The 57,671-nt window shown below is 62.6% G+C and carries 49 protein-coding genes (2 of these 49 only partly in view); 30 read left to right on the top strand and 19 right to left on the bottom strand.

Features of this window, described 5'->3' with window-relative positions:
• Positions 1–585, bottom strand: the 5' portion of a protein-coding gene (map, locus tag ACB031_RS12450) for a type I methionyl aminopeptidase (RefSeq protein WP_005303471.1). 204 nt of this gene lie to the left of the window's left edge; 585 of the gene's 789 nt are visible here — the first part of the coding sequence; the start codon lies at positions 583–585; its stop codon lies off the left edge, out of view.
• Between the two features lie 361 nt (positions 586–946).
• On the opposite strand from map, the gene rpsB reads away from it, so the two are divergent.
• The 21 genes from rpsB to pdxY all read left to right on the top strand — a co-directional run bounded on the left by rpsB (position 947) and on the right by pdxY (position 27,404).
• A complete protein-coding gene (gene rpsB, locus ACB031_RS12445) occupies positions 947–1,675 on the top strand; it encodes a 30S ribosomal protein S2 (protein ID WP_005303470.1) in 729 nt (242 codons plus the stop codon).
• Between the two features lie 104 nt (positions 1,676–1,779).
• Positions 1,780–2,661, top strand: a complete 882-nt coding sequence (gene tsf / locus ACB031_RS12440; protein WP_005303460.1) for a translation elongation factor Ts — start codon at positions 1,780–1,782, stop codon at positions 2,659–2,661.
• Between the two features lie 71 nt (positions 2,662–2,732).
• A complete protein-coding gene (gene pyrH / locus ACB031_RS12435) occupies positions 2,733–3,467 on the top strand; it encodes a UMP kinase (protein WP_005303458.1) in 735 nt (244 codons plus the stop codon).
• A 94-nt stretch (positions 3,468–3,561) separates the two neighbouring features.
• Positions 3,562–4,119: a ribosome recycling factor gene (gene frr / locus ACB031_RS12430; protein WP_010634784.1), complete on the top strand. Its 558-nt coding sequence runs from the start codon at positions 3,562–3,564 to the stop codon at positions 4,117–4,119.
• Positions 4,120–4,191: 72 nt separating this feature from the next.
• The gene (uppS, locus tag ACB031_RS12425; RefSeq protein ID WP_017779849.1) at positions 4,192–4,968 is read left to right on the top strand and encodes a polyprenyl diphosphate synthase; all 777 of its coding nucleotides are present in this window, start codon (positions 4,192–4,194) and stop codon (positions 4,966–4,968) included.
• A gap of 26 nt (positions 4,969–4,994) precedes the next feature.
• Positions 4,995–5,852 (top strand): phosphatidate cytidylyltransferase, encoded by an 858-nt coding sequence (locus ACB031_RS12420; protein ID WP_005303453.1) that lies wholly within the window; start codon positions 4,995–4,997, stop codon positions 5,850–5,852.
• Between the two features lie 63 nt (positions 5,853–5,915).
• Positions 5,916–7,109, top strand: coding sequence for a 1-deoxy-D-xylulose-5-phosphate reductoisomerase (gene ispC / locus ACB031_RS12415; RefSeq protein WP_371139656.1), 1,194 nt, complete (start codon positions 5,916–5,918; stop codon positions 7,107–7,109).
• A gap of 82 nt (positions 7,110–7,191) precedes the next feature.
• Entirely contained in the window at positions 7,192–8,544 is a 1,353-nt protein-coding gene (gene rseP / locus ACB031_RS12410; protein ID WP_017779851.1) for a sigma E protease regulator RseP, read from the top strand.
• A gap of 34 nt (positions 8,545–8,578) precedes the next feature.
• Positions 8,579–11,002: an outer membrane protein assembly factor BamA gene (gene bamA / locus ACB031_RS12405; protein WP_005303446.1), complete on the top strand. Its 2,424-nt coding sequence runs from the start codon at positions 8,579–8,581 to the stop codon at positions 11,000–11,002.
• A gap of 148 nt (positions 11,003–11,150) precedes the next feature.
• On the top strand, positions 11,151–11,663 hold the full coding sequence (locus tag ACB031_RS12400) for an OmpH family outer membrane protein (RefSeq protein ID WP_017764121.1): 513 nt from the start codon (positions 11,151–11,153) through the stop codon (positions 11,661–11,663).
• A 3-nt stretch (positions 11,664–11,666) separates the two neighbouring features.
• Positions 11,667–12,686, top strand: a complete 1,020-nt coding sequence (gene lpxD / locus ACB031_RS12395) for a UDP-3-O-(3-hydroxymyristoyl)glucosamine N-acyltransferase (RefSeq protein WP_005303442.1) — start codon at positions 11,667–11,669, stop codon at positions 12,684–12,686.
• Between the two features lie 24 nt (positions 12,687–12,710).
• Complete coding sequence (gene fabZ / locus ACB031_RS12390; protein ID WP_010634777.1) at positions 12,711–13,172, top strand: 3-hydroxyacyl-ACP dehydratase FabZ; 462 nt, start codon at positions 12,711–12,713, stop codon at positions 13,170–13,172.
• Between the two features lie 5 nt (positions 13,173–13,177).
• On the top strand, positions 13,178–13,969 hold the full coding sequence (lpxA, locus tag ACB031_RS12385; protein ID WP_371139655.1) for an acyl-ACP--UDP-N-acetylglucosamine O-acyltransferase: 792 nt from the start codon (positions 13,178–13,180) through the stop codon (positions 13,967–13,969).
• Positions 13,962–15,101: a lipid-A-disaccharide synthase gene (gene lpxB / locus ACB031_RS12380; protein WP_005303436.1), complete on the top strand. Its 1,140-nt coding sequence runs from the start codon at positions 13,962–13,964 to the stop codon at positions 15,099–15,101. The genes lpxA and lpxB overlap by 8 nt, the downstream gene beginning before the upstream one ends.
• A 75-nt stretch (positions 15,102–15,176) precedes the next feature.
• The gene (gene rnhB, locus ACB031_RS12375) at positions 15,177–15,767 is read left to right on the top strand and encodes a ribonuclease HII (RefSeq protein WP_019839053.1); all 591 of its coding nucleotides are present in this window, start codon (positions 15,177–15,179) and stop codon (positions 15,765–15,767) included.
• Positions 15,768–15,820: 53 nt separating this feature from the next.
• Positions 15,821–19,300 (top strand): DNA polymerase III subunit alpha, encoded by a 3,480-nt coding sequence (gene dnaE, locus ACB031_RS12370; protein WP_005303432.1) that lies wholly within the window; start codon positions 15,821–15,823, stop codon positions 19,298–19,300.
• Between the two features lie 16 nt (positions 19,301–19,316).
• Entirely contained in the window at positions 19,317–20,267 is a 951-nt protein-coding gene (accA, locus tag ACB031_RS12365) for an acetyl-CoA carboxylase carboxyl transferase subunit alpha (protein WP_005303428.1), read from the top strand.
• A 400-nt stretch (positions 20,268–20,667) separates the two neighbouring features.
• Positions 20,668–22,194 carry a lysine decarboxylation/transport transcriptional activator CadC gene (cadC, locus tag ACB031_RS12360; protein WP_206219611.1) on the top strand — a complete coding sequence of 509 codons (1,527 nt, stop codon included), beginning with the start codon at positions 20,668–20,670 and terminating at the stop codon, positions 22,192–22,194.
• 729 nt (positions 22,195–22,923) lie between these two features.
• Complete coding sequence (gene cadB, locus ACB031_RS12355) at positions 22,924–24,258, top strand: cadaverine/lysine antiporter (RefSeq protein ID WP_005303424.1); 1,335 nt, start codon at positions 22,924–22,926, stop codon at positions 24,256–24,258.
• A 77-nt stretch (positions 24,259–24,335) separates the two neighbouring features.
• On the top strand, positions 24,336–26,468 hold the full coding sequence (locus ACB031_RS12350; protein WP_017781887.1) for a lysine decarboxylase CadA: 2,133 nt from the start codon (positions 24,336–24,338) through the stop codon (positions 26,466–26,468).
• 72 nt (positions 26,469–26,540) lie between these two features.
• Entirely contained in the window at positions 26,541–27,404 is an 864-nt protein-coding gene (gene pdxY, locus ACB031_RS12345) for a pyridoxal kinase PdxY (protein WP_099359535.1), read from the top strand.
• 7 nt (positions 27,405–27,411) lie between these two features.
• Here pdxY and ACB031_RS12340 read toward each other — a convergent pair whose 3' ends face one another.
• Positions 27,412–28,830, bottom strand: a complete 1,419-nt coding sequence (locus ACB031_RS12340) for an MATE family efflux transporter (RefSeq protein ID WP_371139654.1) — start codon at positions 28,828–28,830, stop codon at positions 27,412–27,414.
• Between the two features lie 99 nt (positions 28,831–28,929).
• Entirely contained in the window at positions 28,930–29,844 is a 915-nt protein-coding gene (locus ACB031_RS12335) for a LysR family transcriptional regulator (protein WP_123245516.1), read from the bottom strand.
• A gap of 507 nt (positions 29,845–30,351) precedes the next feature.
• Here ACB031_RS12335 and ACB031_RS12330 point away from each other — a divergent pair.
• Both ACB031_RS12330 and yjeH read left to right on the top strand, forming a co-directional pair.
• Complete coding sequence (locus tag ACB031_RS12330; RefSeq protein ID WP_005303413.1) at positions 30,352–31,647, top strand: HAAAP family serine/threonine permease; 1,296 nt, start codon at positions 30,352–30,354, stop codon at positions 31,645–31,647.
• A gap of 176 nt (positions 31,648–31,823) precedes the next feature.
• Positions 31,824–33,104: an L-methionine/branched-chain amino acid transporter gene (yjeH, locus tag ACB031_RS12325; RefSeq protein WP_041211297.1), complete on the top strand. Its 1,281-nt coding sequence runs from the start codon at positions 31,824–31,826 to the stop codon at positions 33,102–33,104.
• Between the two features lie 43 nt (positions 33,105–33,147).
• Here yjeH and ACB031_RS12320 read toward each other — a convergent pair whose 3' ends face one another.
• The 4 genes from ACB031_RS12320 to ACB031_RS12305 form a co-directional block, all read right to left on the bottom strand.
• Entirely contained in the window at positions 33,148–33,684 is a 537-nt protein-coding gene (locus ACB031_RS12320; protein WP_113069825.1) for a GNAT family N-acetyltransferase, read from the bottom strand.
• Positions 33,685–33,756: 72 nt separating this feature from the next.
• Entirely contained in the window at positions 33,757–35,484 is a 1,728-nt protein-coding gene (locus ACB031_RS12315) for an ABC-F family ATP-binding cassette domain-containing protein (protein ID WP_113069826.1), read from the bottom strand.
• 350 nt (positions 35,485–35,834) lie between these two features.
• Positions 35,835–36,272, bottom strand: a complete 438-nt coding sequence (locus tag ACB031_RS12310) for a PliI family lysozyme inhibitor of I-type lysozyme (protein ID WP_010673427.1) — start codon at positions 36,270–36,272, stop codon at positions 35,835–35,837.
• Between the two features lie 79 nt (positions 36,273–36,351).
• Positions 36,352–38,382 carry a M13 family metallopeptidase gene (locus tag ACB031_RS12305; RefSeq protein WP_171865022.1) on the bottom strand — a complete coding sequence of 677 codons (2,031 nt, stop codon included), beginning with the start codon at positions 38,380–38,382 and terminating at the stop codon, positions 36,352–36,354.
• A 129-nt stretch (positions 38,383–38,511) separates the two neighbouring features.
• Here ACB031_RS12305 and tilS point away from each other — a divergent pair, with 129 nt between their 5' ends.
• Positions 38,512–39,852, top strand: a complete 1,341-nt coding sequence (tilS, locus tag ACB031_RS12300; protein WP_371139653.1) for a tRNA lysidine(34) synthetase TilS — start codon at positions 38,512–38,514, stop codon at positions 39,850–39,852.
• Positions 39,853–39,918: 66 nt separating this feature from the next.
• Here the strand turns inward: tilS and ACB031_RS12295 are convergent, their stop codons facing one another.
• Positions 39,919–40,839, bottom strand: coding sequence for a GGDEF domain-containing protein (locus ACB031_RS12295; RefSeq protein WP_371139652.1), 921 nt, complete (start codon positions 40,837–40,839; stop codon positions 39,919–39,921).
• Positions 40,840–40,939: 100 nt separating this feature from the next.
• Between ACB031_RS12295 and ACB031_RS12290 the strand changes: the two genes are divergently transcribed.
• Complete coding sequence (locus ACB031_RS12290; protein ID WP_371139651.1) at positions 40,940–42,892, top strand: cation:proton antiporter; 1,953 nt, start codon at positions 40,940–40,942, stop codon at positions 42,890–42,892.
• Between the two features lie 66 nt (positions 42,893–42,958).
• Here ACB031_RS12290 and ACB031_RS12285 read toward each other — a convergent pair whose 3' ends face one another.
• The 4 genes from ACB031_RS12285 to ACB031_RS12270 all read right to left on the bottom strand — a co-directional run bounded on the left by ACB031_RS12285 (position 42,959) and on the right by ACB031_RS12270 (position 46,481).
• Positions 42,959–44,104 (bottom strand): patatin-like phospholipase family protein, encoded by a 1,146-nt coding sequence (locus ACB031_RS12285; RefSeq protein WP_371139650.1) that lies wholly within the window; start codon positions 44,102–44,104, stop codon positions 42,959–42,961.
• Positions 44,105–44,226: 122 nt separating this feature from the next.
• On the bottom strand, positions 44,227–45,096 hold the full coding sequence (locus ACB031_RS12280) for an alpha/beta hydrolase (protein ID WP_371139649.1): 870 nt from the start codon (positions 45,094–45,096) through the stop codon (positions 44,227–44,229).
• Between the two features lie 71 nt (positions 45,097–45,167).
• The gene (locus ACB031_RS12275; protein ID WP_017787811.1) at positions 45,168–45,749 is read right to left on the bottom strand and encodes a TetR/AcrR family transcriptional regulator; all 582 of its coding nucleotides are present in this window, start codon (positions 45,747–45,749) and stop codon (positions 45,168–45,170) included.
• 87 nt (positions 45,750–45,836) lie between these two features.
• Entirely contained in the window at positions 45,837–46,481 is a 645-nt protein-coding gene (locus tag ACB031_RS12270; protein ID WP_095593209.1) for a response regulator transcription factor, read from the bottom strand.
• Between the two features lie 158 nt (positions 46,482–46,639).
• Between ACB031_RS12270 and ACB031_RS12265 the strand changes: the two genes are divergently transcribed.
• Positions 46,640–47,266, top strand: coding sequence for a glutathione S-transferase (locus ACB031_RS12265; protein WP_025202074.1), 627 nt, complete (start codon positions 46,640–46,642; stop codon positions 47,264–47,266).
• A 106-nt stretch (positions 47,267–47,372) separates the two neighbouring features.
• Here ACB031_RS12265 and ACB031_RS12260 read toward each other — a convergent pair whose 3' ends face one another.
• The 5 genes from ACB031_RS12260 to ACB031_RS12240 form a co-directional block, all read right to left on the bottom strand.
• Complete coding sequence (locus ACB031_RS12260; protein WP_371139648.1) at positions 47,373–49,481, bottom strand: alpha-amylase; 2,109 nt, start codon at positions 49,479–49,481, stop codon at positions 47,373–47,375.
• Between the two features lie 208 nt (positions 49,482–49,689).
• Entirely contained in the window at positions 49,690–50,853 is a 1,164-nt protein-coding gene (locus ACB031_RS12255) for a hypothetical protein (protein WP_371139647.1), read from the bottom strand.
• A complete protein-coding gene (locus ACB031_RS12250) occupies positions 50,853–51,224 on the bottom strand; it encodes a GtrA family protein (RefSeq protein WP_005303379.1) in 372 nt (123 codons plus the stop codon). The genes ACB031_RS12255 and ACB031_RS12250 overlap by 1 nt, the downstream gene beginning before the upstream one ends.
• Positions 51,221–52,282, bottom strand: a complete 1,062-nt coding sequence (locus ACB031_RS12245; protein ID WP_371139646.1) for a glycosyltransferase family 2 protein — start codon at positions 52,280–52,282, stop codon at positions 51,221–51,223. Before ACB031_RS12245 ends, ACB031_RS12250 begins: the two co-directional genes overlap by 4 nt.
• A 56-nt stretch (positions 52,283–52,338) precedes the next feature.
• Complete coding sequence (locus ACB031_RS12240) at positions 52,339–52,884, bottom strand: hypothetical protein (protein ID WP_005303374.1); 546 nt, start codon at positions 52,882–52,884, stop codon at positions 52,339–52,341.
• A 315-nt stretch (positions 52,885–53,199) separates the two neighbouring features.
• Between ACB031_RS12240 and ACB031_RS12235 the strand changes: the two genes are divergently transcribed.
• From ACB031_RS12235 to ACB031_RS12220, 4 genes are all read left to right on the top strand, one after another.
• Entirely contained in the window at positions 53,200–53,970 is a 771-nt protein-coding gene (locus ACB031_RS12235) for a transporter substrate-binding domain-containing protein (RefSeq protein WP_319906651.1), read from the top strand.
• A gap of 81 nt (positions 53,971–54,051) precedes the next feature.
• The gene (locus tag ACB031_RS12230; RefSeq protein WP_139431412.1) at positions 54,052–55,536 is read left to right on the top strand and encodes a murein L,D-transpeptidase; all 1,485 of its coding nucleotides are present in this window, start codon (positions 54,052–54,054) and stop codon (positions 55,534–55,536) included.
• 150 nt (positions 55,537–55,686) lie between these two features.
• Entirely contained in the window at positions 55,687–56,232 is a 546-nt protein-coding gene (locus tag ACB031_RS12225; RefSeq protein ID WP_005303369.1) for a DUF882 domain-containing protein, read from the top strand.
• A 91-nt stretch (positions 56,233–56,323) separates the two neighbouring features.
• Positions 56,324–56,575, top strand: a complete 252-nt coding sequence (locus ACB031_RS12220) for a hypothetical protein (RefSeq protein ID WP_017764147.1) — start codon at positions 56,324–56,326, stop codon at positions 56,573–56,575.
• Between the two features lie 93 nt (positions 56,576–56,668).
• On the opposite strand, the gene ACB031_RS12215 is transcribed toward ACB031_RS12220, so the two are convergent.
• Both ACB031_RS12215 and cysZ read right to left on the bottom strand, forming a co-directional pair.
• Positions 56,669–57,283: a trimeric intracellular cation channel family protein gene (locus ACB031_RS12215; protein WP_005303366.1), complete on the bottom strand. Its 615-nt coding sequence runs from the start codon at positions 57,281–57,283 to the stop codon at positions 56,669–56,671.
• Between the two features lie 134 nt (positions 57,284–57,417).
• Positions 57,418–57,671, bottom strand: the final stretch of a protein-coding gene (gene cysZ, locus ACB031_RS12210; protein ID WP_371139645.1) for a sulfate transporter CysZ. It continues 511 nt past the right edge of the window; the window shows 254 of its 765 coding nt (coding positions 512–765); its start codon lies off the right edge, out of view — the gene reads right to left on this strand; the stop codon is at positions 57,418–57,420.

The raw sequence follows: 57,671 nt of genomic DNA, 5'->3' as shown, positions 1-57,671 counted from the left end.
AGGTTTGAGCTCCAGCTTGCCGCCGTTGCGGTAGTGCAGGATCTGCGGCTCTTCGTGGAACTCGGCCCCGATGCCGTGACCACAGTAGTCACGTACCACGGAGAAACCGGCCTTCTCGACGATGGGCTGGATCACGGCGCCGATCTCGGTGATGCACATGCCGGGGCGCACCTGCTTGATGGCGGCGTAGAGGCTCTCCTGAGCCACCTTGCAGAGCTGGCGGCGCAGCGGGGTGGTCTCGCCCACGATGAACATGGCGGAGGTATCACCGTGGTAGCCATCCTTGATGACGGTGATGTCGAGGTTGATGATGTCACCCTCGCGCAGCTTCTTGTGGTTCGGAATGCCGTGGCAGATCACATCGTTCACCGAGGTGCAGATGGACTTGGGGAAGCCGTGATAGTTGAGCGGGGCAGGGATGGCCTGCTGCACGTCGACCATGTAGTTGTGGCAGATGGTGTTCAGTTCGTCGGTGGTGACGCCCGCCTTGACGTGGGGGGCGATCATGACCAGCACATCGGCGGCCAGCTGGCCGGCAACGCGCATCTTTTCAATCTCTTCCGGTGTCTTGATTTTAATGGACATGGGATCTCTCTTGGGACCTGACCGCGCACCCTGTGATGTCCGGCAATCAGGTAATGAAAAATAGATGCGTTTGCAATCAGGCCAAAATTTTATCCCCAACCCCCGTTTACTTCCAGTGTGATTGTCATCACAGCGTCAAATCGGTGCCGCAACCTGCTCGGCAGGGATCCATTTTTAGCGGTACGGCTGGTGGTGTCCTGACCAAAGTTATGGTATAAAGCGCGCCGGAATGGGGAACTTGTCTCCCCGTACCATCACCCTTACTTAAACAACACACACACATCGACACATATGCCGGGGTGCCTTAACGGGTCGGTTATATGGGATGTGTGGAGGCCTAACCCCAATACAGAGGTATAAAATGGCTAAAGTTTCTATGCGCGACATGCTGCAAGCCGGCGTTCACTTCGGTCACCAGACTCGTTACTGGAACCCGAAAATGAAATCCTACATCTTCGGTGCCCGCAGCAAGGTTCACATCATCAACCTGGAAAAAACCGTTCCGATGTTTGACGATGCCATGAACTTCATCAGCTCCGTAGCTGCCAAGAAGGGCAAGGTACTGTTCGTAGGTACCAAGCGTGCCGCGTCTGAAGCCGTAAAAGAAGCCGCTGAGCGTTGCGACCAGTTCTATGTTAACCACCGCTGGCTGGGCGGCATGCTGACCAACTGGAAAACCGTTCGTCAGTCCATCAAGCGCCTGAAAGATCTGGAAACCCAGAGCCAAGACGGTACCTTCGACAAGCTGACCAAGAAAGAGGCGCTGATGCGTACTCGCGAAATGGAAAAGCTGGAGAAGAGCCTGGGTGGTATCAAGAACATGGGCGGCCTGCCTGACGTTCTGTTCGTTGTCGATGCCGACCACGAGCACATCGCTATCAAAGAAGCCAACAACCTGGGTATCCCGGTAGTTTCCATCGTTGATACCAACTCCAACCCGGACGGCGTTGACTATGTCATCCCGGGTAACGACGACGCTATCCGTGCCGTTCAGCTGTACCTGAATGCTGCTGCTGACACCGTACTGGAAGCTCGCGCTCAGGACATCGTTGTTCAAGCCGAACAAGATGGCTTCGTTGAAGCTGAGTAATTGATAAGGACTGCAAAGCCCTTATTAACCAAGCTGATGTAATTGGTTAGCAGGGGCCCTTGTGGCCCCTGTTTCTTGTCAATTCAAGACCGAGGATACTGGACATGGCAAACATTTCTGCCGCCCTGGTAAAAGAACTGCGCGAGCGCACCGCCGCTGGCATGATGGATTGCAAAAAAGCACTGGAAGAAGCCAACGGTGATATCGAACTGGCTATCGAAAACATGCGCAAATCCGGTCAGGCCAAAGCCGCCAAGAAAGCTGGCCGTATCGCCGCTGAAGGTGTGATCTTCGCCCGTACCGAAGGCAACGTTGCCGTCATGATCGAGCTGAACTGCGAGACTGACTTCGTTTCCAAGGATGCCGGCTTCCTGGCCATGGGTCAGAAAATCGTTGAGATCGCCGCTACCCAGAAGATTGCTGACGTTGACGCGCTGAAAGCCGCCGACTTCGGCAACGGCGAGTCCGTCGAGCTGACCATCACCAACCTGATCGCCAAGATCGGTGAGAACATGAACCTGCGTCGCGTGATGCTGGTTGAAGGTGACAACCTGGGCACCTACGTTCACGGTTCCCGCATCGGTGTTATCACCAAGCTGGTCGGCGGTACCGACGAGCTGGCCAAAGATCTGGCCATGCACGTTGCTGCCAACAGCCCGCAATTCGTCAAGCCGGAAGATGTGTCTGCCGACGTCGTTGCCAAAGAGCGCGAAATCCAGATCGACATCGCCATCAACTCCGGCAAGCCGAAAGAGATCGCCGAGAAGATGGTTGAAGGCCGCATGAAGAAGTTCACCGGTGAGGTTTCCCTGACTGGTCAGCCGTTCGTGAAGGATCCTTCCATGACCGTTGCCGAGCTGCTGAAGAAAGAAGGCGCTGACGTTGTTTCCTTCACCCGTTTCGAAGTGGGCGAAGGCATCGAGAAGCAAGAGACCGATTTCGCTGCAGAAGTAGCAGCTCAAATCGCGGCCGCTCAAAAGGCCTAATCGAACCGGTTTTTCCGTTTCCCCAGACCGCGACTTATGTCGCGGTCTTTATATGACCAGGAATCAGTGACATGAGTACCAATCCCAAGCCTGCATACAGACGTGTTCTTCTGAAGTTGAGTGGTGAAGCCCTGCAAGGATCCGAGGGTTTTGGCATTGATCCGGCGGTGCTGGATCGGATGGCCCAAGAGATCAAAGAACTGGTTGAGCTGGGTGTTCAGGTCGGTCTGGTCATCGGTGGCGGCAACCTGTTCCGTGGTGCCGGTCTTGCCAAGGCGGGCATGAACCGCGTGGTGGGCGACCACATGGGTATGCTGGCTACCGTGATGAACGGTCTGGCCATGCGTGATGCCCTGCATCGTGCTTATGTGAATGCCCGTCTGATGTCTGCCATCTCCCTGCAAGGCATCTGTGACTCCTATGTCTGGGCTGAAGCCATCAGCCAACTGCGCGCCGGCAAGGTGGTGATCTTCTCCGCCGGTACCGGCAACCCCTTCTTTACTACCGATTCTGCGGCCTGTCTGCGCGGGATCGAGATCGAAGCTGACGTCGTGCTCAAGGCCACCAAGGTGGATGGCGTGTTCACGGATGATCCGGTTAAGAATCCGGATGCCGTGCTGTACCATGAACTGAGTTATGATGAAGTTCTTGAAAAAGAACTCAAAGTGATGGATCTTGCTGCTTTTACTCTGGCCCGCGACCACGATCTGCCGATCCGCGTGTTCAACATGAACAAGCCGGGTGCGCTGCGTCGGGTGATCATGGGTGAGCCGGAAGGTACCCTGATCCACCATGTCAGCAAGTGAGACAAGCGTGAGCTCCGGCTCGTTTGTCCATGACGCCAGCAAATAAGATAGATACGGGCCGGTAGACGGCTCGTTCGCCAAAAGGAAAACCACTGTGATCAACGAGATTAAAAACGACGCCAAGGACCGCATGGGCAAGAGTGTCGAGTCGCTCAAGACCCAGATGTCCAAGATCCGCACCGGCCGCGCTCACCCGAGCCTGCTCGACGGCATCCAGGTGGAGTATTACGGTGCCGCCACTCCTCTGAAACAGTTGGCCAACGTGGTGGCAGAAGATGCCCGCACCCTCTCCATCTCCATCTTCGATCGCTCCATGATCCAGGCGGTGGAAAAGGCCATCCTGACCTCCGATCTGGGCCTGAATCCGTCCAGCAACGGCCAGACCCTGCGCGTGCCGCTGCCGCCGCTGACCGAAGAGCGCCGTCGTGATCTGACCAAGATCGTGCGTGCCGAAGCGGAAGGTGCCCGGGTTGCCATTCGCAACATTCGTCGCGATGCCAACGCCGATCTGAAGGCCCTGCTCAAAGACAAAGAGATCTCCGAAGACGACGACCGTCGTGCCCAGGAAGAGATCCAGAAGTTGACCGATTCCTTCATCAAGCTGGTAGACGATGCGCTGGCCGTGAAGGAAAAGGAGCTAATGGAAATCTAAGCCTCTGACAGGTATATTACGAGCGCCGTGTAGTGCCCCTGCACGGCGCTTTTGTCTTTGTGGGAGAAATGAATGTCGCTTTTGGCAGCCGTAGGTGATTGTGCCAATTCGTCCTTGCCTCGTCACGTGGCCATCATCATGGATGGCAACGGACGCTGGGCCCAGAACCGTGGCAAGATGCGGGTCTATGGCCACAAGGCCGGCGTGAAGTCCGTTCGCGAGGCGGTAACCTTTGCCGCGCGTGCCAAGCTGGATGCGCTCACCCTGTTTGCGTTTTCCAGCGAGAACTGGCGCCGTCCGGAAGGGGAGGTCAGTGCCCTGATGGAGCTGTTCATGACGGTGCTGGGCCGCGAGGTGCAGAAGCTGCACAGCAACGGCATTCGGCTCAAGGTGATCGGCGATACCGCCCGCTTCAGCGAACGGCTGCAGGCCAAAATCGCCAAGGCGGAGGCGCTGACCGCCAACAACAGGGGGCTGACCCTCAACATCGCCGCCAATTACGGTGGCCAGTGGGACATCACCCAGGCGGCCCGCAAGCTGGCCACGGCTGTGGCGGCAGGTGAATTGTCGGCCGACCAGATTGATGAAACCCTGCTTGGTCGCGAGATGTGCATGGCCGACCTGCCGCCGGTGGATCTGCTGATCCGTACCGGTGGCGATCATCGCATCAGCAACTTCGTGCTGTGGCAGCTCGCCTATGCCGAGCTCTATTTTACCCCGGTGCTGTGGCCCGACTTCGGCGAAGCCGAGTTCAGCGAGGCCGTGGCCTCCTTCGTCTCCCGTGAGCGCCGTTTTGGCTGCACCGGTGAACAGATCCGGGAATTGATCGCCGAGCAACAGACCGGCTAACCCCCCTCCCAAGAGAGAGGCTTCTTTTGCTAAAACAACGAATTATTACCGCATTGCTACTGGTTCCCCTGGTGTTGGGAGCCCTCTTTTTTCTGCCGTTGAAATTCTTTGCCCTGTTGGCATCCCTGGTATTTCTGTTGGCCAGCCGCGAGTGGAGCGGCTTTGTCTCCGCCAAACCGCAACAGTGGCTGCCGCTGGTCTATTGCCTGCTGCTCGGTGCCAGCCTGTTCTGGCTGCCGGTGGAGCAGTTGTGGACTCCCCACCTGCATCCGCTGGTGATGGGCGTGCTCTGGACCGCCGTCAGCTGGTGGCTGCTGGGGCTGCTGCTGGTGCTGCGCTACCCCCAGAGCGCCAAGCTGTGGAAGGAGTCCATCTGGCTCAAGTCCCTGTTCGGTCTGGTGACCCTGGTGCCCTTCTTCTGGTCCCTGGTGGCCATCCGTGGTTACAACTTCTATCACGACCCCATGATGGGAGCCTGGATCCTGCTGTTCGTGATGGGACTGGTCTGGGCGGCAGATTCTGGCGCGTATTTTTTCGGCAAGGCGTTCGGCAAACACAAGCTGGCGCCGGCCGTGAGCCCCGGTAAAACCATCGAAGGCATGTGTGGCGGCCTGTTTACCGCCAGCCTGCTGGCGGTGGGGGTGACCTGGTTCATGGGCTTCGTGCCCGCCAAGATGGCCATAGTGCTGTTCTGCTCCCTGCTGGCGGTGCTCGCCTCTGTGCTCGGTGACCTGACCGAGAGCATGTTCAAGCGCGAGGCCGGCATCAAGGATTCAGGGACCCTGCTGCCCGGTCACGGCGGCATTCTCGACCGTATCGACAGCCTGACCGCCGCCCTGCCGGTATTCCTGCTCAGCTACCTGTTGCTCAGCCAGGAGTTCTGATGGACTGCCCGATGATCCGGCAGGCCGCAGGTGCCATCCATTCGTCATACAGCGGGAGTTTTGATGCATAACCTGGTGATTCTGGGAGCTTCCGGCTCCATTGGTCAGAGTACGCTCAAGGTACTGCGGCACAATCCTGGGCGCTGGCAGGTGCTGGCGCTGACGGCGGCCCGCAGCGTGGATGCCATGCTGCGCGACTGCCTCGAGTTTTCCCCCCGTTTCGCCGTCATGGTGGATGAGGCGGCTGCCGCCGAGCTGGCCGGTCAACTCAAGACCCACGGCAGCGCCACCCGGGTGCTGTCCGGTCCGGCCGCCCTGTGTGACGTGGCCGCTCACCCCGATGCCCACAGTGTGATGGCGGCCATCGTCGGTGCCGCCGGCCTCGCGCCCACCATGGCCGCCGTGCGGGCCGGCAAGCGCATCCTGCTGGCCAACAAGGAGGCGCTGGTGATGTCCGGAGCCTTCTTCATGGAGGCGGTACGCGAGCACGGCGCCGAGCTGCTGCCCATCGACAGCGAACACAACGCCATTTTCCAGTGCCTGCCCGAGGCCATCCAGCACCAGCCGGGCTTTTGCGACCTGGCGGGGGCGGGGATCAGCAAGATCCTGCTGACCGGCTCCGGCGGCCCGTTCCGCTACACCGACATCGGCGAGCTGGCCCATGTCACCCCGGCCCAGGCCATTGCCCATCCCAACTGGTCCATGGGGGCCAAGATCTCGGTCGACTCCGCCACCATGATCAACAAGGGGCTGGAGTATATCGAGGCGCGCTGGCTGTTCAACGCGGCGCCCGAGCAGATCCAGGTGGTGATCCATCCCCAGTCGGTCATCCACTCCATGGTGCAGTACAAGGACGGCTCCGTGCTGGCCCAGCTCGGCAACCCGGACATGTGTACCCCCATCGCCCACGCCCTGGCCTATCCGGCTCGGGTTGAGTCCGGCGTGGAACCTTTGGACTTCTTCAGTGTCGGAGAGTTCAGCTTTATCCGTCCCGACTATGAGCGCTATCCCTGTCTGCAGCTTGCCATGCATGCCTGTCAGCAGGGTCAGGCCGCGACCACGGCCCTCAATGCCGCCAACGAGGAGGCTGTAGCGGCTTTCCTTGCAGAGCGGATCGGTTTTATGGATATTGCCAGAGTCAATGAGGCCACCATGCTCGCCCTGGGCGGCACGGATGTCGGCTCGCTGGACGATTTGATTGCGCTGGATGGGGCGGCCCGTGCCCGTGCTCACAATTTGATTGAGGAGCTTAGCTGATGAGAAGTATTTCGTGGCATTGTGCTGCCTTCACCCTGAATGTCGGAGACAGGACCATGCATGAATGCGAGGTGATGGGCTGATGGGTGGTGTGTTGTGGAACATTGGTGCCTTTATCGTCGCCCTCGGGCTGCTGGTTGCGGTACATGAATTCGGCCACTTCTGGGTGGCCCGCCGCTGCGGCGTCAAGGTCGAGCGCTTCTCCATAGGCTTTGGCAAGGCCATCTGGCGCCGGCTTGGCAAGGATGGCACCGAGTACGTGCTGGCCCTGATCCCCCTTGGCGGTTACGTCAAGATGCTGGACGGCCGGGTCGACGAGCTCAAGCCCGGTGACGAGCAATACGCTTTCAACCACAAGAGCGTCTGGGCGCGGATGGCCATCGTCGCAGCCGGCCCCATGGCCAACTTCGTGTTTGCCCTGTTCGCCCTCTGGCTGATGTTCATGATCGGCGTCCCCGCCGTCAAACCCGTGGTGGGCGAGGTGCGTCCCGCCTCCATCGTGGCGGCGGCCGGGGTGGAGCCCGGCATGGAGATCGTCGGCGTCGGCGGCGAGGAGACAGGTGACTGGGAGAGCGTGACCTATGCCCTCATCAGCCACCTTGGCGATGACTCGGTCCAGCTCAAGCTCAAGGCGGCCAACACCAGCTATGCAGTGGACAAGACCCTGCAGCTGGCCGGCTGGAAGTTTGATCCCGACAAGGAGTCCCCCATCGGGAGCCTCGGGATAGTGCCCCTCGGCGGCAAGGTGCTGCCGGTGGTCGATGCGGTGGTGGCCGCGAGCGCCAGCGAGAAGGCCGGCCTCCAGGCTGGTGATCGCATCAAGCGGGTAGGGGATGAGGCGATCACCGAGTGGGCCCAGTTTGTCCACCAGGTGCAGCAGTCGCCCGGGCAGCCGCTTGAGGTGACCGTCGAGCGGGCGGGCAGCGAGCTGACCCTGACCCTGACCCCGGATGCCAAGAAGGTGCGGGGTCAGCTGGTCGGTTTCGTCGGCCTGTCGCCGCAACTGGTTCCATTACCGGATGAGTATCGGATTCTGTTACAGTATGGGCCTTTGCAAGCCCTGTGGCAGGGCGCCCAGAAGACCTGGAGCCTGACCACCCTGACCTTCGACATGATCGGCAAGCTGATCGGTGGCATCGTCTCGCTGGACAACCTGAGCGGCCCCATCTCCATTGCCAAGGGGGCGGGCAGCAGTGCCGACTATGGACTGGTCTATTTCCTCGGCTTCCTGGCGCTCATCAGCGTCAACCTGGGGATCATCAACCTGTTCCCCCTGCCGGTGCTGGACGGTGGCCATCTGGTCTACTTCCTCATCGAGGCGGTCACCGGCAAGCCGGTATCGGAAAAAATTCAGGAAGTGGGTTTCCGGATTGGCGCCGCCATTCTGATGTTACTGATGGGTATTGCGCTGTTTAATGATTTCGCTCGCCTCTGAGGCCAGAGCATCAACAAGGACACATAAGAACAAAATGGCTGTTAAAAAAGCATTGGTGTTGAGTTGCCTGCTGGGTGCCAGTTTCCTGGCCCAGGCGGCCCCTGCCTCTTTTGTGGTGCAAGATATTCAGGTTGAAGGTCTGCAGCGGGTGACCCTGGGTGCCGCCCTGTTGAACCTGCCGATCCGGGTTGGCGATTCCGTCGACTCCGTCGCGCTGGCCAACGCCATCAAGAAGCTCTATGCCTCCGGCAACTTCGAGGACGTCAAGGTCTACCGCGACGGCCAGGTACTGCAGGTGATGGTCAAGGAGCGGCCGACCATCTCCAGCATCGAATTCTCCGGCAACAAGGACATCAAGGAGGAGCAACTGACCCAGAGCTTGGAGTCCTCCGGCATCCGGGTGGGTGATCCCCTCGATCGCACCGTGCTGAGCTCCCTCGAGAAGGGGCTGGAAGATTTCTACTACGGCGTGGGCAAGTACTCCGCCAAGGTCAAGGCCATCGTCACCCCGCTGCCGCGCAACCGGGTCGACCTCAAGTTCACCTTCGTGGAAGGGGAAGCGGCCAAGATCCAGCAGATCAACATCGTCGGCAACAACGTCTTCCCGGAAGAGAAGCTGCTGGCCCAGCTCTCCCTCAAGGATGACGTGCCCTGGTGGAACTTCACCGGCGACCAGCGCTACCAGAAGCAGAAACTGGCCGGCGACATCGAAACCCTGCGCTCCTACTACATGGACCGCGGCTACATCCGCTTCCAGCAGGAGTCCACCCAGGTCTCCATGACCCCGGACAAGAAGGGGGTTTACGTCACCCTCAACGTCAAGGAAGGGGATCAGTACAAGGTTTCCGGCATCCAGCTCAAGGGCGATCTGATCGACCGCGGCGGCGAGATGAAGGGGCTCATCCCCATCGAGACCGGCAGCATCTACTCCGCCAGCCAGGTGACCCACACCGAAGAGGTGCTCTCCAAGTTCCTCGGTCGCTACGGCTACGCCTACCCGAAAGTGGTCACCTTCCCGCAGGTCAACGACCAGACCAAGGAAGTGGAGCTCATCGTCAACATCGAGCCGGGCCCGCGCGTCTACGTGCGCAACATCAACTTCAGCGGCAACGTCACCACCAAGGACGAAGTGCTGCGCCGCGAGATGCGTCAGATGGAGGGCACCTGGCTCTCCTCCGACAGCGTCGAGCAGTCCAAGACCCGTCTCAACCGCCTCGGCTTCTTCGAGAGCGCCGAAGTGGACACCAAGCGGGTGCCGGGCAGCGATGACCAGGTCGATCTGGACTTCAAGGTCAAGGAGCAGCCTGCCGGCTCCATCAACGCCGGTGTCGGCTACGGTACCGAGTCGGGCCTGAGCCTGCAGGCGGGCCTGCAGCAGGACAACTTCATGGGGACCGGCAAGAAGATCGGCATCTCCGCCAGTACCAACAAGTACTCCAAGAGCGTCGACCTCAGCTACAACGATCCCTACTTCACTGTGGACGGGGTCAGCCTGGGCGGTCGTCTCTACTACAACCAGTTCAGTGCGGCCGACGCCAACATCGTGGACTACGAGAACACCACCATTGGCTTCCGCCTCTCCAGTGGTTTCCCGGTCAACGAGAACAACCGTCTCGACTTCAGCCTCGGGGTCGAAAACAACAAACTGTCCCAGCCCAACCCCTATCTGCAGGTGGATGAGTTCTGGAAGGTGTACAGCAAGAACAAGGATGGCGACAACCGCATGGTGTTCAACACCGTCGACGTCACCGCCGGCTGGACCCGTTCCACCCTCAACAAGGGCCAGTTCCCGACCGCCGGCGATCGTCAGCGGGTCAACGCCAAGGTCACAGTGCCGGGCATGGATCTGCAGTACTTCAAGCTCAACGCGGAAGACGCGCACTACTTCCCGTTCGATGCGGATCACAAGTGGGTGCTGATGGCCAAGGCGCGTGCCTCCTACGGCAACGGCTACGGCAGCAACGGCAACTATGATCACGTACTGCCGTTCTTCGAGAACTACTTCGCCGGCGGTTTCGACACCCTGCGCGGCTTCAAGAGCAACACGGTCGGTCCGAAGGCGCTCTACTACTACAACCTGAGCGGCAACGACGTCATCCAGGGCACCGACAGCTCGGTGGGCGGCAACGCCCTGGCGGTCGCCTCCCTCGAGATGATAGTGCCGACGCCGTTTGCGTCCGAGACCTATCAGCCGCAACTGCGGACCAGCTTCTTCATCGATGCCGGCTCGGTGTGGGATACCACCTTCGACTATGACCAGTATCGCAACCGTTGCTTCAGCGGCTGCAACTATCTGGCCGACTATTCGGATCCGACCAACTACCGCGCCTCGGCCGGTCTGTCGCTGCAGTGGCTCTCCCCGATGGGCCCGCTGGTGTTCGCGATTGCCCGTCCGCTCAAGCAGTACGAGGGCGACCGGACCGAGTTCTTCTCATTCAACATCGGCCGTACCTTCTAAGGACGGACCTTGCCCCCACCCAATGGTGGGGGTATTCAATGATGGGACGCGCAGCCTGCGTGCCTCACCAGGTAACAAGTCGGTCCGGGTACCACTTGCATAATCAGGTAAATCAGGTAGCCCTCACATGAGGGAACAAGGAGTAAGTGTGAATAAAGCGTTGAAAGTAGCTGGTTTGAGTTTTGCACTGATGGCTGCCGGCATGGGCTCCGCCTTGGCCGAGACCAAGATCGCCGTGGTCGACATGGGCGAAGTCTTCCAGAAGCTGCCCCAGCGTGAAGCCGTTTCCAAGAAGCTGAAAGGCGAATTCGAGCCGCGCATGCGCGAGCTGCAGAAGCTGGAAGCCGATGGTCAGAAACTGGTCGAGAAGTTCAAGAAGGACGAAGCCTTCATGAGCGCCGACCAGAAAAAGCAAAGCCAGGAGAAGCTGGCCAAGCTGCAGATGGAGTTCAACCAGAAGCGTCAGGCGTTTGAACAAGACAACGGTCGCCGTCAGTCCGAAGAGCGCAACAAGATCCTGACCAAGGTGCAGGCTGCCATCGACTCCATCGCCAAGAGCAATGGTTACGATCTGGTGCTGGAGCGCAATGCCGCCCCGTACGCCGCCAGCAAGCTGGACATCTCTGCCCAGGTTATTTCTCAGGTAAGCAAGAGCAACTAATTGATGGCATTCACTCTCGCACAGCTGGCCCAGCAACTGGGGGCCCAGGTCCATGGCGACGGAACCCTGGAAATCCGCAAGGTAGCGACACTGGAAAAGGCCGGGGAGGGGGACATCACCTTCCTGTCCAATAAAAAGTACCGGCATTATCTGGAGCAGAGCAAGGCGACCGCCGTGCTCATCACAGAAGCGGATCTGCCATTTTGTCCCACCAATGCCCTAGTGCTCAAAGACCCCTACGTGGGCTTTGCAAGGGTTGCCCAACTGCTGGACACCACGCCGCAACCGGCCACGGATATCCATCCGAGCGCGGTGATCGCGGCGGACGTGCAACTGGGCGAGAGAGTGGCCATCGGGGCCAATGCGGTGATCGAATCCGGCGTCGTGCTGGGGGATGATGTGCGCATCGGTCCGGGCTGTTTCGTTGGCAAGAATACCCGACTGGGAGCCCGCTCCCGGTTGTGGGCCAACGTCACCCTCTATCACGACGTCACCATGGGCACCGACTGTCTGGTTCAATCCGGCACAGTGATCGGCGCCGATGGTTTCGGTTATGCCAACGAGCGCGGCGAGTGGATCAAGATCCCCCAGCTCGGCGGCGTGACCATCGGCAACCGGGTCGAGATCGGTGCCTGCACCACCATCGACCGCGGCGCGCTGGAAGATACCCGCATCGCTGACAACGTCATCATCGACAACCAGTGCCAGATCGCCCACAACGTCGAGATCGGCTACGGCACCGCCGTGGCGGGCTCCACCGTGATGGCAGGTAGTCTCAAGGTCGGCAAATACTGTATCATTGGCGGCGCCTCCGTCTTTAACGGGCATATGGAGATCTGCGACCAGGCCACCGTTACCGGCATGGCCATGGTGATGCGACCCATTACCGAGCCCGGTGTCTACTCTTCCGGCATCCCCCTGCAAACCAATAAAGAGTGGCGCAAGACCGCCGCCCGGGTGATGCGTATCGAAGAGATGCACAAGCGGTTGAGCAAGCTTGAGAAGAAGCTGGACCAAGAATAATCACGATTGGTATAGGGTACTGTTTTGACTACTGAAAAGAAGAGCCTGGGTATCCAGGAAATAATGGATCTGCTGCCCCACCGTTATCCGTTTCTGATGGTGGACAAGGTGGAAAACTACGAGATCAGCGATGAGCGCAAGACCCTGCGCGCCATCAAGAACGTCTCCTTCAACGAGCCGATCTTCCAGGGGCACTTCCCGGCCAAGCCGGTGTTCCCCGGTGTGCTGATCCTGGAAGCCATGGCACAGGCCACCGGTATCCTGGCGTTTACCATGGTGGGCAAGCCGTCCCCCAACGAACTCTATTACTTTGCCTCAATCGACAACGCTCGTTTCAAGCGTCCGGTTGGCCCCGGCGATCAGCTGGTGCTCGACGTGGAGTTCCTGAAAGAGCGTCGCGGTATCGCCAAGTTCACCGGTGTGGCCACGGTCAACGGTGAAGTGGTCTGTACCGCCGAGCTGATGTGCGCCAAACGCGAGGTTTAACACACGTGATCGACCAGACTGCCATCATTCACGATACTGCCGTCGTCCATGAGTCTGCCGTCATCGGTAAAGGGGTTGAAATCGGCCCCTTTTCTGTCATCGGTGCCGAGGTGGAAATCGGCGACAACACCTGGGTCAGCTCCCATGTGGTGATCAAGGGCCCGACCAGAATTGGTCGTGGCAACAAGATCTTCCAGCACACCTCCATCGGTGAGGATTGCCAGGACAAGAAGTACGCCGGCGAGCGCACCTTCCTCGAGATCGGCGACAACAACGTCTTTCGCGAGAACTGCACCGTGCACCGCGGCACCATCCAGGATCAGTCCCTGACCCGGATCGGCAGCGGCAACCTGTTCATGGTCAACGTCCACGTTGCCCACGACTGCATCATCGGTGACAACTGCATCTTCGCCAACAACGCGACCCTGGCGGGCCACGTGGTGATCGGCGATTTCGTGATCTTCGGCGGTCTCTCCGCGATCCACCAGTTCGGCCGCGTCGGCTCCCACGCCTTCGTCGGTGGCTGCGCCGCCCTCAACAAGGACGTACCGCCCTACGTGATGGCCGCCGGCAACTATGCCAAACCGTTCGGGGTCAACTCCGAAGGGCTGCGTCGCCGCGGTTACACGCCTGAGGCCATCTCCGCCGTCAAGCGCGCCTACAAGGAGATCTTCCGCTCCGGCAAGACCGTCGAAGAGGTGCTGCCTGTGCTGATCGAGATGGCGCAAACCGAGCCGGCCGTCCAGCTCTATGTGGACTTCCTCAAAGACAACGAGCGCGGGATCATCCGTGCCTGATCCGGTTCGCATCGGTATCGTCGCCGGAGAGGTCTCCGGCGACATTCTGGCAGCCGGTCTGGTACGCGAGCTGCAGGCCCGCTACCCGGACGCCCAGTTCGAAGGGATCGCCGGGCCGCGCATGCAGGCCCTCGGCGTGAAGGCCCTGTTCGAGATGGAAGAGCTCTCCGTCATGGGGATCACCGAGGTGCTGGGCCGTCTGCCGCGCATCCTCAAGGTCCGCCGCGAACTGCTGCGCCACTTCATCGCCAATCCACCCGATATCTTCATCGGGGTGGATGCACCGGATTTCAATATCGGGGTGGAGTTGAAACTGCGCCGCGCCGGTATCAAGACGGTTCACTACGTCAGCCCCTCGGTGTGGGCCTGGCGCCAGAACCGCATTCACAAGATCAAGGCCGCCACCGACATGGTGCTCGCCTTCCTGCCGTTCGAGAAAGCCTTCTACGACCGCTTTGATGCCCCTTGCCGCTTCGTCGGTCACACCATGGCGGACGACATTCCGCTGGTGCCGGATCAGGCCGCGGTGCGCAGAACCCTCGGCATCGACGCCAATCGCCGCTGGCTGGCGGTGTTGCCGGGCAGTCGCACGGCGGAAGTGGGCTTCATGTCCCCCCTGTTTCTCGAGGCGTGCAAGCACCTGACGGTGCGCTACCCGGATCTCGGCTTCATCGTGCCGCTGGTCAACCAGAAGCGGCGCGAGCAGTTCATGGCCATCAAGGCCGACGTGGCGCCGGATCTCGACATGGTGCTGCTGGAAGGGCAGGGCCGCGAGGCGATGATCGCCGCCGACGTGGTGATGCTGGCCTCCGGCACCGCGGCGCTTGAAGCCATGCTGGTGAAAAAACCCATGGTGGTGGGCTACAAGCTCAAGCCCTTCAGCTACTGGCTGGCCCAGCGGCTGGTGAAGACCGAGTTCGTCTCCCTGCCCAACCTGTTGGCCGGCCGCATGCTGGTGCCCGAACTCATCCAGCACGAGTGCACCCCGGAGAACCTGGTGGTCGAGGTGAGCAAGTATTTCGAGCACGACAACAGCGCGCTGGTAAACACCTTCACCGAGCTCCATCAGCTCATTCGCTGCAATGCCGACCACCAGGCCGCCGAGGCGGTGGCCGAGCTGCTGGGCCGGTAGAGAGCGGGCGGCCAGCGCGGCTGCGCCAACGCGACGCCAGGCCCTGCGGGGCCTGTTTTGATTCAAGGCTACAAGATGATGATCGATATTCCTGACGACAAGCTGGTTGCCGGTGTGGACGAAGTGGGGCGTGGCCCCCTGGTGGGAGACGTGGTGACCGCCGCCGTCATCCTCGACCCGGCCAACCCGATCGAGGGGCTCAACGACTCCAAGAAGCTCTCCGAGAAGAAGCGGCTCGCCCTGTTTGACGAGATCAAAGAGAAGGCGCTGGCCTTCGCCATCGGTCGCGCCAGCCCGGCGGAGATCGACGAGCTCAACATCCTGCACGCCACCATGCTGGCGATGCAGCGCGCCGTGGCGGGGCTCAAGGTCACGCCCGAGCTGGTCTTCATCGATGGCAACCGCTGCCCGGCTCTGCCGATGGAAGCCCGCGCCGTGGTCAAGGGCGACAGCCTGGTGGCCGCCATCAGTGCCGCCTCCATCCTCGCCAAGGTGACCCGGGATGCGGAGATGACCGAGCTGGACAGCCGCCATCCCGAATACGGCTTTGCCCGCCACAAGGGCTATCCGACCGCGGAGCACCTCGCCATCCTGGCCGAGCGCGGCCCGTTGCCGGAATATCGTCAAAGTTTCAAACCGGTGCGCCGCGCACTGGGAGTGGAATAACCCATGCTGATTTGTCTAAGCGATGGCTGCTTGCGTAATGAGAGGGCATGACGATGGCTGACCCCCGTTTCATTCACCTGCGGGTGCATACCGACTTCTCCATGGTGGATGGTCTGCAGAAGATCAACCCCATCGTCGGCGCCGCGGCGGCCGACAACATGCCGGCGCTGGCCCTGACCGACCAGATGAACATGTGCGGCCTGGTGCGCTTCTATGGCGCCGCCCACGGCAAGGGGATCAAACCCCTGGTCGGTGCAGACTTCTGGGTGCAGAGCAGTGAACTCGGCGACGAGCAGTTTCGTCTCACCCTGCTCGCCATGGACAACGACGGCTACCAGAACATCACCCTGCTCATCTCCCGTGGCTATCAGCGCGGTCATGTGCAGGGACGGCCGGTCATCGACAAGGAGTGGCTGGTCGAGCACGCCAAGGGAGTGATCGTGCTCTCCGGCGGTCGTGAGGGGGACGTGGGCAAGTTCCTGCTCAAGGGCAACCGCCAGATGACCGAGCAGTGCGTCGCCTTCTACCAGACCCACTTCCCTGACGCCTACTACCTGGAGCTGCTGCGCACTGGTCGCCCCGACGAGGAGGTCTACCTCCACATGGCGGTGAACCTCGCGAGCGAGTTCGCGCTGCCGGTGGTGGCCACCAACGAGGTGGTGTTCCTCACCGCCGATGACTTCGACGCCCACGAGATCCGGGTCGCCATCCACGACGGCTACACCCTGATGGACAAGCGTCGCCCGCGCCGCTACAGCCCGCAGCAGTACCTGCGCAGCCAGGACGAGATGTGCGAGCTGTTCGCCGACATCCCGGAGGCGCTGGAGAACACGGTGGAGATCGCCAAGCGCTGCAACGTGACGGTGCGTCTGGGTGAATACTTCCTGCCCAACTTCCCCACCGGCGACATGACCACCGAAGACTTCCTGGTGGCCAAGTCGAAAGAGGGGCTGGAGGAGCGACTCGAGTTCCTGTTCCCGGATCCGGCTGTGCGGGCCGAGCGTCGTCCCGAGTACGACGAGCGCCTCGACATCGAGCTGAAAGTGATCAACCAGATGGGCTTTCCGGGTTACTTCCTCATCGTGATGGAGTTTATCCAGTGGTCCAAGGACAACGGCATCCCGGTCGGTCCGGGCCGGGGGTCGGGTGCGGGGTCGCTGGTGGCCTACGCCCTCAAGATCACCGACCTGGATCCACTCGAATTTGACCTGCTGTTCGAACGTTTCCTGAACCCCGAGCGGGTCTCCATGCCCGACTTCGACGTCGACTTCTGCATGGACCGACGGGATGAGGTGATCGAGCACGTCTCCGAGATGTACGGCCGGGATGCGGTGTCCCAGATCATCACCTTCGGCAGCATGGCGGCCAAGGCGGTGGTACGGGACGTAGGAAGGGTGTTGGGCCACGCCTACGGTTTCGTCGATCGCATCTCGAAACTCATTCCGCCGGATCCCGGCATGACCCTGGCCAAGGCGTTCGAGGCCGAGCCCAAGTTGCCCGAGCTCTACGAGCAGGACGAGGAGGTCAAGGATCTCATCGACATGGCGCGCCGGCTGGAAGGGGTGGTGCGCAACGCCGGCAAACACGCTGGTGGCGTGGTGATCGCGCCCACCAAGATCACCGACTTTGCGCCGCTCTACTGCGATGACGAGGGCCATCACCCGGTCACCCAGTTCGACAAGAACGACGTGGAGTACGCCGGCCTGGTGAAGTTCGACTTCCTGGGTCTGCGCACGCTCACCATCATCGACTGGGCCCTTGGCATGATCAACCCGCGCCTTGCCAAAGAGGGCAAGCCGCCGGTCGACATCGCCGCCATCCCCATCGACGACAAGCGCTCGTTCGACCTGCTGCAGCGCTACGAAACCACCGCGGTATTCCAGCTCGAATCCCGCGGCATGAAGGATCTCATCAAGCGGCTGCAGCCGGACTGCTTCGAAGACATGATCGCGCTGGTGGCCCTGTTCCGGCCGGGCCCGCTCCAGTCAGGCATGGTGGACAACTTCATCGACCGCAAACACGGCAATGAAGCCATCTCCTATCCGGACGAGAAGTGGCAGCACGAGAGTCTGCAACCCATCCTGGAGCCCACCTACGGCATCATCCTCTACCAGGAGCAGGTGATGCAGATCGCCCAGACCCTGGCCGGGTACACCCTGGGGGGCGCGGATATGCTGCGCCGGGCCATGGGCAAGAAAAAGCCCGAGGAGATGGCCAAGCAGCGGGCCGGTTTTGAAGAGGGAGCCATCAAGAACGGCGTCGACGGCGAGCTGGCGATGAAGATCTTCGACCTGGTGGAGAAGTTCGCGGGCTACGGCTTCAACAAATCGCACTCCGCCGCCTATGCCCTGGTCTCCTACCAGACCCTCTGGCTCAAGACCCACTTCCCGGCCGAGTTCATGGCGGCGGTCATGACCGCCGACATGGACAACACCGACAAGATAGTGACCCTGGTGGACGAGTGTCAGCGGATGGGGCTGACGGTGATCCCGCCGGACGTCAACACCGGTCGCTACCGCTTCAGCGTCAACGAGGACGGTCATATCGTCTACGGCATAGGCGCGGTGAAGGGGGTGGGGGAAGGTCCCATCGATGCGATCCTGGAAGCACGGGATCGGGATGGCCCGTTCCGCGACCTGTTCGACTTCTGCAACCGGGTCGACATCAAGAAGCTCAACAAGCGGGTGATGGAGAAGCTTATCCTCTCCGGCGCCATGGACCGGCTCGGCCCTCACCGCGCCGCCCTGATGGCGACCCTGGAGGAGGCGATGCGCGCCGCCGAGCAGCACGCCAAGGCCCAGGCGGTGGGGCAGGTCGACATGTTCGGCGTGCTCACCGAGGAGATAGACGACGTCAAGAAGGCGTTCGCCAACGTGCCGCACTGGCCCGACAAGGTGTGGCTGGAAGGGGAGCGCGAAACCCTCGGGCTCTACCTGACCGGTCACCCCATCAACCAGTACAGCGGCGAATTACGTCGTTACACCTCGGGTCGCCTGTGCGATCTGCATCCCACCTCCCGCGATACCGTGACCACGGCAGCGGGGCTGGTGATCGCGGCGCGCAGCATGGTGACCAAGCGCGGCAACAAGATGGGGATCTTCACCCTGGACGACCGTTCCGGTCGCCTCGATGTGACCCTGTTCAGTGAAGCGCTGGAAAAATATGAAGAGTTGATGCAAAAAGACCGTATTTTGGTGGTTTCTGGACAGGTCAGCTTTGATGACTTCTCCGGTGGCCTTAAAATGTCGGCCCGTGAATTACTGGATATCAACGATGCGAGAGAGCGTTTTGCCAGGGCAATCCGCATCTCTCTCGATGAACAGCGAATCGATGATCGCTTTTTCCCGCGTTTGTGCGAGATTTTGGAGCCCGCCCGTGCCGGAGTCTGTCCGGTTCAGGTAAACTATCGTCGCCCCGGCTCCCGGGTGCGATTGACGCTCGGCACCGAGTGGCGGGTGACGCCCACCGATCAACTGATAGATGACTTGCGCGTCCTGCTGGGACGAGAGCGGGTTGAATTGGTTTTTGATTAGAGGATCTATAGTCCCTATGAGTCTTTTTCTGGATTTTGAACAGCCGATCGCCGAGTTGCAGGCACAGATCGATGAACTGCGCCATGTGAGCGAGCACAACAGTGCCGTGGATCTGAGCGAAGATATTCGTCGGCTGGAGAAGAAAAACGAAGAGCTGACCAAGAAGATCTTCGGCGATCTGGGCGCCTGGCAGGTGTCACAGATGGCGCGTCATCCACAGCGCCCCTATACCCTCGACTACATCGAGCACATCTTCACCGATTTCGACGAGCTGGCCGGCGATCGCGCCTATGCCGATGACAAGGCCATCGTCGGTGGCATCGCCCGTCTGGACGGCGAGCCTGTGATGGTCATCGGCCACCAGAAGGGGCGCGAGACCAAGGAGAAGATCAAGCGCAACTTCGGCATGCCGCGCCCGGAAGGGTACCGCAAGGCCCTGCGCCTGATGGAGATGGCCGAGCGCTTCAAGATGCCGATCATCACCTTCATCGACACCCCGGGCGCCTACCCGGGCGTCGGTGCCGAGGAGCGTGGCCAGTCCGAAGCGATTGCCCGCAACCTGAAAGTGATGGCCGGTCTGACCGTGCCGGTGGTCTGCACCGTGATCGGTGAAGGCGGCTCCGGCGGCGCCCTGGCCATCGGTGTCGGCGATCGCGTCAACATGCTGCAGTACTCCACCTACTCCGTCATCTCGCCGGAAGGGTGCGCCTCCATCCTGTGGAAGAGCGCCGACAAGGCGCCGGTGGCTGCCGATGCCATGGGCATCACGGCCCAGCGTCTGAAAGAGCTGAAGCTCATCGACAACATCGTCGAGGAGCCGCTCGGCGGCGCCCACCGCAATGTGGAGAAGATGGCCAAGCACCTGAAAGACCGCATCCAGCAGGATCTCAACGCCCTGCGTCCCCTCGACAACGAGCAGCTGCTGGAGCAGCGCTACCAGCGTCTGCTGGGCTACGGCTACTGCTGAGCCCGGTCGGGAACAAATGGATGATGAAAGGCCCTCGCACTGCGGGGGCCTTCTTTTTTATGGCGGCAGACGCCCTGTCGGCAGGGAAAGATCCTGTCCATATGGATACCTGTTGGCACGATGTTTGCCAAAACCCCCATGTTGGATCAATTCAGCGGCGATTTGTGGCCAAAAAAAGTGGGATCCCACTCCCGTTTTGCTTAAAGTGACCCTTTCCGATCGACCCGATCGGCATGCCCGCAAGGACGCTCTGCGGACGTAAACAGGCCAGCCCGGCCTGACTCACAGGAATGTTCACCCTGCCGGCGGCACTGCCTTTTGCAGCGCCCTGCTGCCCGTTCAGCCGCCCGGTGTTACGTCACTCTCATCTTGCATCGTCTCCATCTGCAGCGAGTGAATCATGAGCGAATCGGTTTTTGAGATCCACGACTGGACCCTGAGCGTCGACGACAATATGCTCTGTCGCCCCGACCGCGAGGTCTACCTCGAGCCCCGGCTGGTCAATCTGTTGCGTTTCCTGGCGAGCAACGCCGGCACAGTGTTCGGGCGCGACTGCCTGATCAACGAGGTGTGGGACGGCGCCGAGGTGACCGATCAGGTGGTCACCCAATCCATTTTCGAGCTGCGCAAGATCCTCAAGGATGGCCGCAACGACGCCGCCGACTACATAGTCACGGTGCCCAAGCGCGGCTACAAGCTGGTGGCGCCGGTGCGACCGCAGCAGGTGGTCTCGGTGGTGATGGCAGGCGAGCAGGAGAGCGTGAGTGCCCCCCGGCCGCCGCTCGCGATGCCAGACCTCGATGAAGAGGAGGAGCAGGCCAACGTCACCCCCTTCCCGGCCGGCCCGTTGACCCGCGCCGTCACCACCCATGCCAGGGAGGGGGGCAGTCGCTGGAAGCTGGTGGGGTTCGATATCTTCGTGGTGGCGATCCTGGTCGCCCTAGTCAGCCTGCTCAGCTATCAGCACACCAGTCCCCAGGTGCACTCCATGCTGGATCCCGAGCTGCTGGTGTTTCGCTTTCACTCCGGCATGGATGGTAGCAACGAGAACGTGCGCCTCGCCGACGGCATCACCCGCGCCCTGATGGGGGAGGTGGCCGCCGCCACGCCGCTGCGGGTGCAGTACGGTGCCAACACCCTGATGGGGGGCATCCTGCCCGGCAAGGAGCTGAGCGTGCGGGTCTCCCGCCAGCCGGGGGGCACCTATCTCGATCTGGAGTACCGCAACATCAACACCAACCGGGTGCTGTTCAGCCACCAGTACCAGCTCAGCCGCCACAACGTGCACGGGGTCTTGCAGGCGAGCAGCCGGGATCTGCTGAGCGCCCTCAATCAGCCCGACGCGCAGCCTGGCATGGGCTGGCCCACCGATGACGGCGCCTTGATGGCCATGATGGAGGCGCACTACTACATCAACAGCCAGGATCCGGTGGCCCTCAAGCGTGGCGTCGAGCTGCTCGACAAGTCGCTGACCAGCCAGCCGGATCAGCCGCTGCTGCTGGCGGAGCGCTATCTGGCCGGGGAGGCGCTGGCAACTCTGACGGGCACCCCCCAGAGCGACCGGTTGCAGCAGATAGGTGCTCACCTGGCCCGGGTGGTTCAGAGCCAGCCTGTGCAGCCGGCCCGGGTGTGGGAGGCGCTGACCCTGCAGGCCATTCTGGGCGGCCAGCAGCAGGAGGCCAACCGTCTGCTGGGCGAGGCCGGCAGCCGGGGCCGCTCTGTGCTCTATCACATATTGCGCGGCAAGCTGGCGGAGCTGGATGGCCACCCGGAAGCGGCGGGGGATGCCTACAGCCAAGCCTTTCTGATGGAGGCGACCGAGCAGACCTACCTGCTCTGCCAGCAGCTCGGCTTCTACAGCAACATGGAAACCCTCACCCCGGCGCTGTTCAACGCCCTGGGCCAGAGCAAGGTCAAGCTGTTCTGAGCGGCGCCGGCCGCGCGCCGCCCCGCTGTTCGCAGGCCGCCCACGGGCGGCCTGCGTGTTTCTTGCCCTCCCATGGGCACTCGGGCTTGCTCTTCTATCCCTATCCCTATCCCTATCCCTGACTCGCAACAACGACTGGCCATGGCAGGCCTGTGGCTGCGCCATCCCTCTGCTGATCAAGCCCCGACCGCCATTTGCAGCTGCAGCCTGTCGATGCCGACAGCCGTGACCGTCGCCCCGGCGACCTGGCCGCCTTAGTCGATATCGCACCGGGTCATCACTTCGTCCGTTTGGTGTGTGAGGGGGCGTTATGCCGGCCTGGGTGATCTCGGGTCGTGCAAAGCGAGCGGTGCAATGAAGGGCGGTGAGGGGAAAAGGGGGTCGCTTTGGCATATGCAGTTCGGGGGAGAGGGGGTTGTTGGCCCAGCTGTACCGCAGCGGGTCATCAGAAAAATATCAAGGTGGTTCGGGTGGCACCGGGTGGTCTCATCAAGGGGGGCGACGGATATCAAGATTTTATCAAGATGCTTGCGGCACCTTCAGTCAACATGCTGTTTTAACTCTGTTTTTATCGGCTTTGACGGGCGGGCTGAAAAAGTTTGCTCATGTTTTTATCCCTTAGCGGGACTTTATGTTTTCCGGGGCGCAGAGGCCTAGTCTGTGGCCATTGATTGGCGGAAGGCTCCGCCAAGCGTGTGTTTGATGCCTTAATATCGACCCGGAGATTTTATGTCCCTAGATACGAGCAAGAAGATCGGCCTTGTCGCCTGTACAGGTGTGGTGGCCGGCAACATGATGGGGAGCGGTATCGCGCTGCTGCCCTCGGCCCTGGCCACCATAGGTTCCATCTCTGTGTTCAGCTGGGCAATCTGCCTGGTCGGCGCCATGGGGCTGGCCTTCGTGTTCGCCCGCCTCGCCACCAAGAACCCGCAGGAGGGCGGCCCCATCGCCTACGCCGGCGAGATCTCCCCGGTGTTCGGCTTCCAGACCGGTGTGCTCTACTACCACGCCAACTGGATCGGCAACCTGGCCATCGCCATCACCGGCGTCTCCTACCTCTCCGTCTTCTTCCCGATCCTCAACAGCCCGATCCCGGCCGCCGCGGCCACCATCGCCGCCGTCTGGATCTTCACCCTGGTCAACCTGCTGGGCGGCAGCTGGGTGAGCCGGCTCTGTACCCTGGGTCTGGTGCTGATCCTGCTGCCGGTGGTGGGCACCGCCCTGGTGGGTTGGGGCCATTTTGATGCCGCCGTCTACAGCCAGAACTGGAACACCACCAGCGGCAGCGACCTGCATGCGGTCATCAGCGCCGTGCTCATCTGCCTCTGGTCCTTCGTGGGGGTGGAGTCTGCTGCCGTCTCCTCCGGCATGGTGAAGAATCCCAAGCGCACCGTACCGCTCGCTACCATGCTGGGCACCGGTATCGCGGGGGTCATCTACATCCTCTCCACCCAGGTGATCAGCGGCATGTTCCCGGCCGGTGAAGTGGCGGCCTCCGGCGCCCCGTTTGCCATGGCTTCCTCCGTCATCTTCGGCAACTGGTCCGCGCCGTTCGTCTCCGCCTTCACCGCCTTGGCCTGCTTCACCTCGCTGGGCTCCTGGATGATGCTGGTGGGCGAGGCGGGCAAGCGCGCCGCCCACGACGGCAACTTCCCGAAAATCTACGGCGAAGTGGACAAGAACGGCGTGGCCAAGAAGGGTCTGATCCTGGGCTCCCTCAAGATGACTGCGCTGATGATCGGCCTGACCGCCTTCACCTCCCAGTCCGCCCACGCGGCCGACCTCTTCAACGTGCTGACCACAGATGCGGTGCTGCTGACCATGCTGCCCTACTTCTACTCCAGCATTAACCTTATCCGTTTCGAGGGCATGACCTCCCGCAGCATCGGCGCCATGATCTTCTCCGGTGTGGCCTGCGTCTTCTGCCTGATTGCCCTGATGGGCGCCAAGGGTTCCAACCTCACAGCAACCTTCGTGGTGTCGCTCATCATCCTGATGTTCTACGCCAAAAAACTGGGCCTGCGTCAGCACGATGCCCTGCTGAGCGAACAGCCCAGCAACTGATTTCCCCTTTTATCTTCCGAGCGCTCTTCACTCACCATCCCTGATGGAGAGCGCCCTCTTACGTGTGGAGCATCAAGATGAACATCATTGCCATCCTCAACCACCTCGGCGTTTTCTTTAAAGAAGAACCCATTCGCCAGCTGCAAGCCTCCCTCGAGCGCAAGGGTTTCGAGGTCGTCTATCCGGTCGATGTGGCCGACTTGCTGAAACTCATCGAGAAGAACCCCCGCGTTTGCGGCGCCATCTTCGACTGGGACAAATACTCCCTGGGTCTGTGCAAGGAGATCCACGATCGCAACGAGAAGCTGCCGATCTTCGCCTTCGCCAACGACCAGTCCACCCTGGACATTCACCTGACCGACCTGCGCCTGAACGTGCACTTCTTCGAGTACCGTCTCGGCATGGCTGACGACATCGCCCTCAAGATGGGTCAGGCCACCCAGGAGTACCAAGATGCCATCCTGCCGCCCTTCACCAAGGCGCTGTTCAAGTACGTGGAAGAGGGCAAGTACACCTTCTGTACCCCGGGTCACATGGGCGGTACCGCCTTCCAGATGAGCCCGGCCGGCAGCATCTTCTATGACTTCTACGGCCCGAACGCGTTCAAGGCGGACGTCTCCATCTCCATGCCGGAGCTGGGCTCCCTGCTGGATCACTCCGGTCCGCACAAGGAAGCCGAGGAGTACATCGCCCGTACCTTCAACGCCGATCGCTCCTACATCGTCACCAACGGCACCTCCACCGCCAACAAGATTGTCGGCATGTACTCGGCGCCGGCCGGCAGTACCGTGCTGGTGGATCGCAACTGCCACAAGTCGCTCACTCACCTGATGATGATGAACGACGTGACCCCGATCTACTTCCGTCCGACCCGCAACGCCTACGGTATTCTGGGTGGCATCCCGCAGAGCGAATTCAGCCGCGATACCATCGCTGCCAAGGTGGCCGCCACTCCGGGTGCCCAGGCGCCGCGCTACGCCGTGATCACCAACTCCACCTATGACGGCCTGCTCTACAACACCGGCTTCATCAAGGAGGCGCTGGACACCCCCTACATCCACTTCGACAGTGCCTGGGTGCCCTACACCAACTTCAGCCCGATCTACGAAGGCAAGTGCGGCATGAGCGGCGAAGCCATGCCGGGCAAGGTGTTCTACGAAACCCAGTCCACCCACAAGCTGCTGGCGGCCTTCTCCCAGGCGTCGATGATCCACATCAAGGGTGACGTGGAGGAAGAGACCTTCAACGAAGCCTTCATGATGCACACCTCCACCTCGCCGCAGTACGGCATTGTGGCATCGACCGAGATCTCCGCAGCTATGATGCGGGGCAACACCGGCAAGCGGCTGATCAAGGACTCCATCGATCGCGCCATCTCTTTCCGCAAAGAGATCAAGCGCCTGCGTGAGCAGAGCGAAGGCTGGTTCTTCGACGTATGGCAGCCGGACGACATCGACACCGTCGAGTGCTGGAAGCTGGATCCGAAGGATGACTGGCACGGCTTCAAGGACATCGATGACAACCACATGTACCTGGATCCCATCAAGGTGACCCTGCTGACCCCGGGCATGGGTCGTGATGGCCAGCTGCTGGAGCGCGGTCTCCCGGCGTCCCTGGTCTCCAAGTTCCTGGACGAGCGCGGCATCGTGGTGGAGAAGACCGGCCCCTACAACCTGCTGTTCCTCTTCTCCATCGGTATCGATCAGTCCAAGGCGATGCAGCTGCTGCGTGCCCTGACCGAGTTCAAGCGTGGCTACGACCTGAACCTGACCATCAAGAGCATACTGCCGAGCCTCTATCGTGAAGACCCGAGCTTCTACGAAGGGATGCGCATCCAGGAGCTGGCCCAGCGCATTCACGAGCTGACCAGCAAGTACCGTCTGCCGGAGCTGATGTTCAAGGCGTTCGACGTGCTGCCGGAAATGAAGATGACCCCGCATGCCGCCTGGCAGCAGGAGCTGGCCGGCAACGTGGTGGAAGTGCCGCTGCGCGACATGGTGGACCGCATCAGCGCCAACATGATCCTGCCCTACCCGCCGGGAGTACCGCTGGTACTGCCGGGCGAGATGGTGACCCAGGATTCCCTGCCGGTGCTCGAGTTCCTCGAGATGCTGTGCGAGATCGGTGCCCACTACCCGGGCTTCGAGACCGACATCCACGGCCTCTATCGTCAGGCCGACGGCAGCTACACCGTCAAGGTGCTGCGTTAAGCGAGAGTGACAACAACGGGCCGCAAGGCCCGTTTTTCCCATTTTGGTTCATCCATTTTTTTGCGAGTCAGCATGAAGCGAGTTCTCTCCATCCAGTCCCACGTGGTGTTCGGCTGCGCCGGCAACAGCGCCGCCGTGTTTCCCATGCGCCGCATGGGGCTGGAGGTGTGGCCCGTCAACACGGTGCAATTTTCCAACCATACCCAGTACAGCGCAGGCTGGCAGGGGATGGTGATGCCAAACGGCCATATCCGCCAGCTGATGGCGGGGCTGGCCGACATCGGTGTGCTGGGGCAGTGCGATGCGATCCTGAGCGGTTATCTCGGCTCGGCCGAGCAGGGGGAGGAGATCCTGGCGGCGGTGGCCCACCTCAAGGCGCTCAATCCGCATGCCCGCTATTTTTGCGACCCCGTGATGGGGCATCCCGACAAGGGGTGTATCGTCGCGCCCGGCGTCGCCGATTTTCTGAAAAACCGCGCGCTGGCCTGCGCCGACCTGCTGGCCCCCAATCTGCTGGAGCTGGAGCAGCTCACCGGCCGTGAGATCTGCAACCTGAGCGAGGCGCTGGCCGCCTGCCAGCAACTGCGTGAGGGGGGCGTCGAGCTGGTTATGGTCAAGCATCTGGGCCGCGCCGGCTTGAGCCTGGATCGGTTCGAGATGTTGCTGGTGTGCGAAGAGGGGGCGTTTCATATCTCGCGCCCCCTCTATGAGTTTCAGCGTCAGCCCATCGGGGTGGGGGATCTGCTGAGTGCGACCATGCTGGCCAACCTGCTGGCTGGCTTCACGCCGGTGGCGGCGTTCGAGCGCACCAATGCCAGCGTAGACATGGTGCTGGCCCAGACCTGGCTGGCGGGCGCCTACGAGCTGCAGCTGGTGGCCGCCCAGCAGGCGCTGGTCGAGCCCGAGATCCGCACCTGCGCCAGCCGGCTGGGTTAGCCGCGCATCAGCCTGCGCGCCGTGCCAGCGTGACCTGCTGACGGGCAAGCGCCTTGGGCGAGCACCTGGTGTGCGGGGCGCAGGCCAGCTTGAGCTGGTGCCACTCGCACCACAGCAACCAGCACAGCGGCAGGGTCAGCAGCAGCACAGTGGTGGGCTGGGCCAACAGCACGCCGTCGCGGCCCCACCAGAGCGGCAGCATGAAGATGAGCGGCAGCAGCAGCAGGGTCTTGGCGATGGAGATGAACAGCGCCTGACGGGTGCGCGCCATGGATTGCAGCAGCACGATGCCGAACATGATGATCCCCTCCAGTGGAATGGCGCCGAGATTGAGGGTCAGGCTGCTGATGGCGGCCGCGAGCAGCTCGCCATCCTGATCGCCGGTGTAGAGCATGGCCACCTGGCGCGGCAGCAGCTGGATCAGCAGCCAGACCGCCAGACCGTAGACGAGCGTGATCTTGAGCCCCATCTCCATCAGGAACTTCAGATCGCGATGGCGCTTGGCGCCGGCCGCCAGACTGACCAGCGGCTGGATGCCAAAGGCCAGCCCCTGCAAGATGACGATGAACACCGCCTCTGTGTAGCCGGCCACGGTGAAGCCTGCCAGATCCTTGACCGAGCCGTGCACCATCAGCTGGCTGTTGTGCAGCATCAGCAGCAGGCCAAGGTTGAACTGGGCGATGAGGCTCGGCAGACCGGTGAACAGCAGGTTGGGCATGGCCGGCAAGCTGGGCAGCAGCTGGCGCCATTCCAGTCGCAATCTGGCGTGACGGGTAAAGAAGTAACCCAGGCCCAGCAGGCTGACCACCCCTTCCGAGATGAGGGTGGCCTGAGCCGTACCGATGAGTCCCAGCCCCAGCCGGCCCACCATGATGTAGTTGAGGATGATGTTGAGGATGGCGCCGCCGCTGACCAGCAGCATGGCGAGCCGCGGCCGGCCATCGTTGCGTAGCAGATAGGGCACAGCCAGGTTGCAGGCCAGCAGCAGGGTACCGCCGCCGATCCAGTAGAGGTAGTCGCTGGCCTGTTGCCAGGTGTCGGTGCCCTGCTCGATGCCCAGTGCCAGCAGGATGTCGATGTGCCAGTAGTGCAGCAGCAGCGGCGCCACGGTGCCCAGCCCCGCCAGCAGCCAGAGTGCATTGACCAGCGCCTGGCGGGCCAGCCCGGTGTTCCTGGCGCCCTGCTGGAAGGAGATGGCGGTGGCCGCCCCCATGCTGATCATGGCGGCAAGGCCGATCAGCACCATGATGACCGGGTAGACCAGGTTGATACCGGCGAGGCCGGCGGCCCCCACGTAGTGGCCGACGAAGATGCCATCGACCAGGTAGTAGGCGCCGGATACCAGCATGGCCATGACGGAAGGGAGGGCATAGCCCCAGAAACGGCGGGTCATCGCCCGCTGGCGCAGAGTGAAATAGGCAGACATATCTGTTCTCTTGGGGAGTTCGATTATCGAGCAGACAGTCTAGATTAATATTGTTTTTGCGATAATCCTGGTTCTATTTGAAGGATTGATGAGCAAAATTCAGTAATTGGTCGGCTGATAGTGGGCTTTCAGCATGTCGATGAGAGCCCGCAAGCTGCTGCCCAGCTGATGCCGGCTGGGATAGAAGAGATAAAAACCGGCAAAGGTGGGGCACCAGGGCTCCAGCACGGTGAGCAGTTTCCCCTGGGCCACTTTTTGGCTCACTTCCTCTTCCAGACAGTAGGCCAGCCCCAGCCCCGCCTCGGCCGCCCCCAGATAGAGGGCCGGCGTGCTGGTGGTGAGCGGGCCCGTCACCTCTATCTCCAGCAGGGATCCCTCCTCCCCGGCGAAGGCCCAGCGGTAGTGATGGGAGGGGGTGAGCCGGTAGCCGATGCAGGCGTGGCGTGACAGCTCGCGAGGGTGTTGCGGGGTGCCGTGTTCGGCCAGATAGGCGGGGGAGGCCACCACCAGATAGCGCTGGGGCGGCCCGAGCGGTACTCCGATCATCTCCTTGGGCAGCAGATCGCCGTAGAAGATAGCGGCGTCATAGCCATCCTCGATGAGGCGCGGCATCAGCTCCTGTTCCACCACTTCCACCTGCATGCGCGGGTAGCGCACCAGGTAATCGATCAACACCGGGGCCAGCAGGTCGTCGATGGCCCCGCGCGGTGCGCAGATCTTCAGCCGTCCCACCGGCTCGTCGCTGTGACGGGTCAACTCGCCCAGTGCGCTCTCCAGATGGTTCAGGGTTGGCAGCAGCTGGGTCAGCAACCGCTGGCCCGCCTCGGTGGGCACCACGGCGCGGGTGCTGCGGTTGAGCAGCCGCACCCCCAGCCGGGTCTCCAGCCCTTTCAGGCTGTGGCTCAGGGCAGATGCCGAGACCCCGAGTTCGAGGGCGGCCTTGCTGAAGCTCTGGTGACGGGCGACGGCGGCAAACACCGCCAGTTCGGCGAGGTCGGTACGGGTGATGGCCATATTAATTCAGCGGAAAAATGTTGAACAACAGGGTACGCCAGGGCGGGGCAAGGCACAACGTGGCCAACAAACAGACACATGTAGCGAAATTGTTGTACCCATAAGGATATAGATACGGGTGAAACTACCGCTATTTGTTAACGGCTGTTCACAAAATTGGGCTCGAAACGTGATCTCTGACGCCAGAAAGGCGATTCCAATCAAACTTTGGTTGATTAATTCAAAAAAACACTGTGATCGCTAAGGGGATTTAATTAGAGTCAGCTCATCGAAACAAAGGCGTGTTAGTGAGTTGTAAAAACTGACGCGTTTGCGGCCCTCGGGCCCACTCCCCACCGGTCTGTTTGTTGCAATTTGGTTGTTACATGGAGTGATGACCAGTTTGCCGGAGCGATGGGAATGAGAATAAAACAGGGATGGACTGCAAGCGTTCCAGGGAAATGGGACAGGGCATTGCGCCCGGTTGACTAGATATTTTCTATTTTCCTTGATGACAGGAACACCCCTATGTCTGACATGAACATTGCAGTAGAAGGCAACTTAGCCAGTAATGCATCTTCCCGTGGCATCAACAAGGCCGATGTGGTCTGGATGCTGGGTCTGTACGGTACCGCCATCGGTGCCGGTGTGCTCTTCCTGCCGATCAACGCCGGTGTAGGTGGCCTGTGGCCGCTGGTTGCCATGCTGATCCTGGCCCTGCCGCTGACCTTCTTCGCCCACCGTGGCCTGACCCGCTTCGTGCTGTCCGGCTCCACCCGTGACGGCGACATCACCGAAGTGGTGGAAGAGCACTTCGGCAAGACCGCAGGCAAGTTCATCACCCTGCTCTACTTCTTTGCCATCTACCCGATCGTGCTGATGTACTCGGTCGCCATCACCAACACAGTCGAGAGCCTGATTGTTCACCAGCTGGGCATGACTGCACCTCCCCGTGCCGTGCTGTCACTGGCGCTGATCCTGGGTCTGATGGCGGTTGTTCGTCTGGGCGGCCAGGTCATCGTCAAAGCGATGAGCGTGCTGGTATTCCCGTTCGTGATCACCCTGATGGGCCTGGCGCTCTACCTGATCCCGCACTGGAACGGTGCCATCATCACCGAAGCCCCGGCGCTGGGTGATGCCTTCAACGGCGATTTCATCAAGACCCTGTGGCTGGCCATTCCGGTCATGGTGTTCTCCTTCAACCACTCCCCGATCATCTCCTCCTTCGCGGTGGACAACAAGGGTCGTTACGGTGAAGGGGCCGAGAAGAAGTGCAGCAACATCCTGCTGGGCGCCCACGTCATGATGGTGATGACCGTTATGTTCTTCGTATTCAGCTGCGTACTGAGCCTCTCTCCGGCTGACCTGGCTGCTGCCAAGGAACAGAACATCTCCATCCTGTCCTACCTGGCCAACCACTTCGACAACCCGGTTATCGCCACCGTGGCTCCGCTGATCGCCATGGTTGCCATCAGCAAATCCTTCCTGGGTCACTACCTGGGTGCGCAAGAGGGCATGAACGGCCTGATGGCCAAGGCGCTGCGCGAGAAGGGCAAGAACGTTGACACCAAGCAACTGAACAAAGTGACTGCCGTGTTCATGATCCTGACCACCTGGGCCATCGCCACCATCAACCCGAGCATCCTCGGCATGATTGAAGACCTGGGCGGCCCCATCATCGCCATGCTGCTGTTCCTGATGCCGATGTACGCCATCACCAAGGTGCCGGCCATGCGCAAATACGCTGGCAACATCAGCAACGGCTTCGTGACCATCATCGGCCTGATCGCCATGTCCGGTATCATCTACAAGCTGATTGCCTGATAACTCCGGTTACCCGCTTGAATGAAGAAGCCGCCTCGCAAGAGGCGGCTTTCTTATGGCTGCTGTCCAGGGCTACGGCCTTGCATAAAACCGGGCATATTCTCGCCGTCGCCCTTAACAAAGGGGCGGGGCAGGCCTAACATGGCGGGATGTTTTTCTAGACAGGACAAAAGGATATGTCTGGGTTGAAAAAGGATCTCGGGCTCTGGCAGGGGATGGGACTGCTCGCCACCTCGCTGCTGGGCACCGGGATCTTCGTGGTGCCGGCGACGGCCGCCTCGCTGGCGGGAGGGGCTTCGCTGTGGGCCTGGTTGCTGCTGATTGCGCTGGTACTGCCCATCGCCTTTACCTTTGCCCGCCTCGGCCGCCGCTATCCCCATGCCGGCGGGGCACCACACCTTATCGGCCTCGCCTTTGGCAACGGCGCCGAGCGCTTCTCCGCTTTCCTGTTTCTGGCGGTGCTGCCGGTGGGCCTGCCTGCCGCCCTCACCATCGCCGCCGGTTTCTGGCACGCCCTGTTCGACATGGGGGAGTGGACCCTCTGGGGCATCCAGCTGCTCACCCTGCTCGGGGTCTTTCTGCTGGGGCTGCGGGGAGCGCGCTCCTCCGGCAACCTGCAACTGCTGATCGCCCTGGCCATTCTGGGGCTCACCCTGCTTATCTGGGTCAAGGGGGATCTCAGCTGGCGCGATGCCGCCCAGCCTCTGCCAACGGCGAGCGAATGGCCCGCCATGGGCTCGGCGCTGGCGGTGATGTTCTGGTGTTTCGTGGGGCTCGAGGCCTTCGCCCACATGGGGGAGGAGTTCAAGCGGCCAGAGCGGGACTACCCCCTTGCCCTGCTGGGGGGCGTGCTGCTGGCGGGGCTCATCTACTGGGTGCACTCGCTGGTGGTGCTCAAATATGACCTCTACGGGGACGAGGCGACCAATGCCACCGCCATTCCGGCCCTGCTCTCCCTGTTGTTCGGCCCCACCGCCAAGTGGCTGGTGGCGGTGCTGGGCTATCTCTCCTGCTTCGCCAGCATCAACATCTACCTGCAAGGTTTTGCGCGCCTTATCTGGAGCATGGCGCGGGAGGGCAAACTGCCGGTCTCCCTCTCTCGCCTCTCGGCCCGGGGCGCTCCCCTGCATGCCCTTGCCTGGGTGCTCGCCATCTGTTTCGTCTCCATCACCCTGATCCTCTGGCTGCGTCTGCCCCTCGATGCGCTGATCCGCTACGCCAACGGCAACTTCGTGCTGGTCTATCTGCTCTGCATGGCGGCCGGCTGGCGCTTGTTGTCGGGGACCGGCAAGGGGCTGGCGGGCCTCAGCGTGCTGCTCTGCACCCTGGTGCTGCTGGCCCTCGCTACCCAGGTGCTCTATGCCGTCGTGCTGAGCTTGGGGTATGGCGGCTTCTCCCTGTGGCGGCGCAGACGCCGCCGCTCGGCGTCCGATGAGGGTGTCTGCGCCATCAAGTAACTCCCGAAAAAAAGCCCCGCAGTGCGGGGCTTGTTGTTGCGGGTCACAGGCTGGCGGGCAGGTCGCTGCGCAAGATGGCGTAGTGGCGCAGGGAGATGAAGCCATCCCCCTTGCGCTCGCACTCCCGCGCCGTGCCCTCGTAGTGAAAACCGGCCCGCTCCAGCAGGCGGGCGGAGGGGAGGTTGGGCTCCTCCACCACCGCCAGCAGCCGGTGCAGGTCGGTGGTGCGGTAAGTGAGCGGGAGCCAGAGTTGCAGCGCCGCGCTCATCACCCCCTTGCCCCAGTGTTCGGGATAGAGCCAGTAGCCCAGCTCGGCACACCGGTGAGTCGGGTCGGCATCGTTGTAGCCGATGGCCCCCAGCGGCTCGCCCGTGTGCCGGTCGCGAATGAGGTGCCAGGCGCCACGGCCGGTACGGGTCAGCTCGGCATACCAATCCATCTGTGCCCGGCATGCCGCCAGGCTGTCGTAGCTGACGCCGTAGTAGGCGACGACCCGGGGATCGGAGAGGCCGCGATAGATGTGAGGCAGGTCGGTGTCGGTGACGGGATCCAGCCTGATGTGGGGTGGTGCTGATGTCATGATGACTCCTTGCGGCCAGCCGTGGCTGGCCGCGTGTGTTGCGTCATAAGAGATGGATGAGCCGGGCTGGCGTCAGGCAAACCCGAGCCGCTCGGCAAGGCGCGCCAGCTCGTCACGCCACTGCTGCTGCAGGCGCGGGGTCTGGTGCCTGGGCTTGCGGGCCAGATCGGCGGCGAGCAGGGCATCGAGCTCATACCAGCGCGCCAGCAGCGCCTCTTCGTCATCCCCCGTGGCGGCCGCGGTCTGCGGGTCACCTGATCGAGCCGGGCTGCCCGCCTGCGGCAAGGGGGCATCGCCCAGCAGCTCGGCATAGGCCCGCTCGGCACTGTGGGCCTCCTGGATGCGCCCGTCCTGTATCAGCCAGAAGCGGTTGCAGCTGCGCTCGATCAGCTCCCGGTCGTGGGAGACCAGCAGCACGCCCCCGGGGAAGGCCGCAATGGCGTCGGCCAGCTCCTCCTTGCCCGCCAGATCCAGGTGATTGGTGGGTTCGTCGAGCCAGAGCATGTGGTGGCTGCCGAGGGACAGGGCGAGGAACAGCAACCGTGCCCGCTCGCCCCCGCTCAGGGTGTGCACCTGCTGGCCGTGGCGGGCATAGGGGAAGCCCGCCCGGATCAGCGCCTGTCGCCGCGTCACCTCAGGCAGAGGGGCCAGGGGGTACAGCGCGTCGCTCAGGGTGGCGTCGTCAGCCAGCTGCTGCAGGGACTGATCGTAATAGGCGATGCTGGCGCCGGGGTGGCAGTACCAGCCCGCCTGCGGACTCTGCATGGTCAGTTCGCGCCAGCACTGGCGCAGCAGGGAGGACTTGCCGGTGCCGTTGGCACCGAGCAGGGCAACCCTGTCCCCTGCTCGCAGCCAGAGCCCCTCGGCACGCAGCAGCGGCGGCAGTGCCGGTGCCGGCGATACGTCGAGGGCCTCCAGTCGCAGCAGGGTGTCGGCAGGCAGGCTCACTCCGCGCAGCTCGAGCCGCCAGGGGGCCAGCGCCGCCACCTGGCTCTGCTCCTCCTGCAGGCGGGCGATGCGCTTTTCCATGGACTTGGCCTGGCGCACCAGCTTCTCGTTGTCATGCTCCCGCCCCCAGATGGCGAGGCGCTTGCTGCTGGCGCTCAGGCGGTCGATCTCCTTTTGCTCATCCGCCCGGCGCAGGCGGGCCTGCTCATCCTCGGCAGCCAGCGCCGCCCTGGCCTGGCTGCAGGGCAGGGCGAAGCGGTGCAACTGGCCGTCTCGCAGGATCAGGGTCTGATCCGTAACGCGGTCCAGCAGGCGAGCGTCGTGGGAGACCAGCACGAAGGCGCCGCGCCAGCCCAGCAGAAACTGCTCGAGCCAGAGCAGGGCGGGCAAGTCCAGGTGGTTGCTGGGCTCATCGAGCAGCAGCAGGTTGGGTTGGCGCAGCAGGGCGCGGCCTATCTGCAGCCGGCTGTGCTGGCCACCGCTCAGCGCACTGACCGGCAACGTGGCCTGAGCCTCCAGCTGCAGATAGGCCAGCAACTTGTCCACCTGCCATTCGGCGGCGGGGTCGTTGCCGAGCGCATCCAGCAGCACGGCGCGGGTGCTGAGGGTGGAAAGCCCGGCGGGCAGTTGCTGGGCCACGAACTCGCAGCGGCAGGCGGCGGCCTGCACGACCCGGCCGGCCTGGGGCGTGCGCTCGCCCGCCAGCAGCGCGAGCAATGTGCTCTTGCCGCAGCCGTTGGCGCCAATCAGGCCGAGCCGGTCGCCTGCGCGAATGCCGAGTTCGAGATGGTCAAATAAGGGAAGGTGCCCCGCACTCATCTGCAGGGAATGGGTACTCATCAGGGTTGTCATGCTCTTGCTCTCTTAAATCGCGGGATGGGAAATCCCTGTCATCAGGAGCGCTGGCGACAACGGCAGAGTCGAGAAAGGTCTCGGTATGGAAGGGAGTCGGCTTTGCTCGAACCCGCTATCGCAGCGCGATGGTATGCAGGCAAGAGCACTTGAATGTGCCGAACAGGCGAGCCGAGAACATCGGACACGCTTGGATAACCATTTTTTACCTCCTTGTGTTTCGTTATGGCAGGGTGCGGCGATTATAGGCACAGAAAAAAACAGTCGTCCATCCGCCCTGTGGGGGGCCGTGGGCACCGCATCGGGAGGCGCGGGGTAAAAAAACGCCCCGTGATACGGGGCGTGGGGGGTCAGTCGCGGGGGGTCTTGAGGGCCTCAATCACATCGTCACTGGGGGCCAGTCCCTCCACGTGGTTGAAGCTCTCCAGCCCCTCCTGGGGATTGATGGTGAGGGCGTCGGCGCTCAGGTAGCTGCCGCTGCCGGCGCTCTCCACCACGACGATGACTTCAGGCTGCTTGTCGCCGTTGAGATCCAGCAGCTTGATCTCCTTGATACTGCCATCGCGCGGCAGCACCTTGCCGTCGATGAACTGATCCAGCGGAAACTGGGGGTTGGCACCGGAGTAGAGGCGCACGTCGTAGCTGCCGGTGGAGGCGGGCTCGCCGCGCCCTTCGCTGACGGTCACCACCTGGCCGGAGGGGAGCGTCAGCTGCTTGAAGAAGCCGTCCGCCGCCTGGCTGGCGAGGGGCAGGGTGAGCAGGCCGAGAGTAAGGAATAAGGCTTTCATGGAGAGGACCCTTGTTGCTGCTTGTGTGTCTGTGACGGGAAGGGGGCCGCTGGTCGGCCGCCCCCTGCCCGGGTTGTCATCACCATATCTTGACCCGTTTGGCCGGGTCCAGATAGAGCTTGTCGCCGGGCTGGATCTTGAACGCCTCGTAGAAGGCGGGGATGTTCGGTACCACGCCGTTGACCCGGTATTCCGGCGGCGAGTGGGGATCCGAGGCGAGCAGCATCTGCATCAGCTCGGGGCGATACATGCCCTTCCACACCTGGGCCCAGCCGAGGAAGAAGCGCTGCTCGCCGGTAAAACCGTCCAGCACCGGGGCCTCCTTGCCATCCAGGGAGAGCAGGTAGGCCTTGTGGGCGATGGTGAGGCCGCCGAGATCGCCGATGTTCTCCCCCAGGGTAAACTGGCCGTTGACGTACTGTCCCTTGATGGGCTCGAAGCGGTTGTACTGGGCCACCAGCCGGCTGGTGCGGAAGCGAAACTCCTTGAGATCCGCCGGCGTCCACCAGTCGCGCATCACGCCGTCACCGTCGGATTTGGCCCCCTGATCATCAAAACCGTGGCCCATCTCGTGGCCGATCACCCCGCCGATGGCGCCGTAGTTGACCGCATCGTCCGCCGTCATGTCGAAGAAGGGGGGCTGCAAAATGGCGGCCGGGAAGACGATCTCGTTGTTGCTCGGGTTGTAGTAGGCGTTCACCGTCTGGGGCGACATGTGCCACTCGTCCCGATCGACCGGCTTGCCGAGGCGCGCCAGGTTGTCAGCGTATTCGAAGGCGCGGGCCCGCTGCAGGTTGCCCACCAGATCGTCGGGGCGAATGGTGATGGCGCTGTAGTCCTTCCATTTGTCCGGGTAGCCTATCTTGGGTCTGAACTTGGCGAGCTTCTCGAGGGCCTGGGTCTTGGTGGCCGGGGACATCCAGTCCAGCTCCTGGATGCTCTGGCCGTAGGCGGTGCGCAGGTTCTCCACCAGCTGCTCCATACGGGCCTTGGCCGCTGGCGGGAAGTAGCGCTCGACATAGAGCTTGCCCACCGCCTCCCCAAGGTTGTTGTCCAGCACCCCAAGGGCCCGCTCCCAGGGGGCGCGCTGCTTGGGCGTGCCGCTAAGAGCGGTGCCGAAGAAGGCAAAATTCTGGGCATCGGTCTGGCTGTCGAGGTAGGGGGCGTAATCGGTGATGAGCTGCCACTTGAGGTAGGCCTGCCAGTCAGCGACCGGGGTCTGCTGCATCACCTCGTTCAGGGCCGAGAGGTAGCTCGGCTGGCCGATGACCAGGCTCTGTTGCCCCGCAAGGCCGGCCTGGGCCAGGTAGGCGTTCCAGTCGATGGCGGGGGCGAGGCGCCCCAGCTCGCTCACCGGGCCCTTGTTGTAGTTCTTCTCTCTGTCTCGCAGGGCCACGTTGTCCCACTGGATCTGGGCGAGCCTGGTCTCGAGGGCCAGGATGCGTTTCGCCTTGCCCTGGGCATCCGTCTCACCGAAGCGGGCCAGCATGGCGGCGATGTGCTGCTCGTACTTGTGCAGCAGCGCCTGGCTGTTGGGGTCGCGCTTGAGGTAGTAGTCCCGATCCGGCAGGCCGAGGCCGGCCTGGTAGAGGTAGACGGCATAGCTGTCAGGGGCCTTGGCGTCGGCGTCAATCCAGAAACCGAAGGGGGAGCCGCCACCGGTGCGGGCGCTCTGGGCGAAGGCCCGGGCGAGATCCTGCGGCGTGCTGATCTGCTCTATCTCGCTCAGCATTGGCAGCAGGGGCGTGGTGCCCTTGGCGTTGCGGGCGGCCTGATCCAGATAGCTCTGGTAGAGGTCGTGGATCTGCTGGGCCGGGGTACCGGCGGCGGCTTTGCCATCCAGCCCCTCCACCAGCACCCGCACGTCCGCCAGGGATTTGTCCCGCAGCAGGTAGAAGGCGCCGTCGGCGGGCCTGTCATCGGGGATCTTGGCCGTGGCGAGCCAGTGGCCGTTCACGTAGCGGAAGAAGTCGTCACCAGGCTTGACGCTGGTGTCCATGTTGGCCAGCGCAAGGCCGGAGTGTTTGTCCGGTTGGCTCGGTGCCTGACTGCAACCGGCCAGCAGGGCCAGCCCGACGAGGGTGGCCAGGATGTGTTTCTTGTTGTTCATTATGGTTTTATTCCAATTCGGGTTATATGGCTTCCTTGCCCACGCAGGGAGCGATTCACTCTAGCAGCCGGGTTAGCGCTTGATAAGCCCGACTCTGCTAAGATCGGCCTGGTCGTATTGGGGAAGCCTATGATTTCTCGTATTTATTCTCGTTTTTGTCAGACCCTGCCCACGCCGGAAGGTTCCCGCGGTCTGCTGGTGGCTTTCAGCGGCGGGCTCGACTCCACCGTCTTGCTGGTGCTGGCGGCCCGTTTTGCCCGCGCCCACGGCCTCGCCCTGAACGCCCTGCACGTTCATCACGGCCTGAGCCCACATGCCGACGACTGGGTGGCTCACTGCGAAGGGGTGTGCCGGCAACTGGCGGTGCCCCTCATCGTGGAGCGGGTGCAGCTCTGTCGGGGCAACGGGGAGAGCCTGGAGGCCCAGGCGCGGGCGGCGCGTTATGAGCGACTCGCCGCCCACCTGGGGGAGGGGGAGTGGCTGCTCACCGCTCACCATCAGGACGATCAGCTGGAGACCCTGCTGCTGGCGCTCAAGCGGGGTGCCGGTCTGCGCGGGCTGGCGGGCATGGTGCCGAGTCAGCCCTTTGCTGGCGGCCTGCTGCTGCGCCCGTTGCTCGAGGTGAGCCGGACCGAGCTGGCCGAGACGGCGGCCAGCCTCCCCTATGGCTGGGTGGAGGATGAGAGCAACCAGGATGTGAGTTATGACCGCAACTTCCTGCGCCAACGGCTCATTCCCCAGCTCAAGGCCCGCTGGCCCGCCATGGCCCAGACGGCGGCGCGCAGCATGGCGCTGTGCGCCGAACAGGAGGCGCTGCTGGAGGAGCTGGCCGAGGCCGACTGGCGGCTGGCGGCGGCAGGAGAGGCGCTGCAGATCACGCCACTACTGGCCCTGTCAGGCACCCGGCGCAACAACCTGCTGCGTTACTGGATCCGCCGCCAGGGAGGCGAGATGCCCTCCCGCGAGCAGCTCGGTCTGCTCTGGCAGGAGGTGGCGCTGGCGCGGGAAGACGCCAATCCCCAGCTCAACTGGGGGGAGCAGAGCTGCCGCCGCTTTCAGGGGCGGCTTTATCTGGTGCGACCCGGACTGCAGCCTCGTCACGAGCAGCTGGCGTTGAGGGTGGGGGAGACGCTGATCCTGCCGGACGGGCTCGGCGAGGTGAGACTGTTATCGCGGACGGAGGGCGAGGGGCTGCGGCTGCCAGGGGCGGACGAGCCGCTGTCGGTGCGCTTCGGGGTGGCCGCCGGCAGCATGCTCAAGCCGGTGGGGCGTGGCGGCAGCCGACGCCTCAAGAAGCTGCTGCAGGAGTACGGGGTGCCCTCCTGGCAGCGCGGCCGCATTCCCATCCTCTATTACGGCGAGCAGGTGGTGGCGGTGGGCGAGTTGTTCCTCTGTGACGGATTCATGACGCAGGAGCCTGGCCTGGCCTGGCACTGGCTGCCGGCGGCGGCCTGTCAGCCCCCGCTGTAATCCTCTCTGCAGCAAACGGACAAGGCCGGCATATGCCGGCCTTGTCGTATTCAGTGGCTGGCCGGTTCAGTCCAGCAGGCCGGCCTTGCCTGCCTTCTTGCGGGCGTAGAGGTGGGCATCGGCCGCCTCGTACAGGCTGTGCACGTCCACCCCGGACTGCCAGCTGGCGGCTCCCAGGCTGCAGCCGACCGAGAAGGTGCTGAGCTCCTTATGAGTCAGCAACATGTGCTGCAGACGCAGCCAGACCGGGCGCCAGGCCTCGGGCTCGGCGGGTTGCAGCAGCAGGGCGAACTCGTCGCCGCCGAGGCGAAACGCCTGATCCGTGCTGCGGATGCAGTGGGTCAGCAGCTGGGCGAAGCGGCTAAGCACCAGATCGCCCACCGGGTGGCCCCAGGTGTCGTTGATCTGCTTGAAGCTGTCGAGATCCAGCAGCACCAGCACCAGCCCGTGGGATTCCCGGCTGTGCTGCTCCACCGCGCGGCCGATGGCCTCGTCAAAATAGGAGCGGTTGCCGAGCCCGGTCAGGTGATCGAGCCGCACCTGCAGCTCCAGCTGTGACAGGCGCAGATAGAGGGGCAGCGGCAGGCTGAGCAGCTGATGATACTGCTGCAATACCCGTTGCTGACTGCCGCTCAGGGCGTGTTCGAGGGTGTAGTGCAGCTGGCCCAGCAACTGGCCGTGTTGACCGCGCAGCTCGAACGAGTAGCTGTGCAGGCTCAGGCTGGCCTGGGGCGGATGCTGGATCAGGGTGTGCGGCTGGCCACAGTCGAAGTGCAGGCTGTGGATCCGGACAATTCTTGCCGCACGATCGGCAAAAGTTGCCAGCAGGCTGCCCAGATCGGTCTGCACCAGCAACTGCTCGAGCAGCTGGTTGCGATCCTGGCTTGCCAGCGGCGTGAGCCGCTCCATCTGGCGAACCCACTGCTCGATGCCATGTCCCAAACCGCTCAATGATGATGTGTTTTCCACGGTACAGCCCTCAAACAACCTACTTCCTGCTGCTTACCTGCAATACCTGTGCCCAAAATATGTTCGATGTGAACAAGGGCGGCTGGCTAGGCTTAAGTAGATAAAAAAGGAGGAAATATTGTACGCAGACGTATTGATCCTGCTGCTTGCCGCCGTCCTGCTGGTGGCGATTTTCCGGCGCTTGGGCCAGCCGGTGATCCTCGCCTACCTGCTCGCCGGGGTCGTGCTCGGCCCCCATGGCGCCGCCGTGATCACCGGCCAGGCGATCATGCAGACCATCGCCGAGCTCGGTATCGTCTTTCTGATGTTCTCGCTGGGGCTGGAGTTCTCGCTGCCCCGGCTCATCGCCATGCGCCGACTGGTGATCGGGGTGGGCGGCCTGCAGGTGCTGCTCACCTCCCTGCTGTTCTTTACCATCGCCTGGTGGTGGGGCCTGAGCCTGCCTCAGGCGCTGGTAGTGTCGGGCACCCTGGCGCTCTCCTCCACCGCCGTGGTGATCAAGCAGCTGGGGGATCAGAAGCAGTTGCATACCCGCCGTGCCCAGCTCGGGGTGAGCGTGCTGCTGTTTCAGGATCTGGCGGTGGTGCCGCTGTTGGTGATGATCCCCATTCTGGCCCGGCCGGAGATCCAGGGCAGCGCCCTGCTGGCGGAGATCGCCTGGGCCACCCTCAAGGGGCTGTTTGCCTTGCTGAGCCTGCTGGCGGTGGGCAAGTGGCTGCTGCCGCTGCTGTTTCACGAGGTGGCGCGGGCCCGCTCCGATGAACTGTTCGTGCTGAGCACCCTGCTGGTGGCGCTGCTGGCCGCCTCGCTCACCCAGTGGATGGGGCTCTCCATGGCGCTGGGGGCCTTTCTGGCAGGCATGATGCTGGGGGAATCCCACTACCGTCACCAGCTGGAGGTGGACATCCGGCCGTTTCGAGACGTGCTGATGGGGCTCTTCTTCATCACCATCGGCATGACCATGGACTGGCAGCGGGTGGCGCTGGACTGGTGGCTGGTGGCGCTGAGCGTGCCGGCCCTCATCCTGTTTAAGTCCCTGCTGGTGCTGCTGGCCGGCCGGCTGATGGGGGAGCGCAAGCGCGACGCCATGGCGGCGGGGATCATGCTGAGCCAGGTGGGGGAGTTCGGCTTCGTGCTGCTGGCGCTGGCCAACCACCACGGTCTGCTCGATCATCGGCTGGTCTCCCTGCTCATCGGCATCGGCGTCACCTCCATCGCCATGACGCCCTGGCTGGTGCTGCAGGCCCATCATCTGGCCCGCTCCCTCACCGATCCGGCCCTGCTCACCCGCTCCGAGGTGGCCCAGTCTGGCCTGAGCAAGAGCCAGCACGTGATCATCGCGGGCTTTGGTCGGGCCGGCCAGACCTGCGCCCGTTTTCTCAAGCAGGAGGAGATCCCCTTCCTGGCGCTGGATCTCGACCCGGAGCGGGTGAGCGAGGCCAAGTCGGCGGGGGAGCAGGTGGCGTTCGGCGATGCCAGCCGCCGCGACATCCTGCTGGCCGCCGGCCTGCTGCGGTCCCGGCTGGTGATCATCACCTTTGACGATCACAAGCGGGTGGAGGCCATGCTGGCGTTGATCAGGGAGCTGGCGGGGGAGGTGAAGGTGCTGGTGCGCACCCGGGATGACAGCTTCCTGGAGGCGTTCAAGCGGGCGGGGGCCTTCGAGGTGATCCCCGAATCCCAGGAGGGGGCCCTGATGCTGGTCTCCCACCTGCTGCTCAATTGCGACATCCCCATCGGCCGGGTGATCCGGCGCATGGAGCACGAGCGCAGCAGCCAGTACCGTTTTCTGCACGGTTTCTACTGGGGGGATCAAAGCGCCGGCAATCTGGAGACGGATCAGCTGCTCGAGCGGCTGCACCCCGTGCTGCTGCACGAGCAGGCCTGGGCGGTGGGACGCAGCGTGCAGGCGCTGGGGCTCGATGCGGTGCGGATCAGGGAGGTGCAGCGGGGCACACAGCGGCTGGAGCCCAAGCCAGAACTGGTGCTGGCGACGGGGGATAAGCTGGTGCTGTTTGGCAATGCGGTGGCGGTGGAGCAGGCGGAGCAGCGTCTGCTGGAGGGACGTTGATCCCTGAGCCCATGTTGCACCAGCCCTGCTGCCAATGCCGTCCCCACCTCCCTTGAATGCCCCGGCTCAGGCCTCGGCCCGTACCGCCTCCTCTATCCCCAGAAACTGTTCGACCCGCTGGCGCTCGTTCAGGGTATCCAGGTAGCCCAGCTTGATCAGCTGCTGGCAGTAGCCGGGATAGAACATCAGGAAACTGGCCAGGCTGCTGGTCTCGTCCCCCGTCACCCCCAGCACCCGCAGCAGGCGGCGCAGATGCACCGGCAGCTTGCGCAGATAGGCCAGCGCCAGCAGATCGAGATCCTGGCTCGGCTTGAGCACGCAGGTCTCCACCCGTTTGAGTTTCAACCGGTTGCGCTCCCGCTCCGGGATGAGATCCAGGGTCTGGTTGATGCGCCACAACCGCTCCAGATCCGAGTTGAGGGTATCGGTGAAGACGGTGTCCAGCAGGTGGCTGGCGATGTTGGAGCTGGTCAGGTGGCCATGGTGGAAGGTGGGTGCCGTGTGCGCCGGCGGATCCAGGGTGATCAGCAGGATCCGCTCCGCCCCCAGGTGGATGGCGGGGCTGAGCGGACTCAACTGATGGATGGAGCCGTCGCCGTAGAATTTGTCGCCGATGTGGGTGGCCGGGAAGACGAATGGCAGCGCCGAGGAGGCGAGCAGGTGATCCGAGGTGAGCAGGGTGCGCAGCCCGCGCCGTCTGGCCCTCTCCCACGGCAGGTGCTCGGCTCTCCCCTGAAAGAAGGTGGTGGAGAGGCCATCGTCGTAGTCGGAGGCGGTGATGGCCAGCGCCTCCAGGCTGCCGTAGAGGATGTTGTCATCGATGCGGTGATAGTCGATGAGCTGATCCAGCAGGCGGCGCAGCGGCGCATTGTCGAACAAGTGAAAGGCGTGGTTGGTGTGGGGATTGACGAGCCCCGCCGAGCCCTCGTACATCAGTCTCCACAACAGGCGCCCCGGGTGAAAGTCGAAGATGTGGTGGGTCTCGAAACGGCGCCAGACCCACTCCAGCTTGCGCACTCCCAAATGAAAACAGGAGGCGTAGCAGGCCAGCGCGGTGACATTGATGGCGCCAGCCGAGGTGCCGCACAGGATGGGAAATGGAATGCCGAGATTGCGGGGATAGAACTCGGCGATCGCCTTGAGGGCGCCGACCTGGTAGGCGGCGCGGGCACCACCACCGGTCAACAGAAGAGCTGTGTTGGGTCTGGCCATGATACTGCGCCTTATGCATGCCACTGGGGGTGTTGCCACCGAGCAATTTAACTATAAGACGCTGTATCAAATATAAAAACAGGCCTGCCAACCATTTTTTTGCAGGCCCTTTTTGAGGCTGTTCAGTGGTTGCTGTGGGCGGCGCTCAGCTGATCGAAGGCGGCGAAGGCCGGGGCACTGGCGAGGATGCGGCCGTGGCCGAGGCCGCGGGTGCTCACCAGCCGGGTGCGACCATCCTGGGTGGCGCGCAGAGAATCGCCGTGCGGGGCGAAGCGGTCCTCCTCGTCGTGCACTATGATGGCGGCCCCGCTGCGGCCGGCGAGCCGCCCCAGCGGGTCGACCGTGCTCAAGGGGTGCTGGTACTCCTGCTCAATCTCCTTGACCACCGCATCGAACAGCCGGATGGAGTAGCCGGAGCGCGCCACCATGCCGTAGAGCTGGGGCACGTAGTCGAGCACCGGCGAGATGAGCAGCAGCGGCAGGGCATCCAGCTCGCGTCGGCGGCTGGAGAGGGTGACGGCGCCCCCCATGCTGTGGGCGATGACGCCCTGCAGCGGGCCGCACTCCGCCGCCATCTTTTCCACAAGTTCGTCGAAGGCGCGCACGAAGCGGGGCAAGTGGCCGGTATGGCCGGCGCTGTGGCCGTGCGCCGGGTGATCGTAGGCAATGGCCGTGAAGCCCTGGGCCGCAATGTGGCTCATCAGCGGGTAGAACTGGCTGGCGCTGCCTGACCAGCCGTGCATCAGCAGCCAGACCGGCCCCTGGCCGAGCCGGTAGCTCATCAGGGGGCCTTCGCTGGTGTGTACGGCCTGCTTGGCCAGTCCGGCCGGTGCCGAGTCATCCCGCTGGTTGCGCTGGGGGGTGAGCAGCAGCTTGCTGGCGGTACGCTTGGCATGAGCGGGGGCCAGGGTGTGGTGCAAGCGGGTGCCAAGGCCAAGCAACCATTTGCTCGGGCTGAAACGGCGGGTGTTGAAGTAGATCTTGCTGCTCATGGTCATCCTGTGGTTTTTATGTGCGAACGGTCGTGCTTTTTTGTCGGTTTTAAAAAAGAGAGGTCAATCCATCAGCGCCAGCCATCCAGCAGCGTCTCCACTTCGGGCCAGAAGTGGCGGGCCGGATCCTGACACAGATCGAGGGCATTGAACACCTGATCCGCCAGATAGAGGCCGTAGAGGCGGTAGACGGCGCGCCAGGGATCCATGTCGCTGCGCCACTCGCCCTCGCTCTGTCCCTGCACCACCTGGCGGGCCAGGTAGTCGAGCCAGAAGCGCACCAGCTGGCGGGCGGCCTGCTGTACCTCACCCTCCTGGGCCGAGGTCCAGGCGTCGAGGAACATGCAGCGACCGGCGAAACACTGGTTCCAGGCCAGCCAGGCCTGCAGCAGGGCAATCAGCTTCTCTCGCTGGCTGCCGTGCTGCTGCTGGCGTACCGGCTGGATCACTCGCTCCCGGAACACCTCGGCGGCGTACTCCAGCACGGCGATCTGCAGGTTGTCGCGGGACTGGAAGTGGGCAAACAGGCCGCTTTTCGACATCTCGCAGGCGCTGGCAAGGGAGCCGATGGTGAGGCTCTCCAGCCCCTGCTGGCTCGCCTGCTCGAACGCAGTCTGCAAAATGTTGTCGCGGGTCAGCCGGCCCTTGCTCATCGCACTCTCCTTCATTGACCGGGGCAGCATAAAGTACGACCGTGCTATTTGTCGAGTGGCAGATGATGTCAGGCTTGCTGGGAGGGTTCAGCTCTCCTTGATATCCATCTGCTGCAGGGCTATAACCGCCTGGGTGCGGTTCTTGACACCGAGTTTTCTGAAGATGGCGGTGATGTGGGCCTTGATGGTGGCCTCGGAGACGTTGAGCTCCCAGGCGATCTGCTTGTTGAGGCTGCCGTCGCGCAGCATCACCAGCACCTTGTACTGCTGGGGGGTGAGGCTGGCCAGCTTGCTGGCAAAATCGGTGCCCTCACAGGGTTCAGGGTGGAGCGAGATGCCGGCCGGCACCCAGTTGTCACCCCCGATCACCGTATTGAGGGCGTTGACCAGCTCCTTCATCGGCGCCGATTTGGGGATGAAGCCGAGCGCGCCGAGCCGCAGCACCTGCTGGATGATGGCGGGCTCTTCCGAGGCGGATACCACCACGATGGGCAGGTCGGGATACTGGCCACGCAGGTGGGCGAGACCGGAGAAGCCGTTGGCCCCCGGCATCTTGAGATCGAGCAGCAGCAGGTCGACTTCCGGGTGCTCACCCAGCAGGTGGGCCAGGCTGTCGATGGAGTCCGCTTCCAGCAGCTGGGCATCGTCGATGGCCATGTGCACCGCTTGATAGAGGGCGCCCCGAAACAGGGGGTGGTCATCTGCGATGACGATGGTAAATTGGCTGTCCATTGCTCACATTGTTGCTAACTGATTGTTTTGGAAAATCAAACTAGCACCGCTCCCGGAGAGGGTCAAACCTGCCGGCGCGCAAATGTGAAGCGACCGTCGGATGTCGTGCCATTGGGGCTGATGGGATGGTCATGAACAACCCATGCAGGAGGCAATAGATGGGATCTCTGGTATTGACGGTGGGCACTGGCTCCACCTGGGCGATGCGGGCTGCGCTGGTGCTGGCCATGAGCGGGCTGGAGTGGCAGGAGCAGGTGTTCGATCTGGAAGATGCCAAGGATCTGCAGCGGCTCAAACGGCTGGCCCCCGCCGGCCTGGTGCCCTGGCTCGATCACGAGGGCGTGCGGGTGCACGACTCGCTGGCCATCGCCGAGTACCTGCACGAGCTCTGCCCCGATCGCTGGCTCTACCCCGAAGCGCAAGCCGAGCGGGCGCTGGCCCGCAGCCTCTGCGCCGAGCTGCACGCCGGTTTTAGCCAGATCCGTACCCTGCTGCCCTTCTTCCTCGGCGCCCCGACCCGCAGCGAACCGCCGGTGGAGGCCATCGGCGAGCTGGCCCGGCTGCAGACCATCTGGTCCCAGGCGCGGGGCCCCTTCTATTTTGGCGAGGCGGGGATCCTCGATGCCTTCTATGCGGTGATGGCCTACCGGCTGGCGAGCTACGGCATCCAGCTGCCCGGCCAGGCGGGCGCCTATCAGCAGGCGCTGCTGGCCTGGCCGCTGTGGCAGCAGACCCTGGTCAAGGCGCGTCTGCAGTGGCCGGCGGCCGCCCGTCAGCCGCAGTGAACCCGCGGGCACAACCGTTGTAAACAGCTTGTCTGAACGGCTGGTGTAAACAGAGAGGGGAGCCACTGGCTCCCCTCTCTGTTTGGGTTTGATTCCTTAAGCTGGATTACGGCTGGCGGCCGGCGAACACCACCACCACCTTGTCATCCCCCTTTTCCCGCACGAAGGCATAGGGGCTGTCGGCCAGTTTCTTGTGGCTGCCCGCCGCTACCGCCGGGTGGGCGGCGCGGAACTGGCCGAGCCGCTGCCAGTGCTTGACCAGCTCGGCTTTCTCGCCGCCGGCCAGTTCCTGCCAGTTCATGTCAGAACGCAAGCCTTGATCGAACACGCCGCCATCCTTGGCGAGCCCGCGGCCGGACTCATCGCCGTAGTAGATCTGGATGCCGCCCGGCAGCAGCATGAAGCTGCTGGCGACCCGGCGCTGCAGCGGCACGTCCTGATAGTCGCCGAAGAACAGTTTGGTGTCGTGGGAGCTGATGTAGCTCAGCACGTTGAACTCGGGATCCTGATTGATGCGGCTGGCATAGCCGGCATAGGTGGGCTCGGCGCTGGCCAGACATTGGGCCTGGGGCAGGGCGAACTCGCGCTGATAATCGAAGTTGATCAGCGAATCGAAGCCATTTTGATACCAGAAATCCTTGGCCACCCCGTGATCCCACACCTCACCCACCATGTAGAAGGGCAGATCGTCGAGCTTCCTGGTCGGGTTGGCGGCTTTCCACTCCTTGAGGGCGGCGGTGCCGGCCTGCTTGAGGCGGGCCCAGACGGCGGGCTCCAGGTGTTTGACGGTGTCGGCTCTGAAGCCGTCGATGCCGAAGCGGCGCACCCAGTCGGTGTGCCAGGCAATCAGATAGTCGCTCACGGTGGCGTTGGGCAGTGCCTTGGCCCTGGTGTCCTGTTTGGCCGCCAGCAGCGGCGGCAGCCCCACCGGCTTGGTGGATTCGGTCAGAAAGTCCGGCAGCCCCGCCACCGAGCCGGTGACATCATCTGTGCCGGGCTGCGGGTAGCCGGGCAGGCCGGCCCGCACCCAGTCACCGCTCCACCACTGGTCCCATTTCGGCGACTGGTAATCGATGAACTGGTTGTAGCCATGCCAGTTGAGACCGCCGCTCGGGCGCCACTGGTTCCAGGTGGTCGGTAGTTTGGCTGTGTTTTGGGCCAGATCGGTGAGCCCCAGATCTTGCAGGTCGGCGAGGGTGGCGTAGCCGGCATGGTTCATCACCACGTCGAGGATGATGCGCATGCCGCGCTTGTGGGCCTCGTCCACCAGGGTCTTCAGGCTCTCCTCGTCGCCGTAGTTGGGGTCGATTTTGGTGAAGTCGAGCGCCCAGTAGCCGTGGTAGGCGTAGAAGGGGAAGTTGCCCTGCTCACCACCGCCGATGAAGCCGTGCACCTGCTCCACCATGGGGGTGATCCAGATGGCGTTGATGCCAAGCTGCTTGATGTAGTCGAGCTTGGCGGTCAGCCCCTTGAAGTCGCCGCCATGCCAGGTGGCCACTTCATCCTGCCCGTCCTTTTGGCGACCGAAGCTGTGGTCGTTGGCGGGATCGCCGTTGTTGAAGCGGTCGGTCAGCAGGAAATAGACGCTCGCCTGATCCCAGCTGAAGGGGGCCGCCGTGACTGCCTTGACCGGTTCGAGCAGCAGCAGGCCGCCGCTCTCTTTACTGGGTGTCAGGGTCAGCTTGCCGCCCTTGACCACACCTTGCTGGCCGGAGTAGGCATCCTGCAGTTGGGTGCCGTCGGGCCAGACTCCTTTCAGGGATACGGTCACCGGGCCACCATCCCAGCTGATGCAGGGCTCCGCTGGCGGCTGGCGCTTGAACTCGCTCTTCTTGGTGGCCCGCAGCACCTTGAGGCTGGGGGTATCCGGGTTGAAGGTGAACTCATAATCCCCCGCCAGCATCACCCGCAGGTTGAAGTGCTGCCCCTTGCTGCACTTGTCCATGGGCTGGGCGGTGCCGAAGGGGAGCGGTTTGGCCTCGCTCGGGCCGAAGCTGGTGCCGCAACTGTTGCCCGCGTCGCTGATGCGGATCTGGTGGCTCCCCTTGGTGAGCGGATGGGTCAGCTGCACCGCCCCCTTGTCCAGCGTCAGCGGCGCGCCGACCGGCTGGTCATCCACGTAGAGGCGCACCTCGGCGGCCATGGCCTGAGGGAGGAAGAGGGGGCTGGCCAGCAGGGCGAGCCAGAGGGAAGAAACCGAGGGAGTGCGACGCATAAGCCATTCCTTGCTGGGGTTAAGCGGACCAGATTGCCGTCAATGGGGCTCATTCTAGGAGGCATGAGGGCGGGCTTGGACAGGCAAACCGTCGATTTGTGACATCAGTTCAAATGGTTACGTTTTCAAGAATGGAAAAGTGTGAGCGGGGTGTCGCGCCCATAAAAAAAGCCGGTCGATAGACCGGCTTGTTGCATTGCCACCTTCGTCACACGGTGAAGAACTTGAAGTTGACGAAGGCCACCGCGATGAAGGAGGCCACCATGCCGCTCAGGCAGAGCACGGCCGGGCGAATGGCTGGCCAGCGATGGGTCAACAGCACGATCGCCAGCATGGTCGGATAGAGGCCGAACATGTAGCGCGGCATGGCGTTGAGCCCTGTCATCAGCGGAATGGTGCAGCAGATGAACATCAGGGTCGCCTCGGCCCAGCGCTTCTGGCTGAACAGATAGAGGTTCAGAGCCCAGCCAAACATCACCATGATGGAGAGGTAGGATTTGCGTCCGCCCAGCTCGAAGCCGCTCAGCCACCAGTCCAGCGGGCTGTCCATGTAACGGCCCCAGGCCACCTGGATATGCTTGAAGGCCAGCGCGTCACCGGTGAGGTGATAGAGATAGAACATGTAGGCGAACAGGCCGAGCGGGATCATCCAGAGGGTGAACACCACCTTGAAGGCGCGCTCGGTGAAGCGGAAGAACTCGCGCCAGCCGTAGGCCTGCAGCGCCAGGATCAGCACCGGGAACACCATCATCACCCCCAGGTTGCGGGTGGCGGAGATGAAGACGCCGAGTAGGGCCACCATCAGCCACTGCTGACGATAGGCGAACAGGAACATGCCCAGCATCAGCGCCATGAACATCGACTCGGTATAGCCGGAGACGAAGTAGGCGGAGAAGGGGGAGAAGGCGAGCAGCCAGACACCGAAGCGGGCGGTGTCATCACCCAGCTTGAGCTGGCGCAGCACCAGCAGCATCAGCGGCAGGCTGATGAAGAACGCCAGGTTGGCCACCAGCATCAGGCCGATCAGGCTCTCGACGTTGAGCAGGTTGGAGAGGGTGCCGGAGATCATCGGGTAGAGCGGCATGAAGGCCCAGTTGGCCGCGTTGCCCTTGCTCAGCCAGCGTGGGTAGAGGTCGTAGCCGTTCTCGATGATGCGCTGGAACCAGACACAGTCAAACTGGCAATAGGCCTGCAGCGGGCCTATGTCGGTGGCGCCGTAGAGCTGGACGCCGAAGTAACCCATGCCGTACAGGGCGACCCGGCTCAGCACGAAGGCGGCGATGATCATCTGCCAGTCGCGACCGCTGATGCGAAGTGACGGGCGATAGGGCGCCACCTGGTCGGGGGCTGTGGTGGTAGTCATGTCATTCATCAGGCAAATACCCAGATCCTGGAGAGGAGGTAGGTGAGCACGGTGACCGTCAGGGTGGCGATCACCACCGGCAACAGACCGGAAAGACCCGCAAACAGCAGACCGCTCAATATCAGGTTACGCACCGCCAGCGAGAAGAGGGCGACCAGCAGGAACTTGCTGGCGGCACCTTGCTTCTGGAAGGTGATGTAACGGTGACCGAAGAAGGAGAACCAGAACGCGATGGCAAAGGCCAGCGTCGTCACCAGGTGCTCCGAGATGGTGGGCCAGGTGTGAAACAGGGCGATGGAGGTGCCCAGATCGACGAGGGTGGCCCCCCCGCCGACAAACCCGAAACGTACCAGCCGCCAGAATTCCTCGCGGGAGATCATTGAGAAGCCTGCTCCTGCTGGTCATCAGCGGCTTTCGCAGCTGCAGCCTTCTTGCCGGCGCTCTTCTTGCTGCCGGTGGCGGCGTCCTGCTTGGGCTCTTCATCCTGTTTCGCATATTGGCCGTAGACCCCTTCGATGAGGTAGACGGGGCGCTGCTTCACTTCCACGAACATGCGGCCGATGTACTCGCCGATGATGCCGAGCGACAGCAGCTGGATGCCACCGAGGAACAGCACCACCGACATCAGGGAGGCGTAACCCGGCACGTCGATGCCGAAGAAGACCACCTGGGTGACGATCTTGAGAATGTAGAGGAAGGCGACGAAGGAGACGCCGACGCCGACGTAGCTCCATACCCGCAGCGGCCAGCTGGAGAAGCTCATCAGACCGTCGAGGGCGAAGTTCCACAGCTTCCAGTAGTTGAACTTGGTCTCGCCGGCGTGGCGGGCGGGGCGCTCGTAGGGCACACCGACGGCGCGGAAACCGGCCCAGGCGAACAGCCCCTTCATGAAGCGGTTGCGCTCCGGCAGCTGCTTGATCGCCTCGACCACCTTGCGGTCGATCAGGCGGAAGTCGCCGGCGTTCTCCGGCAGCTTGGTGCTGGTGGAGAGGGCGTTGAAGAAGCGGTAGAAGCCGCCGGCGGTGAGGCGCTTCATCGGGGTGTCGGCGCTGCGATCCACCCGGATGCCGTAGACGGTGTCGTAGTCGCCGGTCTGCCACAGCTTGACGAATTCGAGAATGAGCGAGGGCGGATCCTGCAAATCCACGTCCATCGGCACCACGGCATCACCCTTGGCATGATGCAGGCCGGCGGTCATGGCCGCCTCCTTGCCGAAGTTGCGGGCCAGGTTGACCAGGGTGACGCGCGGGTCGCGGGTGATGGCCTGCTCGACGACTTCACGGGTGCGGTCGCGGCTGCCGTCGTTGACGAATACAATTTCCAGCTGATCCCTGAGCGGCGCCAGTTCGTTATCTATCGCGTTGATGAAGGCATCTATGCTCTCTTCCTCGTTGTAAACGGGAACGATCAGAGAGAGTCGAAAATCGGCATGCGACATGAAAACTTCCTTATTTGGAAAATTATTTTATAAAACAGCGTATTGGAGAATACGTCTTACTGGGCGACGGTCAAGCGCACCGACTGGACATTGAGCGGTGTCGGGGCGGAGAGCGCCAGAAAGTTGGGACGCTTGGGATCCGAGGTCAGCGACTCGCCCGGCAGGCTGAGACGGATCTCGTTGATGCCGGCCTTGGCCAGCTTGACGGTGGTAGTGAAATCGTGACCCAGTGCCACCTTGAGCAGGGCGCCGGCCTGCGGGCTGTTGACCCGGGCCTGGATGGTCAGCTCTTCCGGCTGTGCCTGCTGCTTGGGCAGCACGAAATAGAGGCCACCCTGGCCGCTCAGTTCGGTGCCGTCCGCGCTCGGTTTCTTGGCCCAGCCTTCGCTGGAGAGGAAGCGGCTCGGCTTGGTCAGATTGAGCTCGTTGCCGGGCTGGTAGGTCATGCTGGAGTTGTGCTCCCAGAAGCGGGTCTTGCCTTCCAGGTAATAGAGCTTGTAGGCCAGGCTCACGTTGGGGTGGGCAGCCAGATAGAGGGTGTAGAGATAGAAACCACTCAGCGCCATGATGGCGGTCAGAAAACCAAACTTTTTGTACGTCATATCACTCTCTGCGCCTCACGGTTTGTAGGCTGATTTCGCGCATATGCTAATCCAATTGCAAAAAAAGCATAGTGGATCACAAAAATATATTTGGTCACATATTAACCCCTTTCTGATTGGTGTTCCAAATGTCGCTTCTCCCTCTTTTTAGCTAGCCCCCAGGCCCTGTTGTTGCGGGCTGGCCGGGCCCCTTTTCTGCTCGGGCGATGCCGCTTTTTCGGTGCCCCGATCATGGTCTGCATCCCTGTGGCAGGATCTGTCGCCATTTTGCCGAGGCCGATTTATGATGAGCTGATACGCCGTCAAGGATGACCCATGAAGCTGAAACTCTGCTGCTGGATGCTCTGGCTGCTGACACCGCTGGTATCGGCAAATGCGCTGTGCCCTGCTCCCTTGCGGATCGGTTATGACAACTGGCCGCCCTATCACTATTACCTCGAGGCCGCGGCCGGCAAGAAAGAGCTGCAGGGCTTTGCCATCGAGGCGCTCAACGCCATGCTCAAACGGCTGGATTGCAAGGCCAGCTACGTGGAGATGCCCTGGAAACGGGTGTTGCACGGTCTGGCGCTGGGGTCGGTCGACATTGCCATGGAGGCCTACTTCAACGAGGATCGTGCCCGTTACGCCTGGTTTTCCGATGCCTACAATCCGGGCCGCAGCGTGCTCTGGATCCGCAAGTCAGACTCCTATGCCGACACCGATCTGGCGAGCTGGCTGGCTGACGGGCATACCCTGGGGGTCACCAAGGACTACTACTACGGCGCCGAGATCAGCGAGCTGCTGCGCCGTTATGCCGCCCAGGTGAGCGTGGTCAACGACGAGCAAAACTACGGCAAGCTGGTGTTGGGACGCATCGACGGTTTCCTCGGCGATGTGCTGGCCACCCCCTGGGGCTTGAAGAAGGAGGGGCTGAGCGATCTGATCGTCCCCCATGCCATGGCCGTATATGAAGCACCGACCTTTTTCATGTTCAGCAAGAAACGGTTGTCTCCCGAATTCGTGCGGGAGTTCAATCGCGAGCTGGTCAAGTTTAAAGCAACAAATGAGTATGACATTATCTGGCGGCGCTATGCGCCCGCCGGCTAGCAAAGTCGCGGGCATTCACGCATGATGAGCGCCTTGACCGCCGGGTCTGACGGATTGAAGTGAACCTATCTTGAGGTAAGCATGGGGAAGAAGTATTGGCTGGCATTGGCAAACCTGATCTGGCTGGGCTGCTGGCCAGCGGCCATGGCACAGGCCAGCGAAGGCCAGGTGGTGGTGAGCAATGCGGCGGAGCAGCACGACTGGTATCAGAACCGGACGGCGGAGCAGGCCAGGCAAGAGCTGGAGCAGCAACTGCAGGAGGCCGTGCTGGCCCAGCTGCACCCGGATTTCTATACGCTCTGGAAGAAGCTGCAGGCCAAGCCGGCGGATCAGCGCGGCGCCCTCTATGACGAGGCGTTCGGCAAGCTGGCCCGGTTCCAGCAGGCATGGCGCGCCATGGATCTGGTCTCCCGCGAGCAGATGCAGACCCTCAAACTTAATCTGAACAAGCCGCTGGCTCATGAGCCGGCCGGCGACAACCTGCTGGAACAGGTCAAGCAGCTCAGACCCCAGGTCGCGGAATACGAGGCGGTGCGCGAGGAAGTGCGCAAGCTGCTGGCGCTGCCCATGGCCAAGAAGTGGCCGACCCTGACCATGCCAACCCTGCGAGCCGGCGAGGTTTCTCCGGAGCTGGGCCAGATCCGCTCCATCCTCAACGAGCTGGGCGACACGGCCCCGCGCCATGACGACGCCATCTACGACGACGACACCCTGCAGGCGGTCAAGCAGTTCCAGCGCCGCCACGGCCTGACCGCCGACGGCATCATAGGCCGGCAGACCCGCAGCTGGCTCAACACCGGGCCCGAGGTGCGCGCCAGCCTGCTGCTGCGCAACCTGTGGCGACGCGATCTGGTGGATCAGCTCTCCGGTGCCCGCTACGTGCTGGTCAACATCCCCGACTATCGGCTGAGCGTGGTGGAGTCCGGCAACGAGGTATTCACCAGCCGGGTTATCGTGGGCAAGGAGCAGCGGGCTACCCCGATCCTCGCCAGCGAGATCCGCTCCATCGTGCTCAACCCGGCCTGGCACGTGCCGCGCTCCATCCTGAGCAAGGACATTCTGCCCAAGCTGGGGCGCGACCCCGCCTACCTCAATCGCGAGCAGTTCGAGGTGATCGACGGCGAAGGCAATCCGGTGCAGTTCACCGAAGAGGGCTGGCAGCAGGCACTGGCGTCCGGTTTCCCCTATCGTCTGCGGCAAAAGCCGGGCGATCACAATGCACTGGGTCGCTACAAGTTCTATCTGCCCAACAACGAGGCGATCTACCTGCACTCCACCCCGCGCAAGGCGCTGTTCGAGCAGGGGGCGCGCGCCTTCAGTTCGGGTTGCATCCGGGTGGAGCACGCCGACGATCTGGCCGAGCTGCTGCTGGCGGACTCCCGCTACCAGCCCGACAAGGTGGCCAGCATCCTGAAAGAGAGCCAGACCAAGTGGCTGCCGCTGACCACTCCGATCCCGGTGTTCACCGTCTACTGGAGCAGCTGGATCGACGAGGAGGGTCGTCAGCAACTGCGCAACGACATCTATGGATTTGATCGAGTCAGCTACCAGAGTCGCCTGCTGTGATCCTCGCCACAGAGTGAAAAGCCCGGCCTGCGCCGGGCTTTTTCATGGCCCCTTGCGGTTTGACAGCGGCCGGCTCGGCGGGTAGTTTCAAGCGCCTGTATCAAATTCATTCAACGGTTTCACCTCAACATTGCGATGGACGGACAAGGGATGCTTGATCAAGAGATAAGCCGACGTCGCCTGCTGCTGGGTGCCGGTTGCCTGCTGGGGGGCTCGCTGTTGTCTTTCCCCGCCATGGCGAGCCGCAGTACGGCGGGACGTGAACTCAGCTTCTTCAATCTCAATACCGGTGAGCGGGTGCGCACCAGCTACTGGGAAGATGGCCGCTATCTGAAAGACGGGCTGGCCGAGCTCAACCACATCTTTCGCGACTACCGTCGCAACGAAGTGTTCAACATCGACAGGAAGCTGTTCGACCAGCTCTACCTGCTGCAGCACAAGCTGGGTCGCCACGGCGAAATCCAGCTCATCTCGGGCTATCGCTCCCCTGTGACCAATCGCCAGAAGCGCAGTCGCAGCCGCGGGGTAGCCAAGCACAGCTACCACACCCTGGGGCAGGCGGTGGACGTGCGGATCCCCGGGGTACAGCTGGCGCACCTGCGCAAGGCGGCGCTCCATCTCAAGGTGGGCGGCGTCGGTTACTACCCGAGCGACAACTTCGTGCACCTCGACACCGGGCCCGTGCGCAGCTGGTAACGGCGGGTTGCTGGCCGTACCGCCCGGCGGGTGACTGGTCAGCGGGGTGGTCGAGCTGGTAGGCTCTGGACACCATGCAGAGGAGAACCAGATGAAACATATTTTGCTTGGCGGGCTGATTGCCCTGCTGCTGACCGGCTGTGGCAAGCTCAACCGCGAAAACTACGACAAGCTCAAGATGGGGATCAGCTACGCCGAGGCGAGTGCCATCCTCGGCAAGGCCGAGCGTTGTGACGATGCGCTGGGCACCACCAGCTGCATCTGGGGCGACGAGGGCAAGAACATCAAGATCCGTTTCATCGCCGACAAGGCCACCTTCTTCAGCTCGGAAGGGATCAACTGAGGCAGTTGCAGCCCCCCTGCCCAACAAAAAAGCGCCTGATCGGCGCTTTTTTGTTGGCTGTGATCCGTACCGGCTCGCCAGAAGCTGGCGCGCTCAGTGCGCGGCGTACTGATAGTGAAAGGTGGGCAGCCCCCACTTGAAGCGCACCGCCAGGAGGCGCAGCACGAAGCCGATGCCGATGGCACCGAAGGCGGCCCAGTCGTTGGGCAGGCCCTGATCCAGCGCCAGGCAGTAGAGGGCGGCGGTCACCAGCGAGATGGCGGCATAGAGCTCGCGGCGAAACACCAGCGGAATGCGCTGGCAGAGCAGATCCCTGAGCACGCCGCCGAAGGCCCCCGTCACCACCGCCATGATGCAGGCGATGCCGGCGCCGTGACCCATCTCCAGCGCCCTGGCCGCACCGAAGATGGAGAAGACCACCAGCCCCAGGGCATCGAGCGCCATGAACAGCTTGCCGAGATAGCGCATCAGCGGTGCCGAGATGACGCCGGCCATGGCCGCGCCGGCGACCAGCAGCACATACTCCGGGTGTTCGACCCAGAGCAGGGGGTAATGGCCCAGCAGCACATCGCGGATGGTGCCGCCTCCGATGGCCGTCGCCGAGGCGATGATCACCACGCCGAACAAATCCATCCGTCGCCGGCCCGCGGCCAGCGCGCCTGTCATCCCTTCGGCCACCAGGCCCAGCAAGAAGAGTGCATGTAACATGAGATATCCCAGGGTGCGAGAAAGGCCCGCATCCTAACAATCTAGCGCTGGCGGGACAAGCAAACTCATATATGCATTAGATTAAGTAATGAAAAGGGGGCTTTCGCCCCCATTTTTCATCATGCTTGTCCGGGTCAGCGCTTGAGCTGTTCGCTGCGGTAGTGATCGACCCACATGGCGGTGGCGCCGCAGATGGCGACCGGCATCACGAACAGGTTCACCACCGGGATGGCGGAGAAGAGGGTGACCAGGGCGCCGAAGCTCAGGCACTTGCCGCGGCGCTGCTTGAGGGCGTCGCGCATGGTGATGAAGTCGATCTTGTGATTGTCGAACGGATAGTCGACATACTGGATTGCCATCATCCAGGCGCTGAACAGGAACCAGAGCA

The organism is Aeromonas sp. S8(2024) (assembly GCF_041403085.1).
GTDB lineage: Bacteria > Pseudomonadota > Gammaproteobacteria > Enterobacterales > Aeromonadaceae > Aeromonas > Aeromonas dhakensis.
Note: the sequence above shows the minus strand (reverse complement) of the source record. Positions and strands in the feature narration are given on the sequence as shown.

Coding starts and splice junctions, on each gene's coding strand:
- ACB031_RS12230 (WP_139431412.1), top strand. CDS start 54,052: ATGGGGAAGAAGTATTGGCTGGCATTGGCAAACCTGATCTGGCTGGGC.
- ACB031_RS12215 (WP_005303366.1), bottom strand. CDS start 57,283: ATGTTACATGCACTCTTCTTGCTGGGCCTGGTGGCCGAAGGGATGACA.
- ACB031_RS12265 (WP_025202074.1), top strand. CDS start 46,640: ATGGGATCTCTGGTATTGACGGTGGGCACTGGCTCCACCTGGGCGATG.
- ACB031_RS12350 (WP_017781887.1), top strand. CDS start 24,336: ATGAACATCATTGCCATCCTCAACCACCTCGGCGTTTTCTTTAAAGAA.
- ACB031_RS12245 (WP_371139646.1), bottom strand. CDS start 52,282: ATGTCGCATGCCGATTTTCGACTCTCTCTGATCGTTCCCGTTTACAAC.
- ACB031_RS12315 (WP_113069826.1), bottom strand. CDS start 35,484: ATGACAACCCTGATGAGTACCCATTCCCTGCAGATGAGTGCGGGGCAC.
- rseP (WP_017779851.1), top strand. CDS start 7,192: ATGGGTGGTGTGTTGTGGAACATTGGTGCCTTTATCGTCGCCCTCGGG.
- lpxD (WP_005303442.1), top strand. CDS start 11,667: ATGGCATTCACTCTCGCACAGCTGGCCCAGCAACTGGGGGCCCAGGTC.
- ACB031_RS12280 (WP_371139649.1), bottom strand. CDS start 45,096: ATGAGCAGCAAGATCTACTTCAACACCCGCCGTTTCAGCCCGAGCAAA.
- ACB031_RS12260 (WP_371139648.1), bottom strand. CDS start 49,481: ATGCGTCGCACTCCCTCGGTTTCTTCCCTCTGGCTCGCCCTGCTGGCC.
- tilS (WP_371139653.1), top strand. CDS start 38,512: ATGATTTCTCGTATTTATTCTCGTTTTTGTCAGACCCTGCCCACGCCG.
- ACB031_RS12310 (WP_010673427.1), bottom strand. CDS start 36,272: ATGAAAGCCTTATTCCTTACTCTCGGCCTGCTCACCCTGCCCCTCGCC.
- ACB031_RS12240 (WP_005303374.1), bottom strand. CDS start 52,884: ATGACGTACAAAAAGTTTGGTTTTCTGACCGCCATCATGGCGCTGAGT.
- yjeH (WP_041211297.1), top strand. CDS start 31,824: ATGTCTGGGTTGAAAAAGGATCTCGGGCTCTGGCAGGGGATGGGACTG.
- ACB031_RS12250 (WP_005303379.1), bottom strand. CDS start 51,224: ATGATCTCCCGCGAGGAATTCTGGCGGCTGGTACGTTTCGGGTTTGTC.
- ACB031_RS12220 (WP_017764147.1), top strand. CDS start 56,324: ATGAAACATATTTTGCTTGGCGGGCTGATTGCCCTGCTGCTGACCGGC.
- pyrH (WP_005303458.1), top strand. CDS start 2,733: ATGAGTACCAATCCCAAGCCTGCATACAGACGTGTTCTTCTGAAGTTG.
- ACB031_RS12335 (WP_123245516.1), bottom strand. CDS start 29,844: ATGGCCATCACCCGTACCGACCTCGCCGAACTGGCGGTGTTTGCCGCC.
- pdxY (WP_099359535.1), top strand. CDS start 26,541: ATGAAGCGAGTTCTCTCCATCCAGTCCCACGTGGTGTTCGGCTGCGCC.
- ACB031_RS12275 (WP_017787811.1), bottom strand. CDS start 45,749: ATGAGCAAGGGCCGGCTGACCCGCGACAACATTTTGCAGACTGCGTTC.
- ACB031_RS12305 (WP_171865022.1), bottom strand. CDS start 38,382: ATGAACAACAAGAAACACATCCTGGCCACCCTCGTCGGGCTGGCCCTG.
- ACB031_RS12285 (WP_371139650.1), bottom strand. CDS start 44,104: ATGGCCAGACCCAACACAGCTCTTCTGTTGACCGGTGGTGGTGCCCGC.
- uppS (WP_017779849.1), top strand. CDS start 4,192: ATGTCGCTTTTGGCAGCCGTAGGTGATTGTGCCAATTCGTCCTTGCCT.
- ACB031_RS12225 (WP_005303369.1), top strand. CDS start 55,687: ATGCTTGATCAAGAGATAAGCCGACGTCGCCTGCTGCTGGGTGCCGGT.
- ACB031_RS12320 (WP_113069825.1), bottom strand. CDS start 33,684: ATGACATCAGCACCACCCCACATCAGGCTGGATCCCGTCACCGACACC.
- tsf (WP_005303460.1), top strand. CDS start 1,780: ATGGCAAACATTTCTGCCGCCCTGGTAAAAGAACTGCGCGAGCGCACC.
- ispC (WP_371139656.1), top strand. CDS start 5,916: ATGCATAACCTGGTGATTCTGGGAGCTTCCGGCTCCATTGGTCAGAGT.
- ACB031_RS12255 (WP_371139647.1), bottom strand. CDS start 50,853: ATGAATGACATGACTACCACCACAGCCCCCGACCAGGTGGCGCCCTAT.
- ACB031_RS12235 (WP_319906651.1), top strand. CDS start 53,200: ATGAAGCTGAAACTCTGCTGCTGGATGCTCTGGCTGCTGACACCGCTG.
- rpsB (WP_005303470.1), top strand. CDS start 947: ATGGCTAAAGTTTCTATGCGCGACATGCTGCAAGCCGGCGTTCACTTC.
- accA (WP_005303428.1), top strand. CDS start 19,317: ATGAGTCTTTTTCTGGATTTTGAACAGCCGATCGCCGAGTTGCAGGCA.
- cadB (WP_005303424.1), top strand. CDS start 22,924: ATGTCCCTAGATACGAGCAAGAAGATCGGCCTTGTCGCCTGTACAGGT.
- ACB031_RS12330 (WP_005303413.1), top strand. CDS start 30,352: ATGTCTGACATGAACATTGCAGTAGAAGGCAACTTAGCCAGTAATGCA.
- cadC (WP_206219611.1), top strand. CDS start 20,668: ATGAGCGAATCGGTTTTTGAGATCCACGACTGGACCCTGAGCGTCGAC.
- ACB031_RS12270 (WP_095593209.1), bottom strand. CDS start 46,481: ATGGACAGCCAATTTACCATCGTCATCGCAGATGACCACCCCCTGTTT.
- ACB031_RS12340 (WP_371139654.1), bottom strand. CDS start 28,830: ATGTCTGCCTATTTCACTCTGCGCCAGCGGGCGATGACCCGCCGTTTC.
- dnaE (WP_005303432.1), top strand. CDS start 15,821: ATGGCTGACCCCCGTTTCATTCACCTGCGGGTGCATACCGACTTCTCC.
- rnhB (WP_019839053.1), top strand. CDS start 15,177: ATGATGATCGATATTCCTGACGACAAGCTGGTTGCCGGTGTGGACGAA.
- bamA (WP_005303446.1), top strand. CDS start 8,579: ATGGCTGTTAAAAAAGCATTGGTGTTGAGTTGCCTGCTGGGTGCCAGT.